Raw genomic sequence first — 57,671 nt, forward strand, 5'->3', positions numbered from 1 at the left:
GTTTGTCGGTGTTGTGGTATTGCACCCAATAATCCATCTCTGCTCCTATCGTAGTTTAGGTGTCACATTCCCCATCAGATTGAACTGTGTTTAGCCACTCGATTGTTGACTTACGGAAATTTGAGACAACCAGCCAAGACACTCCCTAAATAGCAAGCCTGCTGAGGAAGAGACACAGAATCTGATGGAATCCTGTGTGGCGGCTTTGAGATAGCCAACTTTCTTCCACACTGAATCTAGTCCTCGGCTTTCGTGGGCATGATTTTGTGATCACTCTTGCAGTTTGGAATTTAGCAGGTTGTTGGCCCGTCATTAGTGAATAGAGCTTTAAGCGGTTTCTTCGATCACTTGGATGATGAGTTCGCGGACGGCTTTGGCGTCGGCGCCTTTGGCTTGTTTCATCACCTGGCCGATGATTGCTCCGATCGCTTGTTTTCGGCCGGCGCGGTAGTCTTCGACGGCGCTGGAGCAGTTGGCGATTGCGGAGCGGACTGCTTCTTCGAGAGCGCCGGTATCTGAGACGACTTCGAGGCCGCGTTCTGAGATCATTTCGTCGACGCGGCTGGTGCTGATTTCCTGGTCGTTGTCTGCTTCTTCGAGGAGAGCGGAGAAGACTTCGCGGCCGCTTTTGGTGGTGATTTTGTTGTCAACGACCCGCTTGACGATCGTCCCGAGGATTGATGCAGAGACGGGGAACTCGCCGATTTCTACTCCTCGCTCTTTCATCTCTCGCAGCACGTCCTGAGTGACGAAATTTGCGGACTGTTTTCCGTCTCCGCTGACTTCGACAACCTCTTCAAAGTAGCTGGCGAGTTCGCGTCCCTGATTGACGATGACGTCGGCATCATACGTTGAGAGACCGAGTTCTTTTTCGAAGCGTCGGCGTCGTGTGGCAGGTGCTTCCGGGAGAGCGGCGCGGACGTCTGCGATGCGTTCTTTCGTGACTGTGACAGGGACGAGATCGGGATCGGGGAAGTAACGATAGTCGGCGGCGTCTTCTTTGCCCCGCTGGGCGAAGCTGACGTTTCGATTGGCATCCCAACCGCGCGTTTCCTTCTCCACACCCGGATCGCAAAGTTTGCGGCCGGACTTCTCGTATTCTTTGAGTTGTCGCTGGACTTCGAAATCGATGGCTGCTTCGACAGCCCGGAAGCTGTTGAGGTTTTTAACTTCAACAATGGGCGTTGCGATTTTTTGTCCTGCGTCGTCTGTCAGATGCAGGTTGACGTTGGCATCGCAGCGGAGGCTGCCCTCTTGCATGTTGCAGTCGGAGACATCGAGGAAGGTGAGGAGCAGCCGCATCTCTTCGAGATATTGTTTGGCTTCGGCTCCGGATCGGAGATCGGGTTCGCTGACGATTTCCAGCAAGGGAGTTCCGGCGCGGTTCAGGTCGACCTGGCTGTCTTTCCCGCGTCCGGTTTCGTCGTGAATGTTTTTCCCGGCGTCTTCTTCGAGATGGGCTCGATTGATGCGAATTTTGCGTCGGTTCCCGTCGTCGCCGTCGATCTCAAGCCACCCTTCTTTGCTGAAAGGAAGATCGTACTGACTGATCTGATAGCCTTTGGGGAGATCGGGATAGAAGTATTGCTTGCGATCCCATTTCGTGAACTCGGCGATTTCGCAATTCAGAGCGGTGGCTGTGATCAGCGAGAGATCGAAAGCCTCTTTATTCATGACCGGCAAGGTGCCTGGATGTCCCAGACAGACCGGGCAGACCTGCGTATTGGGAGCGTCTGGATTGAAGCGATTTGCGCATCCACAGAAGATTTTTGTTTTCGTCTGAAGCTGGACATGAACTTCCAGGCCCACAATTGTCGTGACATTCATAGCATTCCTCGCGTTCACAATTGGCCGAAGTGTAGCCCAGCACGCTGCGACTGACGAGTCACTCTTTTGAGCCTCCATGTTGATTTTCGAGACGTCGGCCCGGGTTGAGGTGTTTCTGTGAATGAAGCTGCAATTCACAATCGAAAATTGGACGATCGGGTCCCAGTGTTTGTGAACTGCGCTTGAACTTTGCGCACCAAAGATGGACGATTCGACTTCACACCGAAATTTTCTCTTTGAGAGCTCTCCATGTCAGAGAATGCCCCCTTCGACGATTTTGATGCCGACGACACTGATGGTTTCTCGACACAGTCTCCATCTCCGGGGATGAGCACCGGAATGAAGGTGCTGATGGGGCTCCTCATCTTCTCCGCCGTGAGTCTGGTGATCTGTTGTGGCGGAATCTATTGGTTCGTCTCGAATTCAACGACGGCGACGGAAAATCCGGCAGAAATCGATGCGATGCGAGACGAAATCGCAACGATTGTGTTGCCGGCCGTCTACGAGCCGGGCGTTGGTGTGGGGTTCAACTTGTTCATCAAGATGGACATGGTCGCTTACGGGCGGAGCAAAGACCCGGAAAATGGTGGGATTGTTCTGATGCAGATGTCTGGCCCCTCCATGATGGAGGAAGAAGATCTTCGGCTCGAGTTTGAAAAGGAAGCCGAGAAGCAGGGCACGAACCAGGACATTGACGTCACGTCACAGGAAACTCGCACGTTTACGATTGACGGTGAAGAGGTCGACTTCGAGTTTGTGACGGGGACTCGTCCCGAATCGGACGACGTCGTTCATCAAGTGGTGGGAGTTTTCAAAGGACGCGAGGGAATGGCTTTCCTCATGATCTTCGAGACAGACAACAACTGGAACGAAGAAGAAGTCGTCCGGATGATCGAATCCATCTCGACGAAATAAAGACGGCTTCTCTTTCCGGTGCAGTCGCTTCTGCGGAAGAACGGATTTCCTTGTGATCGCCATAAGAACTGACGATGACCGCGGTGAGGTTGTGTGAACAGCGATAGAGTCCCCTGCTTGCTGGGGTCAGATGCGCACTTCTCACCGAACGCATCAACAACAGCTGGTGCGTTGTGAATCTGGGGCGTCGAAATCATTGAATCCGACCACCAATTCCCGGATTCTGATCAGTTGATCGGACCATCTCCGAAATCCTTGACGGCTGTGGTTCTCGAGGATACACTCCACCACTTATCGAACAATGGTTCTTTTATTTGAAATTGGTTATTGAATCCTGTGAGTCTTCGGAATACCGAAATCTTTTGTGAGATCGCAACGCAGCGCAGCTTTTCCCGGGCTGCGTCGGCGCGTCAGATTTCGCAACCCGCAGTGAGTCAGGCACTCCAACAGCTTGAGGACCAGCTGGGAGTGGCTTTGATTGATCGATCACAACGTCCCATCGGGCTCACCCCTGCGGGAAGTGTTTATTTTGAACGATGTCAGAAATGGCTGGACGATTATCGGGAAATTGAGGATGCGGTCACCCGATTCAGTGGTCGCTTAACGGGTCGAGTTCGAGTGGCCTCGATCTATTCTGTCGGTCTGCTGCAAATGTCTGACTATGTCAGAAAGTTTCGAAGCGAATATCCCGATGTCGAACTGAGTCTCGACTACGTTCAACCGGATGAAATTTACAATCGCGTGCTTCGGGATGAAGTGGAGCTTGGGATTGTTTCCTTCCCCAAAGATGGGGGAGACATTGGCTGCCTTCCGTGGATTGACCAGGAAATGGTTCTGGCAGTCGCGCCCGAACATCCGATTTCCGACCGGGAATCGATTCGATTGACGGATCTCCAAGGATTGGATTTAGTTGCGTTCACCCACGACCTGATGATTCGTCGTGCCACTGAGAAATTACTAAGAAAATCCAACGTGACAATGCACGTCGTTCATCAGTTCGATAACCTTGAAACTGTCAAGCGGGCAGTGGAAATCAACCTGGGTGTGGCTCTATTACCGTTGGCCACACTTCGACGTGAACTGGAATTTCAAACACTGCGTGCGATCCCTCTTTCCGACTGCACATTCGTGCGTCCATTGGGAATTGTTCATAAACGTCACAAACACTTGTCTCGTGCTGCCGAGAAATTCGTCGAGTTGCTTCACGAAGAATCTCCTGAACACGAGCCGGTGTCGCCATTCTCTACTGTCACGAGCAGTAGTTCCGCATAGCTGGGAGGTTCCCGGGGAACCAACCGAAACGGTCCGATCGCATTGAGGCAACAGGGCCGAGTTTCCGCTCATAGTGCGTCAATCAGGACGTCTGAGCAATGACGGAGTGAATCGGACAAGTCGCTGAGACGGTCTTCCTCAAGCGGGAACCCTTCAGCACTGTGACCAGTGTGACTTGTCCATCGCAATCAGAGTCCGGGTCGATTTTGACATTCCACCCGAAACCTTTCACGACACACCACGGCTTGCTGACAGGCAAGTCAACCTGACCCCAACCGGTCTCATGTTCCGCATCATTCATTTTTGATGTATGCGGAGATCGAAACCAAACACTTGAAGACTTGGGCTTCCCTGAGTTTTGAACCGAGAGTCTCACAACGCGTGACAGACTTCCCGGTTCCGGATTTGAGACAACAAAGGAATTGTGCATCATGGAAAATCTCACCACCAATCAACTCGCTGGTTTTCCCGAACCGCAAGGACTGTATCATCCTGACAACGAACATGATTCGTGCGGCGTTGGGTTCGTTGCTCATATCAAGGGACAGGCATCGCATCAGATCGTGCTGGACGCCGACCACATTCTGCGTCATATGACACACCGCGGAGCATGCGGATGTGAAGAAAACACCGGAGATGGTGCCGGGATGCTGGTGGGCCTGCCGGACAAGTTTCTTCGCAAAGTCGTCAAGCAAGAACTCGGAATCGACCTGCCGGAAGCTGGGCAATATGGGGCGGGAATTATCTTCCTTCCCAAGAACGAACAAGCCCGAAATGATTTCAAATCAATCGTCGGAGACCTCATCAAAGAACAAGGTCAGACGTTGATCGGGTGGCGGAAAGTCCCACAGCGACCGGATGTGGCCAACATTGGACCATCTGCTCGCGCTGCTGAGCCGCACATGGAAATGCTGCTGATCGGAGCCGCTCCGGGACTCAATTCCGAAGAGCTGGAACGACAGCTGTTCATCATCCGCAAAATGGCGAGCCATCGAATTCGCGAGTCGGAACTCCCTCACGCGACGGAGTTTTATTCCTGTTCGCTTTCGACAAAAGTCATCGTTTACAAGGGAATGCTGACTCCCGATCAGATGCTTCCCTACTTCGAAGACCTGAACGATGCCGATTTTGAATCGCATCTCGCGATGGTTCACAGTCGCTTCAGCACCAATACGTTCCCATCCTGGGACCGCGCACAACCGTTGCGTTTCATGGCCCACAACGGCGAAATCAATACCGTCAAAGGGAACAGCAACTGGATGTATGCTCGCCAGGGAGGCATGTCATCCAAGCTGTTCGGCGACGATCTGAAGAAGTTGTTCCCCATCATCGAAAAGCATTGCAGCGACTCGGGGAACTTCGACAACGCGATGGAACTTCTCTATCACTCGGGACGCACACTTCAAGAAGTGGCGATGATGATGATTCCCGAAGCATGGCAGAATCATCACGAAATGTCCGAAGACAAGCGTTCCTTCTACGAGTACTTCTCGACGATGCAGGAACCCTGGGACGGACCAGCGAGTGTGTCATTCACAGACGGCCGTTTCATCGGAGCCAGCCTCGACCGAAACGGGCTTCGTCCGAGTCGTTATTACGTGACACACGATGATCGGGTCATCATGGCCAGTGAAGTCGGTGTTCTTCCCATCGATCCGAAGAATGTGAAGAGCAAGGGCCGACTGCAACCGGGAAAAATGTTCCTGGTCAACTTCGAAGAAGGACGACTCGTTCCAGACGAAGAGCTGAAGCACGATGTTGCTGGACGTCGCCCCTACGGAGAATGGCTGAAGCGACAGCGTGTCGACCTGAACGAACTTGTCGACAACTGGGAATCGAAAAAGGGATCGACAGAACAGATTCCTTCAGAGGATTTGCTGAGCCAAATGCAGGCCTTCGGTTACACCACCGAAACTCTGCAGTTCATGCTCATTCCTCTGCTGAATCAGCGAAAAGACCCGATCTACTCGATGGGGGATGATTCATCGCTGGCGTGTCTCTCGGACAAACCGCGACTCCTCTACGACTACTTTAAGCAGCTGTTCGCTCAGGTGACGAACCCCGCGATCGATTCGATCCGTGAGGAAGTCATTATGTCGCTGGAGTGTTACATCGGTCCGGAAGGGAATCTTCTCGACACGACCGAAGAACAGGCTCATCGCCTCCGCGTTCCTCATCCGATTCTGACGGACGAAGAAACGGCAGCAATCAAATCCCTCGACGGATACCGTGGATGGAAAACCAAGACCATCGACACGACTTGGGATCGTTCAGAGGGAACGTCCGGCCTCCAGCCAGCCCTCAAACGGATCTGTCAGGAAGTCGAACAGGCAATCGCTGACGGGTACAGCCTCGTCGTTCTTTCCGACCGAGCTTGCAGTGCCGAACGTGTTCCAATCAGTTCTCTGCTTGTGACCGGAGCCGTCCATCACTATCTGGTGAGCAAGGAGCTTCGGACACGGATCGGTTTAGTCATCGAGTCGGGAGAAGCTCGGGAAGTTCATCACTTCTGCCTGCTGACCGGATACGGTGCGGACGCCATCAACCCATATATTGCTTTCGAAGCGATTCGAGACGCCAAAGATCATGGGCATCTGAAGGAGTCCTACGACGAAGAAAAGATCGTGAAGACCTATCGCAAGGGCGTCTTTAAAGGGATGCTCAAGGTGATGGGCAAAATGGGAATTTCGACGCTCGCTTCCTACAAGGGAGCTCAGATCTTCGAAGCACTCGGCCTCGCCGATGAGGTGATCGACACCTGTTTCCGAGGAACAGCCAGTCGAATTCAGGGAGTCAATTTCCGAATTCTGGCTGAGGAACATCTCCGACGTCACGAAATGGGATTCCCCGCTCGCCACGAAAGCAAGCGACTTCCGGTTCTTCCCAACATGGGACTGGTTCACTGGCGTCACGGAGGAGAAAAGCATGCCTGGAACCCGATGACGATTGCCGAAATTCAGCAGGCAGCGCGTGCTGGCGATCAGAACGCTTACGAACGATTCGCCGAACTGGTCAACACCAGCAATCAACGTCAGGGGACTCTGCGTGGACTGCTTCGCTTCCGCTCTGGTCAATCGATTCCACTCGACGAAGTCGAACCTGCAAAAGAAATCGTCAAGCGATTCTGTTCGGGAGCGATGAGTTATGGATCGATCTCAGCGGAGTCGCATGAAACTCTCGCCGTCGCGATGAATCGCCTCGGCGGAAAGAGCAACACCGGCGAAGGCGGAGAAGATGCCAAGCGTTTCACTCCAATGTCCAACGGCGACAGTAAACGATCCGCTATTAAACAAGTGGCATCCGGTCGCTTTGGTGTCACGTCATGGTACCTGACCAACGCTGATGAAATTCAGATCAAGGTTTCTCAGGGCGCCAAGCCCGGCGAAGGTGGAGAACTTCCCGGTCACAAGGTGGACAAGATCATTGCAGCCACGCGTCACTCGACTCCTGGTGTCGGATTGATCAGTCCTCCACCGCACCACGACATCTATTCGATCGAAGATCTCGCCCAACTGATTTTCGACTTGAAGAATGCGAATCCGTCCGCTCGGATCAGTGTCAAACTGGTTTCCGAAGTCGGTGTCGGAACCATCGCAGCCGGTGTCGCGAAGGGACACTCGGACAAGATTCTGATCTCCGGAGATGGAGGCGGAACGGGAGCATCCCCACTGACGTCCATCAAGCATGCGGGACTTCCGTGGGAACTCGGAATCGCTGAGACTCACCAGACTCTGGTCATGAACGACTTGCGAAGCCGTGTGGTTCTCGAAACCGATGGTCAGATTAAAACTGGTCGTGACGTCGTCATCGCAACGATGTTGGGTGCCGAAGAATTCGGATTCGCAACGGCTCCGCTGATCACGATGGGTTGCATCATGATGCGGAAGTGTCACCTCAACACCTGCCCCGTCGGAATTGCGACGCAAGATCCGGAACTCCGCAAATTGTTTGCAGGCAAACCGGAACATGTGGTCAATTACTTGTTCATGGTCGCTGAGGATACTCGCAAGATCATGGCGGAACTCGGATTCCGGACCATCAACGAGATGGTGGGACGTTCCGACATGCTCGAACTGAACTCCGAAATCGATCACTGGAAGGCCAAACATCTCGACCTGTCCAAAATTCTGACTCCTGTGAAAAGTCCTTACCCGAATGCAGGGACTTACTGCCAGAAATCGCAGAATCATGGACTCGAGGAAACACTCGACCAGTCGACTCTCATCCCGCAATGTCGCGAAGCGATTGAAAAGGGAGAGAAGATCCGCATCGAACTCGACATCCAGAACATCGACCGCGCCTTCGGAACCTCAATGAGTCACGAAGTCTCGAAGATCTGGAAACTGAAAGGACTTCCCGACGATACCATTCATCTCGTTTGTCATGGTTCAGCCGGGCAATCGATCGGTGCCTGGGCAACAAATGGAGTGACGATCGAAGTGATCGGGGATGCCAACGACTATTGTGGCAAGGGTCTCTCCGGCGGACGCCTGATTGTTTACCCATCTCCTGACAGCAGTTTCGCTGCGGAAGACAACATCATCATCGGAAACGTGGCCCTCTACGGAGCGACTTCAGGGGAAGCCTACTTCCGTGGCATCGCTGCCGAACGCTTCTGTGTACGAAACTCAGGAGCAACCGCAGTCGTCGAAGGTGTTGGCGATCACGGTTGTGAATACATGACCGGCGGCCGTGTCGTTATTCTCGGTGAAACGGGACGCAACTTCGCAGCTGGAATGTCCGGCGGAATTGCGTATGTCTGGGATCCGAAACAGCGTTTCCTTGAGAACTGCAACCTCGAACTCGTTGACCTCGAAAAAGTCGAAAGCGCTGAAGAAGCTGCCGAACTGAAAGATGTCATCGAACGCCATCAAAACTACACAGGTTCGACTCGAGCTGCTGAAATTCTCGACACGTGGGACACGTCACTGGAGCAATTCGTCAAAGTGATGCCACGCGATTTCAAACGAGCGATGGAACAAATGGCTCTTCAACAGGCAGATGTCGATTCCGCTTCGACGGAAGTTCCAACGACTTGATGTGTCATTTTCAACTAGTTCCGGGGAGTCGACCTGTCCCGCGATTCGTCGACTCCCAACTGATTTGAGTTTTCACATCCTCAAGAAGCAAGCACGACGAGTGACGACCGGGTCGAAATGACTCTTCCCGGAATGATTCGCATCAAAACACAACCGTACCAATGGTTCTGAAATAACGGAAAAGATAGATCATGGGAAAGCCAACCGGATTTAAGGAGTACCAGCGGCAGACCGCGAGTGAACGTCTGCCGAAAGAACGACTCAAGGATTGGGACGAATTCGCCAATCCCATCGAATTGAAAGTCCTGAAGCAACAGGGCGCTCGCTGCATGGACTGCGGAATTCCGTTCTGTCATACCGGGGACATCATGGCCGGAATGGCAACCGGGTGCCCGCTTCACAACCTGATCCCTGAATGGAACGACCTCGTTTATCACAACGACTGGCGGGAAGCACTCGACCGATTGCACAAGACGAATAACTTCCCGGAGTTCACAGGTCGTGTCTGCCCTGCCCCATGTGAGGGCTCATGCACCCTCGGGATCAATGAGCCTCCCGTGGCGATCAAGACAATTGAACGCAACATTGTCGATCGAGGTTTCGCCGAAGACTGGATTCAGCCGAACCCGCCCACCGAACGAACCGGCAAGAAGGTCGCGATCGTCGGTTCCGGTCCTGCTGGACTGGCCGCAGCGGCGCAACTGAACAGTGCCGGTCACCTGTGTACCGTCTACGAAAGATCCGACCGAATCGGCGGGCTTCTCATGTACGGCATTCCAAACATGAAACTCGAGAAGTGGATCGTCCAACGCCGCATCGACCTGCTTCGAGAAGAAGGAGTCGAATTTGTCACCGAGACCGAGATTGGCAAGGACATTCCTGCTCCGGAATTGATGGACAAATTCGACGCTGTCGTGCTCTCCACCGGAGCAACGGTCCCCAACGACTTCTTCGTCCGAACTCCCGGTCGTGAACTGAACGGAATTCACTTCGCGATGGAATTCTTGCACGCCAACACAAAGAGCCTGCTCGATTCCGAACTGAAAGATGGCAATTTCATTTCGGCGAAAGACAAACACGTCATCGTCATTGGAGGTGGTGACACCGGGAACGATTGCCTCGGTACAAGTTTGCGACACGGCTGCAAAAGCCTCGTCAACTTCGAGATCGTCCCCCAGTCTCCCGAATCACGTGCACCGAACAACCCGTGGCCACAATGGCCAAAGGTGCATCGAGTCGATTACGGACACGCCGAAGCCGCCGCAGTCTTTGACTACAAGTCGAATGGTCAGAAGACTCTCGCGAATGATCCTCGCGAATACGCAATCCAAACCACCGAGTTCATCGGCGACGGAAACGGAAATCTGAAGGCGATCAAGACTCAACAGGTCGACTGGTCGAATCCAACAGAAAACGCACCGTTCTCCCCGGTTCCCGGATCAGAAAAGGAATGGCCTGCCGATCTCTGCTTCATGGCACTCGGATTCCGAGGCCCGGAACAGACAATTGCCGAACAGCTCGGAATCGAAGTTGACGCACGAAGCAACTTCAAAGCCACCTATGGCAAGTACGCAACGAACCTTGAAGGTGTCTTCGCTGCGGGCGATTGCCGACGCGGTCAAAGCTTGATTGTCTGGGCCATCAACGAAGGTCGGGAAGCAGCACGCGAATGTGACCGCTACCTGATGGGTGTCACCGAATTGCCATAACAATTCTTAGTGCGACATCTTGATGTCAACAACAATCGAGATCATTTCCCACAACCGGCCCTGAAAAAAAGGCATCTCTTGAACCATTGGTCGATTCAAGGGATGCGGGAACGGTTCTCGAACAAATCGATTCTCTAATCAGCTCGAAACGTCGTTTGACGTTCGAGCTGATTGCGTTTCCCGAACAGCGTCGGCGAGTCGACGCATCGCTTCGTCGATTAAATCCACCGGCAACACTCCATAGCTCAATCGCATCTGTGAACGTGGCCGATCTTCGACCGGACCGGCGTAGCACAACTCGCCCGGAACGTACATCACGCCATGTTTGACTGCCTGAGAAAAGAGAGGACGATCAAATCCGGATTCGAGCGACTCCGGAAGTGTCATCCAGACGTACAGCCCGCCTTTGGGATGCACCCAACTCACTCCGGGCAAATCCGAAAAGTATTTCTGCGCGGCAGCTAACATTGCATCCCGTTTCAAACGATATCCGTCGCGCACTTTCGCCAAGTGACCCTGGTACTCTCCGCTTCGCAAGACGGTCGCAATGAGCTTCTGATTAAAGTGAGCAGATCCGAAATCTTCGTTCCCCTTCCGCTCACAGATCGCAGTCACCAGGTCCTTGGGAACGATTCCGAACCCGACCCGGATTCCTGGAGAAAACGTTTTTGAGAACGTCTGCGTGTAGATGACGTTTGCCCGTTCCTGATCAAAGCTCCACACGCTCGGGTGTTCTTCGCCGTCATATCGAAGTTCGCGGTAGGCAGCGTCTTCGAGAACAAGAATCCGATGCTCACGAGACCATTTCTTAGCGATCTCCACGATCTGCTCGCGACGCGACGTTGACAGACAAACACCGCTCGGGTTGTCGTAGTAACTGACGGCATAAATCAACTTGACTCGATGGAGTTCCTTCATCGATGCGATTTGCTCAAGAGCATGATCAAGAGCTGCAGGATCCATCCCCTGATCATCCGAAGGAATTGTAACTGTCCTCGCTCCGACCCCGGCCAGATTTCCCGCGAATACAAAATACGTCGGGCCAGCAACAAGACAGATATCGCCAGGATCCAGAAGAGTTTCGCACACCAGCGACAACAACTGCTGAGACCCGGTTGTCAGAATCATCTGGCTGGCATCAATCCCAAGGGACTCAGTCGAACACTTCTCCAAATCTGCAAAATACGTCAGCAACTCCGACCGAAGTTGGGCGCTCCCGGGAGTCGTCCCATACTGAAGCGCCCGAATTCCGGACTCTCTGGTCGCGAGGACTTGTTGAGCCGCCCGAAGAGTTTCCTCAACCGGCAGCGTCTCTGGATCAACCAGCCCGGCAGCCAATGACAGGCAGTCGGGATTCTCAACCCCCTGCTGCATGAGGAAGCTAATCGCCAAGTCTTTCGTCAGTGTGCTCCTCTGACTCATCAAGATGGGCAGTTCCGCAGGTGTCTTCATAACTTTGTCTCGTGTCCAAATATTCCGTCTGAATTTATTCTACGAACTTGTCCTGAACCTTTCAGCGACAGCCATGTCGATTCAACAGTCACTGATGGGACACTCGGCAAGAAGTCGCCTCTCAAACAAACACAACACTCGTCCGAGCTGAAAGAATTTCGCACTTGTCGGCGTTCCCCCCCCCAGCGATTTGGCATCGTTTACATCCAAATCGCTGGTGCGAATTCACAACGCCGAACTCGCAAACAACTTTGGTCCTCAAACCCCAAGACTCACCGAACCTCCACTTGCTCACTCAGGTCTTCATTAGTAAAATGCCCCCGGTCGCATAGCTCAGTTGGTTAGAGCGTCTGTCTTACAAACAGAAGGCCGCCAGTTCGAGTCTGGCTGTGACCACTTCTTCAACAGACAGTTTTGAGTTGACACAAGTTCACTCAAAACTGTTCTGGAGCCGGGAAAAGTTGCTCGAGAATTCTTGCGCAGTTTTCTTCGCCCCGCTTCTTTCTACTTCTCATCCGCCATTGGTTCTTTGCGAAGAGTTTTCTGCCGTCGCTCGCATAAGCTGACCGACTCGCGATTCTCTTCAGACTTCGATAGTGAATTCACAAACCTGCTGATTCGATCAACGTTCACACTTCTGGATCCCTGCCCTCGCAAACCTGTGCAGTAGGGAGGCTCGTTGTGAACCATTGGTCCAGAGACTCGAAATTGTCTGCGTGGCTATTGCCCACAACTTGAGCAACCGGAACCGCAGCAACTGTCGAGCAGAGCGAGAGCGGAGGGAGTGACAGCGAGTCCCCCTTTTGACGTACATCTCAATTCAGACGGCATGGCCAATCCGACTGCATAAACGGCGTCGATTGTTTCATCGAGGGGAATGGGATTCGGATATCCTCCGAGGACCAAATCCGCATTCACAAACGCGCTCGCTGCAGCTGTTCCGTTGCGTGTGTGACAGGGAATCTCCACCATTCCGTGCAGCAAGTCACAAACGGTTCCCATGGTATTCTGAAATGAAATCGCGGCCGCATCGCAAGCCTGGCGAGCTGACCCGCCGACAGCATCAACGATTGCAGCGGCCGCCATCGCTCCGGATGCTCCAATTTCAACCTGACATCCCGCGACTTCAGCTGCGAAAGTTGCCCGAATCGCGAGAATCGAGCCGATCGCACCGGCTGTTAGAAATGCCTTCGCAATTTGCTCATCACTGAGGTTTCGTTCTTCGGCGAGTGTCAGCAGAGCGCCGGGGATCACGCCCGCTGAACCTCCTGTCGGAGCGGCGCAGACGACTCCCATTGCTCCATCGACATGCATCACAGCCATTGCTCGAGCAGCTGCGCGGGTATGCAAACTTCGAACAGAAAGATTCCCTTCGGATTCTGCAGCGAAGATTGCACCAGCACATGCGGGGAGTAGTTGCAGACCGGTGAAATCGAGCGCAAGCCCTCTCTCGACCGATTGCACCATAATCGAATAGCGCCTCAATGATTCGGAAATCACCTCATCCGGTGTCAATCCGAGAAGCTGCGATTCATATTCGAGAGCCAACTGCCCCAGACTGACGTGACGCTCTTCACACAACTGAACCATCTCAGCAGCACTCGTATAAATCGGGGCTCCCTGTTGAGGAAAGTAGACAGGGGCTGACTCCCAGATTCGAATTTCAGGAGCCAGCTTCTCGAGTGCCTCTCTCATTTCCGGACCGAGAGATTCGTGGCTGCGCATTTGAAATCGAACGGCCCCGTTGCCTGGATCGTGGTCCAGTTCCTCAACGTCTCCGGTCTTTTCCTTGAGCAACTCAAGAACTTCGGTCTTCTTTTCGCTCGAAGTCTCCACAAGAGTTTCCCACGCCGCTCCATTAAACAGGACGGGGATTTGATCTATATGGGTGATTTCAACTTCCCCGCCGCCGACCGATCTCGCGACGATCTGAACTCGACGACCATCGGCGCCGGTGAGTTGCATTTCTACGGTGTTTGGATGATCGGCAAGTTCAAGTGGGCGGACTTCGAATCGAAGGTCCATTCCGACGGCAACAGCTTCTGCAAGCGATGCATGAAAGAGTTCGTCGGTCAGATCTTTGCCCATCAATCCCATAGCGAAACCGCGATCAGCCCCTTGCGGAACGTAAGTCACGCAATAAGACCCGCTGGGATCAAACGCCAGAACTGCACTGGCGGGAACGGCCCCGAGAATCGATCTGGCCATACATCCGACGTGATAAGCCCCGGCAGTATGTGAGCTCGATGGCCCGCGCATCACTGGTCCCAGAACATGATTCAGAATGCTGATCGTCTTCATAATGCAGGTCATTTCCGATACGGGAAGCGTTGAGCCGGATTCTCTTGTTGCTTGATCGACTCGTTCGCTGATTTCAGTTGCGCCAGCGCATGTGATCGACGTCGACACGAGGTGTCAGCATTTTACCTGTTTTGAAGCGATTCAGCGATTGCCCCGGCAACCACATTCGATTCTGACCGTTTTCAGGAAGTCAGAGGAATTTGAAACACGAGCGGCATTCAACGATCACAGAGTGCTTTGACGCCTGTCGTCAATTGATCGTTGTTCAAGAGTTCTTGTCGAGCGCACTTGCACAAAGACCGTACTTAATCGCCGGAAAGATGACTTCGACCTCGAAGCCCCGGAATCTTACACCCAAAGAGATCGACGAAACCGGAAGAGACTCTCAGTTTTCCGCAATGTCCGTTTTTCCCATCGCGGTCATGAGCGCTTGAACTGTTTCCGGTGAGGGCTTGAACGATCCCGGACGGTGGCCTTCACCAATCATGACAGGAGTCCATCCCGATCGATTCTTGTGATTCCAAATCGCAGGATCCGCACCTTGAGCAGCGAGGAACTCAATCACCTTGGGAAAACACCGATAGGCAGCCCCATGCATTGCCGTTTCACGGTTCTTGTCGACGGTATTAACATCAAGCCCATGAGCGATGAGATATTTCAAAGTTTCGATCACTTCGGGCTCCGTTCCCGCTTCTTCACCGACTGCCCTCACTCCAACACCTGCTGCTGCCATTAACGCCGTACACCCATCGACATTCGGAATCGTCGGGTCAGCCCCGAGTTCCACGAGAAGCTTCAGGTAGTCAATGTCGGCGGTTTTGGATGCCAGAAGAAAAGGAGTCGCGCCTTTGTGACTCAGGACAGCCCGTCCTTTCTTTCCGTCGTTCAATCTCAAATTAACATCCGCCCCGGCAGCGACAATCGCACGCACGAACTGTAAAGAAGTGAGTTGTCCAGAACCTCGAGGAGGAGGATCGCCATCGGCTCCCTCACCGCGTGCAGGTTTTCGAATCCAGGAGATTGCATGCAGGGGTGCGAATCCGCTTCTCTGATCGTTCGGATCGGCCCCTGCCTCGATCAGCATCATTGCGAGTTCGAAGTGCCCACTCTCCACAGCCAGTGTCAGTGCTGAAGTCCCTTTACGAGGAGAGCGAGCCCCTGACCTGGTTTGTTCCATCACTGCGTTCACGTCCACTCCTGCAGCGAGAAGTCGATGAACGACATCCGCGTGCCCATTCCGAGCGGCAAACATCATCGCTGTAAAACCGGTCTTCAAACTGCGATTCAGATCGGCTCCGCCTTCAACCAGGGCATCGACAGCTTGAACATTCCCTTTCGCTGCTGCCCACATCAACGCGGTTTGCCCTTTGCGTTCGGAGGCATCCGGATTTGCTCCATGTTTCAGAAGATGCCGGACTCCTTCCGCAGTTCCAGTTCGGGCAGCGAGCATGAGCGGAGTTTCCCGACCGGGAAGCTCGTATGATGCATCGGCTCCCGCTTCGAGGAGCGTTGCAATTGCTTTCGCCGAACCGTTTTCGCAGGCGATGACGAGAGGAGTGATCGCGTACCGGGTCTGGGCATTTGGATCACTGCCTTTCGACAAGAGCAATTTGACGATATCAACCCGATCCCGGAAGGTCGCCCAATGAAGAGCGGTCATCCCGTCGGGTTGACTTGCTGTCACCGGGGAGTTGGACTCGATCAGCCGGGCAACTTCGTCCCAATCCTGAGCTTCCGCCGCATCGGCGACTGCTGTCGAGTTTGAGCCAGCATCAATCGCGTACGCATGAGTCGCGAAGAAACAAGCCAACATTGCCAACACTGTCAAAGAACACGCGCGATTCATCCACTCGTCCCGTCTGTTGTGCATCGACGAACTCGCATGAAAAACTATTAAAGACTCAATGGCTCGAACAATTCATCAGCCGGACCGGTACTGTCGGAGAAGGAATCCATTTCGATTCCGACTTTATTTAACAACGACAAATGCAGATTGGCCATCGGCGTATGTTTCTCATAGACGACGTGCCGCCCTCCCTGCATGTTGCCAGCCGCTCCGCCAGCAACGATGATTGGCAAGTCGGTGTGATCGTGGGCATCCGGGTCACCCATTCCACTGCCGTAGAGATACAGCGAATGATCCAATAACGAGCCATTCCCCTCGGGGCAGGCTGCCATTTTCTCGAGAAATTCAGCAAACAGCGAGACATGAAACTGGTTGATCTTCGATAGCTTTTCCAGTTTCTCCGGGTTCTTGCCATGATGTGAAACAGGATGGTGAGGATCCGAAACACCGATCTCGGGATAAGTTCGAGTGCTGGCCTCTCGAGCCAACTGGAACGAGACGACACGTGTAATGTCCCCTTGCAATGCGAGGAGCTGCAAATCGAACATCAGCCGTGCATGTTCTGCGTACTCTGCGGGGACTCCGACCGGTCGATCGAGATCCGGGAGCGGGTTCTCATTGACGTTACTTTCAGCGCGTTGAATTCGTTTTTCTACTTCGCGGATGCTTTCGAAGTAGTCATCGAATCGATTCCGGTCATTCGCTCCCAGTTGCAGTTTAAATCGACGCATCTCCGACGTGACTGCATCGAGAAGGCTGGCACGACGTTGCAGCGCTTCTCTTCGATCGGCGGTCGATCCGCCTTCTCCAAACAGGCTTTCGAAAACGAGTCGCGGATGTGCCTCGGCTGGCAGTGGAGACGTCGGCGACGACCAAGAAAGATAGTTCTGGTAGACACACGCATATCCGTTGTCACACTGACCGGCGTTGTCCAGAAGATCCATGGCGAGTTCAAGCGACGGCAATTGCGTGTGCTGCCCCAAATGTTTTGCCGCAATCTGATCGACAGTCGTCCCGAGGTAGTAGTCCGAACTTTCAGTTCGCCGCGCGGTCGCTGCACTCAGAAACGCGGAGTTTGAAGTTGCGTGTGATCCGGGGTAAGCGTTTCGCAACTCGAGTCCGCTCACCACTGCTGTCTGATCGCGGATGCTCTCAAGAGGTTGCAACGTGAACGGGAGTTCGTTGAGTGTTTCCCCGTGAGGCGTCCAATCGGCAGGATTAAATCCCATCGGAATATAAACGTATCCCAATCGCCGCAGCTGGGTTGGAGCGGCGGCGGTTTCAGCGAGGCTTGTGCTCGCTGGAATCATCGCGTCCAAGAGCGGAAGCGCAAACGCCGCACCGGCTCCGCGCAACAGGGTTCGTCGCGAAATGGCTTTCCGAGTGTTGATCATTCTGCTGTCCTCATCTGAAATGGCTTGCTCAACACGATTCCTTTGATGATCGACGAAAACTGATATTCGTGATCAGCCGCGCTGCGGACAATTTTTCGAATCTCGGGCGCATCACGAAATTCGATTCCCCGTCCAAGCGCAAATGTCATCAATTTTTCAGTCAGCGTTCCGACGAAGATTTCCGGGTTCGACACAAGGTGCCTCTCGAGATCGTCGATACCGGAAATCGGCTGCCCGTCGGCAAAAAGACCAGACGTGTCAATCTCTTCTCCCTGATCGAATTCCCTCCAACGACCCACAGCGTCGAAATGTTCCAGGGCGAAGCCAATTGGATCGATCAAATCATGGCAACTGGCGCACGCGGGATTCGCTCGGTGTTCGGCGAGTCGTTCGCGGACGGTAACGGCGGCATCCTTGGTTTCCTCCTTCAACGAAGGAATATTCGGAGGTGGAGGTGGTGGGGGCGTCCCAATCAGGTTTTCAAGAATCCAACTTCCACGAATCGTCGGAGAAGTTCGCGTTGCGTAGGAAGTCACAGCGAGCACACTTCCCTGCCGCAAGAGCCCCCCGCGTTGGGTATCCGCATCGACTTTCACCGGTCGGAAATGGCTTCCAAAGACATGGGGAATCTCATAGTGCTGCGCGAGGCGTTCATTCAAAAATGTTGTGTCCGTTTGAATGAGATCGAGCACATTCCGGTCTTCACGAAGGACTCGCTCGAAATGTAACTCGGTTTCGCGACGGAGGGCCTTTCTCAAGTTGTCATCGAAGTTCGGGAACAAACGACGATCCGGACGAAAGGAATCGAGATTCCGAAGATACAGCCACTGGGCTGCAAAGTTTTGAACGAGGGAACTGGATCGACTGTCTTCCAACATCCGTTCCACCTGAGCATTCAGCACGGCTGGATCAGAGAGCTGCCCGTCGGAAGCCAGAGTAAGAAGTTCATCGTCGGGAAGGCTGCTCCAGAGAAAGAACGAAAGCTGCGATGCCAGCTCAAGATCGGAGATCGGATAGATCTCACCGCTTGCAACATCTTGAGGAACGACAATCGAGCGAAAGAGAAAGTGTGGGTTGACCAGAATCGTCGCAATTGCGGACTCGATTCCTGCTTCGAAACCATCAGCTGCGTTGCGTTCTTCGAAGAATCGCATGGGGATGGCCAGATCGCTTTCGGTGACTGGACGTCGATAAGCCAGCCGCATCAATCGCGACAGAATCTTTTTCGCACAAGCTTCTTCGTCTTCAGGACCAGTCGGATGTGCGGTGAAAATTTGTCGTCGACTTGCGGTATCTCCCGGCCCCTCAGGAGCGAATGGCCCCACGATTGAGACTTCGTAAATCGCCGGGGTCTGACGCGGATGGCGGTGACGGTTGAAGCTGGCTTCAAAAGGTTGCCGGTTGATTTCCGAAAGAGAAGAGAACTTGCGAGGAAATGTGACACCAATCGCATGAGGGCCAGCGGTGACGTGAAAGCGTTTCTTCAAATGCGCGTCCACAAGAGCATCGGTCCGAGGCCCATCGCCTGAAGACCGTGGTGGCAGAATTGTGAATTGATGAACGAGTTCCCGATCCAGCAACACGTCGAGTTGATGTTCCTCACGAATTCCTTCGACACGCTCGTCACGATCCCGCATGAGTTTCAGTTGGATTTCATACTCTCCAGACTGTGGAAAGTGATGATTGAGCAATGTTCCCCCACGCGTCCCGAGTGGGAGACCTTCGACATGCGCTTCCTGAGTACGATCAGCTGGAAGCCGAACGGTCAATCCATCCGGGCCTCGCATGGGACCGCCCACCGCAAGTCGACTGATGCGCTCCGCAGCTGTGATGTATCGGCTGAGCAGCACAGGAGAGAGTTCGCTCACGGTGACATTGTCGAATCCGTGTCCGGACTGGTCCGCTGGCAAGAGTTCTCTGGCATCAATTTCGATCTTCAACAGATCCCGAATGGCGTTCTGATACTCCGTTCGGTTGAGTCGCCGGACCGGATCCGTTCGCCCGAGAAACGGAAATACTTCCGCCGTTTCATCCAGAATGGATTCAAGGGCAGCCAGCGATGACTCGATCTCAACTTCATCTGGTCGCACAACTCCCGGCGGGGGCATTTGCCGAGTCGCGAGCTTCTTGACCATTTTCTCCCACGGTGTGGAATCCCACTCAGCCGATTGTCGATATTCGCTGGTGATTTCTTCCAGATTCAGACCGGCAGTCATGTCGATCGAATTGTGGCAATCGATGCAGTGCGAATTGAGAAAACCTTGAATCTGCTCCAGCCGCTCGTCTGCCCGAAGAGTGAGCGCCGACGACAGGAACGTCCCGAAGGTGAGCCAGAAAGCGACAAACAACGACCATGGTCGAAGAGGCGGTTGAAGAAGATTGTTGCGAAACGCGCCCATTCTGATACTCAAGAACCTGAATTTCTGAAAACCTGAGATTCGTCCTTCGCTTAGCTTCCACCATCATATTCTTCAACTCCTCGAAGCGGAAGAGATTCATCACCATCTTTTGATATGTTGGCTGTTTTGTTGACGCAGCGACGAATCACCCCACCATTCGGACTTCTACGGAAATTTCTAAAGCCCATAGCTTCCGGTTGTCTCCGCAGAACAACGCAAAATTCCGCATGAATTATCATGATTCGACGCTATTGCCCCTTCGGCATCGAAGCTTCCGGGATTCCGCTGCCCTTTTCGGTTCAAGCCATTTGATGGAGCAATGAACCCGCAATCCAATTTGAGGCTGCCTAACAATTTGAAAAAATCGTTAGCCTCGATCAATACCATCCGCTTGCGCGCAGGATATAATTGCGTTCAGCCGATTTCATTCCACTAGTCATCCCAGCTTCTTCAGCCAAGCTGGGCCTGACAGACAATGAATCGCTCTTGCTCATGTTAACGCATGTTCACTGAGCCAGGGATACTCCCGTTCGTCCGCGTTTCCCGTTTTGCTCATCGTCTTTTCAGGCGTTACGAAGTGCATGAGTTTGCGTTTCCCATCTCCGCGCAGCCCACCGATTCCACATGCGGGCCCACGTGCCTGCACTCCGTCTACGAGTATTTCGACGACCAGATATCGCTCGAAACGGTGATTTCCGAAACCGGACGGTTCGAAGACGGCGGGACACTGGCAGTTTTCTTAGCTTGCCATGCATTGAAACGGGGATACAAGGCCAAGATTTACACTTACAACCTCCAGGTGTTCGACCCGACATGGTTCCTCAATCACCAAATTGACCTCTCCGAAAAGCTCGAGTCACAGCTGGAAGCAAAGACGTCCCCCAAGCTGCACGCTGCATCGCATGCCTATATCGAATTTCTGCGGCTGGGAGGCATCCTCCGGATGGAAGTGCTCAACATCAATCTGATTCGCCGGTATCTCAAACGTCGAATCCCGATTCTCACCGGGTTGAGTGCCACATTCCTGTTCGGAGAATCCCGCGAACGGTGCCTCGAAGTTCCCGACGGGAACGTATCTGTCGTCGCGGACGACATTGGCGGATATCCAGCCGGACACTTTGTCGTCTTATGCGGTTACGACAAGAGTCGGCAAACAGTCCTCGTCGCCGATCCACTCGACCCGAACCCGTTCGCGAAAGATCATCAGTACGCCGTTGACATCGATCGAGTTTTCTCAGCCATTATGTTAGGTGTCGTCACGTACGACTCCAATTTACTTGTCATTCAACCTTCAGACACGAAATGCGAGACCATGGATGCCCACGCTGATCGTCAGTGATTCTTCTAAACAGATCGAACTCGATCTCCCCAATGTCGAAAGTGTGGACGCGTGGGCTTACCTCACCAATCCTGAGTTTGCCGAACGACGAAACGTTAAGCTGTTTAATCTCTGCGAGTCTCTCAAATATCAAAGCACCGGATATTATGTCTCTCTTCTTGCAGAAGCCCGAGGACATAAACCTGTGCCGGGAGTTATCGCACTCCAGGATCTGAAATCCCCATCAATGATCCGCTACGTCGGAGACGAACTGAACGACCTCATTCAAAAGTCACTCGCTCCCCTGCAATCAGACCAGTTTGAACTGAGCGTGTACTTTGGAGCAAATCTCGCCAAGCGTTACGATCGACTCGCCCGGCACATGTTTAACATGTTTCAGGTTCCGCTGCTGCGGTTTCGCTTTGTTAAAAACAAAACATGGCAAATCCGACGGGTTAAAGCTCTCGGCACTGGAGACATTCCCGAATCACATCGAGAATTCGTCGCTGCTGCCGCTGCGAAGCACTTCTCACGATCGTCTGCAATCCAGAATAAACGAAAGCGACTCCGCTACGACATCGCAATCCTTCACGATCCCGAAGAAGGGGAAAACTCTCCATCCGACGACGCTGCACTGAAGAAATTCGTCAAAGCTGCCGAATCAGTCGGGCTGGCTGCGGAACTTATTACGCGCGATCAGTCTGCATCACTTCTGGAGTATGACGGCTTATTCATTCGCCAAACCACCGCTGTAAACCACTTCACTTATCGACTGGCGAGAAAAGCGGCCAGCGAAGGCCTTGTGGTCATCGATGACCCGGTCTCGATCGCCCGATTTACAAATAAAGTGTTTCTCGCTGAGTTACTCACCCGACACAAAATTCCGACGCCGGAAACTCTCGTCGTCCATCGTGACAACGTTCACGAAATTGCCGCCCGGCTCGACTTCCCCTGCGTCCTGAAAAAGCCCGACAGTTCCTTCTCACAAGGTGTTGTCAAAGTCACGAACCAACAAGAACTCGATCAGCGACTTGAAGAGTTTCTGGCCGAATCCGAAATGATCGTCGCTCAAAAGTTCATGCCGACCACTTTCGACTGGCGTGTTGGAATCCTCGATCAACGTCCCATTTTTGCATGTCAGTACTTCATGGCGCCCGGTCACTGGCAAATCATTCGTCAGGAATCGAACGGGCGCGGACGCTACGGAAAGTCGAAGACTGTTCCCGTCGAACTTGCCCCTCGGAAAGCGATTCAAATGGCTCTCAAAGCTGCCAACCTGATTGGAGACGGTCTGTACGGAGTCGACGTCAAAGAGTCGGATGGTCAGTTCATCCTCATCGAACTGAACGACAACCCCAACATTAATTCCGGATACGAAGACGAAGTTCTTCGCGATGATCTTTACCGCCGCATTATGGAATCATTCCTGCGCCGAATTGAACAAGCAAAGGCTAAAACAAATTGACATCGAATCGCGTTAAAGAACAGCAACGAATCCACACAGTTCCTAACCTTCCAATTTAACTCCACCAATCACTCCATGACGATCTCTCCGCCTCTTCATCTGTTCGAAGCTTTTGGAGTCGAACTCGAATACATGATCGTCGATGCCGAGACGCTCGACGTTCTCCCGATCTCGGACCGACTCCTCCACAGCGAGGATGACCTGCCCGTCTCAGAAGTCGAACATGGCGACATGGCATGGTCGAATGAACTGACTCATCATGTCATTGAAATCAAAACAAACGGACCGCATCCAACACTCGCACCACTGGCAACGCGATTTCGGAATCAAATTCGACAGATCAACTCACAACTTCTTTCACACAATGCTTTACTTCTTCCGACGGCCATGCACCCGTGGATGAATCCGGAACGCGAGTTGCATTTATGGCCCTACGATTACAGCCCGGTTTACACTGCATTCCACCGCGTCTTTAACTGCAACGGGCACGGGTGGGCAAATTTACAGAGCATGCACTTAAACTTTCCGTTTGCAGACGACGAAGAGTTCGGAAAACTGCACGCAGCGATTCGACTGATTCTTCCGCTGTTGCCCGCTATCGCAGCCAGCTCTCCGTGGTGTGACGGACAAAAGACCGGATACCTGGATTCCCGGCTTAATTCTTACGTCCCAAACTCGCGAAAGGTTCCTTCGGTAACCGGAGATGTCATTCCCGAACAAGCTTACACTCAAGAAGAATATCATCGGAAGATTCTTGAGCCGATGTATCGTGAGATCGAACCATTCGATCCCGACGGACTTCTTCAACATGAATTCCTGAATGCTCGTGGAGTCATTGCGAGATTCGACAGAAATGCGATCGAAATCCGCCTGATCGATGTTCAAGAATCCCCTCTCTCCGACATCGCCATCGCGTCGCTTGTAACTGCAACTCTACAACGACTCGTGAACGAATCCTGCACAAGTATTAGTCAGCAAAAAGAAATGGAAGTCGCTTCGTTAAGAACCATTTTGGATCAGACCATTCAGGATGGCGAGCGCTCGGTCATTACAGACCGGAACTACCTCCGACAGTTCGGGATCAGCGAACCACAGGTCACCGCGCAAGAAGTGTGGTGCAAGCTCTTCGAAGACAGCCGGAAGCAGATTTCTGCATCACATCCGGACGCAATCCCCTCAATTGAACTCATCCTCAAAGAAGGCCCCCTCGCGCGTCGTATGCTCAATGCTCTGAGTGAAGCGCCGTCGATCGAAGAACTGCGAACCCTGTTCCGCTCGCTCGCGGAATGTCTCGCAGAGGGACGCGCCTTTCATGGACTCTAATTTACCACCAGCATCTGCGACTTTCACACCTGCACTGATCATTTCCTGTGAACACGGAGGAAACGAAATCCCGGAAGAGTTTCGTTCGCACTTCTCCGGGGCAGAAGAGATTCTCGAAACTCACAGAGGGCTTGACCTTGGAGCGCTCGACATCGCGAAAAAGATCGCACGCGCACTGCAAGCTCCCATTCACTTTTCAACGACTTCGCGTTTACTCATCGATCTAAATCGGAGCCCAGATCATCCAGACCTGTTCTCACAATGGTCCCGACGACTTACAGAGCCTCAGAAGGCCAAGTTGATCACACAAAATTACGCGAACTATCGACAGAAGATCGAGACCTCCATTCGGGAACGAACGATACTAAAACGAGTCATCCATTTGTCGATCCATTCCTTCACTCCCGTCTGGAACTCCGTTCAACGGTCGACAGACATTGGGTTGCTTTTCGACCCCGATCGGCAGTTCGAAGTTGATGCCTGCGCACTGTGGAAGAAACTTATCATCGCCGAATTTCCAGAACTGACAGTCGATGACAACCGACCGTACCTCGGAACCGATGACGGATTGACGACGTACTTACGAACCCAGTTTAGCAACTCGATTTATGCAGGAATTGAACTCGAAATCAACCAAAAACTTCTCTGTGTTCCGGCCGACTCACAAGAGTTTCGCCGCCGGTTCATCCGTGCCACGCTCGCCTTTCAAAGACAGCTGTAACGATCTTCCCATCCTTTAACAGCTGTCATAAGAATTTCCCAATTCAATTCCGAAATGAGATCGAGGTCTACTGACCTGTCATCTCTTCGAACGTCTGATTTCCGATACGGTACTTCTTCCAATCGCGATAGTCGAAGTGCCACCACTCAAACTCATAAACGGTGAACCCTTCTCGCTCCATTGCTCTCCGCAAGTGATCGCGAAACCACCTCTGGCGGGATGTTCCTCCGGGATATTCGGGATAGGAACGGGAAGAGAATTCGTCGTAGCCTGCCACCATCGGAACTTCAACGCCTGAGGCAATGTCAACGAGTGTCAGATCGACAGCACACCCCCGATTGTGTCTTGAGCCGTACTGCGGATTCGCTACGAAGTCCTTAAGCTTGCCAGGGGTCGCTTCCCAGAACATTTTCGTCACATACCATGGTCGGTAAGCATCGAAAATCTGCAATCCCAGCCCTTCTTCTTTTAGCCGCTTTTGAACACGCACAAGGGCTTCGGCCGCCGGTCGCTGCATATAAGCTCGCGGCTGTTTGTAAAAGACAGCTCCCATGAAGTTATTGTCCGTCGCATAGCGAATATCGAGTTGAACGCTGTCATCAAGCTCAACGACTTCGACGAGATCCGTCTCACGGAAATTTCCGGATTCTTCGGGCGGGCTGGCCTGTAGGGCTTCAACTCGCAACTCTTCAACCGGCCGGATGGGAGTAATCTTGAAGGTCTCTCCCTTTTCGGTGCCGACCTCACGTCGGGGAAAGACCACTCCGCTGGAAACGACGGCAGTCACTTTCCCGTCGGAATCTCGAACGAACTCGACCCCTTCCCCTCCCGACATAGCATGCTCGTTGTATGTAAATCGGTCAGTTCCCAACTCTGACAACGGATAGTCAAACAAGTATTCCACCAGTGCGTGGAGTTGCCCGTTCACCTCACGAATATAAACAGGGCTGTGTTCTTCTCCGTATTCTCCGATCAGGTCCTTCCACTTCTCAGGAGCATCTTCTGGACATGTATCCGGAACGCGCCGAAACTTTTCATCACCGATTGTCAGATCATCATGACTCTGAAAGTTGACCGGCAAACCAAAGCCAAACACATCATCGACGACCAAATTCCCGTCATCAGCCGATGCACGTACGATGAAATGAACAGGTCCGTAACTCACAGTGACTTTTCCGTCAATCTCATTGATCCTCGACCAGCCATCGCCGTCGACCTCTTGATAGAGACCAATGATGTCCGGAACGCGTTCGGTTGGAACGGGGACAGTTGTTTGATACTCGGGAAGTGTCGATCCATTTTGCGCAGCGATCACAAGGCGGAGGGCATAGTCTGCGAGACGATCAACAACGCCGTTTGTGTTGTCGAGAGAACACGAAGCAACGACTCCGAGTCCCCGTTCCGGAAGTGCTGAGAGTTGGGTTGAGAATCCATAAACAGCCCCTGCATGCCCGACCTTTTTGTTGTCATCCAGTCGACTGATATCGAATCCGATCCCGAACTGTTGCGGTTCCCCGGACTCATCGACTTGTTCTGCCATCATCTCCTCAAGCAGTTTCGCGCTGATGATGCGTTTCCCGTGATAAACACCGTCATTGAGAATACATTGAACAAACTTGGCCAGATCGACCATGCTTGCCCTGAGTCCTCCGGCAGGGTCAATCCCAAGGCTGAAAGTCGGTGCGGGGAATTGAATTCGCTCAAAAGTTTGCAGCCGACCTTGAGCAACATCCGGTTTCATGGAGTCTGTAACTTCGAAACCGCTCTGATTCATTTCGAGCGGATTCAGCAACTCATCACGAAGACATTCGGGATATGGCTTTCCGAGCACTTCCTGGAGTGCGAGACCCACAACGGTGATTCCCGCGTTGGAGTATTTCGTTTTCGTCTCCGGCGGATAAACCAGTTTGGTTTCGTTCAGGCTCGCGACGGTTTCTTCAAGGGCTGGCTCGGACGCATCGTAATAGCTTCCAACTGGCGGCTCTCTGACAATTCCTGATCGATGCGACATAAGCATCCGCAGAGTGATCGGTTTGTCTGTTGGATTCTCGGGCTGAAAAGACGGAAGGATATCTGTCACGGGAGCATCAATATCAAGCTTACCTTCGTCGGCAAGTTTCATCACAGCCAAGTCCGTAAAGAGCTTTGAGACGGAACCAAGACGATAGATCGTCTCTGAATCACAGGGAGTTTCACCTTTCAGATCTTTGCTTCCAAACCCGGAACTCCAGAGAACGCCGTTACGATTGACCAGAGCGATGGACAGACCAGGAAGGTTCTTCTGTTCCATTTCATAGGAAATGGCAGCTTCCAGCTTTTGAACGGCATTCTCATGAAGAGTTTCCGAACCAGTCGCGTCGCCTTCCGCGATCGCTTTGTCTTGAGCGAACAGAAAGGCTTTATCACCCAGAAAGTGAGCTCCTCCGGCCAGCAGCGCCGATGCCAGCAAGGCCACTCCGACACTCCAACATGTTCTCGTGTAATTCACTTTAGTGCTCCAATTCTTGACACACTCTGACACTTCTAATTTTTCTTAAGCATCTCGTCTTCATTAAGAACGAGCTGTCGGTAGCTAAGAATCCGACTTCAGCCGAGCTCCGTTTCCGTTTCCGTTTCGTTCGGAAAGTTTCACTTGCCCCTGAAGAACGAGAACACCTTCCGCCGGGTCTTCTTCAAGAAGGCTGGAGCCGTCCAGGTCTGCATAGTCTAGCAGGGGAAGCAATTGGGCTGCTCCGCTGATTCCGACCGAGCTTTCGATCATACACCCAACCATTGTCTTCAAGCCCAGCTCTCGCGCGTTCTTCAACATCTTGAGCGCAGGGGTCAGCCCTCCGCACTTGCAAATCTTCACGTTAATGCCGTGAAACTTTCCAATATACCGACGTACATCTTCTTCCACCTGACAACTCTCGTCGGCAATAATTGGCAACACGGAGTTTCGAAAGACAAATTCCTGGTCCGCCTCCGACGCATCAGCTGGCAAGGGCTGTTCGATGTACTCGACTCTCAGGTCCTTGAGAACGATTGAGTTGTCGACAGTTTCCTGCGGCCCCCAGCCACAATTTGCGTCGACACGGAAGATCGCGTCGGTCTCCTGTCGTAGAGCGCGGACGATCTCAAGATCGCGGTCTGTTCCAAGTTTAATTTTGTAAATGTCCCAGCCCTGTTGTCGATGTAGCTTTTCAACCATCGTCGGAACAGTGTCGATCCCAATCGTGTAACTTGAGACCGGTACGTTCTCCCAAGAGAGCCCCCAACGCTTCCACGTCGGGAATTGTTGAGCGCGAGCAAAGTAGTCATGAGCAGCCATGTCGAGGGCAGACAGTGCGAAAAGATCTCCTTCGAGTTTCTCTCGAAAAACATCCCAAACGTCTTCCGGTCGTTGGCTGATGTACTCTTGAAGAATCGATTCAATTTTCTCCAGCGACGCTTCCATTGAAGCGATTGTGTGACCGTAGTAAAGATTCTCGGTCACTTCGCCAAAGCCTGAGATGCCGTCGTGCTCCAGTTGGACAACGAGACTCTTCTGGTGAGTCATCGAGCCGCGAGCGATCGTAAAAGGTTCTCGAAGTTTGAGAGTTAAATGATGCTTCGTCAGTTTCATGAGCCGACAACTCCCTTACGCAAGTTGAGACACGCTTCGACCAGTTTCTCCGGTCCGTCTCTATAAACATCACAAGCTGGGAGCCCCGTTTCATCAGTGATCCGAATGATTTCTTCCTGTGCTTCCTCTTCGGTCAGCGTCCGTGTATTCACTGCGGCTCCGATCACTTTGCACGGATGTCGTAGGTTGGCAATCGCTTCCGCCACGAGCATTTGCTGGAGAATGGGGACGAGAGGAACCTCATCGAGACCTTTGACCTCCTTGCGGCCAGCTTCGTAGCAGAAGATGAGTCCATCGGGAGCACATCCATGGAGCAAGCCGACCGTCACACCAGAGAAAGCGGGATGAGCGACACTCCCCTGCCCCTCGACCAGCAGAATATCATGTTCCTGATTTTCCAGGACAAGGTTCTCTGCAGCACCGTTGATAAAGTCTGCAATAACACAGTCAATCGGCACACCGGCTCCGGAAACCATAATTCCGGTTTGTCCAGTGGCCAGGAACTTCGCATCGTGTCCTTGTTCCTTGAGGGCACGTTCCAACTCAACCATCGTCACCATTTTACCGACACTGCAATCGTGACCAACAGCATGAATCCGCAGACTCCCAGGACGAAACTTCGCCCCTGTCGCTGTGTTGCGAAAGCTGTTTTTCCGAACGTCGATAAGCCGCCCACCATGATGCGCCAACAACTCGACGAATTCATCGTTGTCGGTCAGAAAATCGTGCAACCCGGAAACAACATCGAGCTTCCGCCGAATCGCACTTCGAACAATTGGTTGCCACTCCTCTGGCAGCTTTCCGCCAGGCGGGGCAATCCCGATATACAAGGCGTCGGCATCGGGAACTTCTGAGAGTTCACTGACGACAGGAATCTCACCACCGACGCCAAATAGTTCGTCTGCAGTTTGAGCCGTTGCCGTTCGATCGATGACTGCCGCGATATCGTCTGTCCGATAGCGCAACATGCTGATAGCTGTTTTCGCAAGAAACGGAGTCGAGTATCCATCTGTGAGGAGTGCAATGCGATGATGGGAAAGAAACTCGCTCGCAGGCTGAGTCGGTTGAGTCATCGTCGTCCCAGTTAGTCTGATCAATAATACCGAGTATTTAATTTATGAAGTTAAGAAAGTTAAACTTAATCGAGGACGAACTGCTTGTGTCCATGAAAGACTGCAGGCGTCTTTGGACACTTAAATCGTCTCAACTCTTCTGATGAAGATTCGATGTATTGTGAAAAGCTTACAGCTGTCCAAGTGGACGACGGCCCGGTCCCACGTCTTCTCCGTCGCCGAGATCCTTTCGCATCTCTTCTGCATATCCCTGAAGTTCTTCGACGACTTCAGGATGCTGATCGGCGAGATTGGTTGTCTCTCCAATATCTGACTCAAGATCAAAGAGAGAGAGCTCAAGCTGATGCGGAATCGACTTACCTCCGGGAATTCCCCCTTTTCCGGGAACGGGTGATCCGTATTTCTGCGAAAACATCAGCTTCCACTTCCCTTTTCTCAAAGCGACGAGGCGATTCTTCCCGTCATAGTGATAGAAGACCTCATGCGGGCTCGTGGCATTGTCGCTTCCTCGCATCAACTCAGAGATGTCTTGTCCATCAATTTTCCGCTCAGGCAACGGAGCTTCGGCGAGGTTGGCAATCGTCGGAAGCAAATCGATTGTCCCGGCCACTTCACGACATACCGCTCCAGCCGGAATTTCGCCCGGCCATCTCATGAGACACGAAACGCGAAAGCCTCCTTCAAAGTTACTTCCTTTTCCTTCCCGTAGCGGTTTCGCAGATCCTGCATGATCTCCGTACGAAAGCCACGGTCCGTTGTCCGAATTGAAGACGACCAGTGTGTTGTCGTCGATATCAGTAGCTTTGAGTGTTTCGAAAATTCTGCCGACTTGCCAGTCGATCTCACTAATGACATCACCGTAGAGCCCTCGTGCAGTTTCTCCTTCAAATTTCTCTGACACAAACAACGGAACATGCGGTTGCGGATTGGGCAAGTAGAGAAAAAACGGCTTTTCACGATTCCGTTCAATGAAGTCAACAGCCCGCTCAGTCAACTGTGTTGTGAGTTGAACCTGATCCTCGGGCTGAACCGCTTCGTTTACAACTTCAAGCCCCTCATAAAGCGGAAGATTTGGCCACCTTTTGAGACGCTCTTCCAATGGGAGATGACGAACGCCCGGATGAAATGGCCACATGTCATTGGAGTACGGGAGACCGAAGTATTCATCAAACCCCTGATTGGGAGGAAGAAACGCGGGCTGATGTCCTAAATGCCACTTTCCGAAACAAGCTGTTGCGTATCCCTTCGACTTGAGAATGTCCGCGATGGTTTCTTCTTCCGGGTTCAATCCGTTCTTCGAGCGAGGTCCGAAGTTTCCTCCAACTCCAACTCGCGTCGGGATGCATCCTGTCATCAACGCTGCCCTTGACGGGCTGCAGAATGAGCGTCCAACGTAGAAGTCGGTGAACAGCATTCCCTCCGCAGCCATCTGATCAAGATGCGGAGTCTGATAGCCTTCTGCCCCGAAAGGTCCAATGTCGGCGTACCCCATATCGTCACAGAAGATGACAATGAAGTTCGGAGACGTTTCTTTCTTTGCGGAAGAATCCTCGGAAACTGCGACTGAACACAAAACGAGCCCAAGGGTCACAGCAGCAGTCAGACAGCTTCGGAATAACAAGAACATCATTTCACCCAGTTGAAACTCAAAGATGGCGACAACGACACATCAATCAAACGTTAATGGCAACCGGTATTGTGTCGCAATCCACTCCAGTCTGGATCAAAGCAGAACGCCGGTTCCCCTCCGAAACGATCGAGACAACCAGACTGACCGCAACTCCCACAAAAGAAACCTTTCTGTATATGTTTCCCTTCGAGTTGCAACTCCGCGCCAACAAAGTACGGGACACACGAAAAGACACAAGATGCGGTTTGCAGCAAGCGATCGCCTCACGTGCGAATCGAGAAGTGACTGAAAGCTCCTTCGACCATAAGCGGTGCTGTGGGAACGGACAGCACTCTTCGAACACATCCTCGAGGAATGCACGCGTGCAAACAAAGCACTCATTCACCACAATGGGTCCTGACTAATGCAGCCCGAGCATTGAAGACCGTTCAACGGAGCACGACAATCTCACATGGATGTCGTCATTTGTCTTCGATGCTGAATTTCCAACGTGGATCAGGTGAATAGTGAGAGTTCTTCGAAACGCTGTAACCGTTGTCGGATTGGCCGTATTCCTGAGTTTTCTTGCTCAAGAAACGATTGCTTCGACTCCGAACTTCCTTGTCATTATCGTCGATGATCTCGGATTCTCAGACGTCGGGAGCTACGGCGGGGAAATCGCGACTCCGAATCTCGATCGCCTCGCAGAGAACGGTTTGCGGTACACACAGTTTTACAACACAGCCCGCTGCTGGCCTTCGCGGGCTGCCCTTCTCACAGGATACTACGCTCAACAGGTTCGCCGAGATGCGTTCCCTGGAATCCCCGGCGGCGGACGGGGGAACCGGCCCAGTTGGGCACGTCTCCTTCCGGAAGTTCTCTCTCAAGCAGGCTACCGATCCTATCACTCAGGGAAATGGCATCTCGATGGAATGCCCATCGAAACGGGGTTTCATCGCTCGTATCTCTTGAAAGATCAAGGACGCTTCTTCAATCCGAATATCCACTGGAAAGACGACAAACGACTTCCCGCCGTAGAAAAGAACAGCGGTTTTTACGGAACCATTGCCATCGCTGACCACGCGATCTCATGTCTACAAGAACACAATCGTGACTATTCTGATCAGCCCTTCTTCCATTACCTCGCGTTCACCGCTCCGCACTTCCCGCTACATGCCTTGCCGGAAGACATTGAACGCTACGCCGGTCGCTACAACCAGGGTTGGGAAATCGTTCGCTCCGAACGCTGGGACCGGATGCAACAGCTTGGCCTTCTGACCGGTCAACTCTCTCCGGTCGAATCAGAAATTGGCCCTCCTTATGACTTCCCGGAGCACCTCAAGATTCTGGGCCCCGGAGAAGTCAACCGCCCTCTGAAATGGGATTCCATGTCCGCACTTCAGCAAGACTTCCAGGCACGAAAAATGGAAGTCCATGCCGCGATGGTTGATCGAGTCGACCAGGAGATCGGACGAGTCTTACGTCAACTTGAAGAGACGAACCAAATCGACAACACAGTCATCATGTTCCTTTCGGACAACGGAGCCAGTGCCGAAATCATGGTCCGTGCCGATGGGCACGACCCCGAAGCGAGTTTTGGTTCAGCGGAAAGCTATCTCTGCCTCGGTCCCGGATGGTCGACCAGTTCCAACACACCCTTTCGACGACACAAGACATGGACTCACGAAGGGGGAATTTCAAGTCCCCTGATCGTTCACTGGCCAAACGGAATTTCCACTCCGGGAACTCTCCGAAACTCCCCCGCTCACATCATCGACATCGCTCCCACACTGATCGAACTGGCCGGAACCTCACGTTTCACTGAATGGGAAGGTGTCTCCGTCCCCGCTCCGCCGGGCAGAAGCCTCGTCGATTCCTTCTCGTCCGATGATCCCGAAGCTGAGAGAACTCTTTGGTGGTCACATGAAAACAACCACGCCATCCGAGTCGGGAACTGGAAGGCGGTCGTCTCCGGAATCGACGAAGACTGGGAACTCTACAACCTCGAACAAGACCGCACCGAAACCCAAAATCTCGCGGACGAAGAACGAGACCGACTCGAATCGCTGGTATCGCGCTGGACTCAGCTCCGAAATCAGTTTTACGAACAAGCGACTGGGCAACCCGTCCCCTCCGATGCTGAATGATGCCACTGCCGACCCACTGAAGAACGCAATTGCAGGACCGGCAGCTCCGGAAAATCTCCTCGTAAGTGCTGAAATCTGCACGAAAATCGGAACCAGCAGGACCCCGTTGCCTGACACAACCAAACACGCACAGAAATCGCAGCCTGAACTCGACGATTCACTCAATCTTCTTGCTTGACGGAGCCAAACCCTGTAGATACAGTTCGCACTCAGGCACCCGTAGCTCAGTTGGTTAGAGTGCATGCTTGACATGCATGAGGTCGCTGGTTCGAGTCCAGCCGGGTGCACTTCTTTTAACTTCTTGTAGACACATTCTTTGTGTCATGAGGCCGATCCTTCCCTGGCTCAAGATCATTCTGGTCAGGGACCTGAGGATGGCCTCAAGTTGAAGCCTTGAAGATCTCGCTGACAGAATCACTTTTGGCGTACTGTTTTCGACGATGGCGATGAAGCCATTGCCAAGAGAACTCAGCGCGATCATCCATTGTGTGAAGGATGTTCCGCGAGGGTTCAATCTCCAATCGAAAACGACATCCTTGGATTCTTCTGGGCGGCGAACTTACTCAATTTCTTCGCTGAGTTCTTTCTTCAGCCATGCTTTGGCAAAACCGAGTTCTGCCTGAACTGTTGAGCGGGAAACGTTGAGTTCGCTCGAGATTTCTTCGCCTGTCAATCCGCCAAAGAATTTCAACTCGACGATCTTTGCCGGGCGAGAGTGTGATTCTTCCATCACTTCCAGTGCATCGTGAAGTTCGACGACGTCAACGCGAGACGTCCCGGTTGTTATCGACGGAAAGAGTGCTTGGCCCCGCCCTTGTTGGCCGCCTCGTTTGAGTGTTTTTCGCTTTCTTGCATGATCAACAAGCAACCGACGAAGGATGTTCGCTCCGACAGCCATCGCGTGCGTTCGATCGTTGAGATCGACATTCCGCTGCTCGAGAAGCTTCATGAAGGCATCGTTCACCAGAACCGTTGGTTGCAAAGAGTGGCCCGGTGCCTCCTTCTTCAATTCCCGACCGGCAAGCTGATGAAGTTGGTCATACATCGACTGATGCCACTTCGGCCGGGAAATTTCCTGACTGCCTGTCATCGATTCCAGAGTTCCTGTCAAACCAGCGAGTCGGGGATCTGAAGCTTCGAAAAATCTCGAAAACAGCACTACACACTTTGAACTCAATTCTCGCCAATCTCCATAGAGAGAACAACTTGCCCCTCAAAGAATTTCATTGTGTCCATCAAGGAATTTGCTGAAGCAGGATGAGACCTCGCCAGAATCTCGTTCCCGGTGTGCAGTGCCTCGGACAATCAAACGCTGCGTTCCGAAATAGAAGACCACAACAAACGAGCGGATTCCGCTCACTGGCTTTCGCTCAAGATTTACCAGTGCTTGACTAAGAAAAATCGTGAAAGCCGTTCACCACCTGCCTGAGAGAAGAAGGCCATCTCATGATCATTTCGCAATCCCAACTAGGCGTTCGTGTTCTTTGGTCCTCGGATTCAGTAAAAGGGAAGGTGTTGTCGACGCACGATTCAGCCAGGAGATCGACCGTGAACAACCATGACCGGAGTCATCATCCGGAGCGGGCACAAAGGGTCCAAGAACTGTTTATTGAACTTGTCGAACTGCCTGAGGACGAGAGAAAGCTTCGTCTCAAGGAAGTCGCCCTTGCAGACGCAACGCTCGCGCAAGAGGTCGATTCTCTTCTCGCCCATCACCGAGAGGATTCTTCATTCCTTGAAGATGGCGATGCGCTCAAGGTCAATCTCGGGGAAACCCAAATCTGGAGAACTCCGCCGGTCATTCCCGGTTTTCAGTCCATTCGGCAAGTCGCTGAGGGAGGTCAGGCTGTCGTTTTTCAGGGGCGACAGGAATCGACGAATCAACTCGTCGCGATCAAAGTTTTGAAAGACAACCTTCAGGGAGACAAGTCCGCTCAAAGTCGGCACCTTGAAGAGATTCGAACGTTGACCCGCATCCAACATCCGAACATTGTCTCCATTGTCGATTGCGGTGTGACAGCTGACGGGCGTGAGTATTACATCACCCGTTATATCTCCGGATACAATCTTGATGAATACATCAAAGAGAAATCTCCCAAGCTCGAACAACGGGTCGCTCTGTGTGCGAAAATCGCCCGAGCTGTGGATGCAGCCCACAAATCGGGAATCATTCATCGAGATCTGAAACCTTCCAACATTCGAATCGACCGTCATGGCGAACCTTATGTGTTGGACTTTGGACTTGCGAAAGGGACAGACGGGCAATCGTCCATCGACTCCAACCTCAAGACAGTTCCGGGCAGCTTTGTTGGAAGCGTCCCGTGGGCAAGTCCGGAACAGGTGAATCGCAAATTCGGAAAGATCAGCGCCAAGACGGACATCTACCAATTGGGAGTCGTCTTCTATCAAGTCTTTGCATCAGGTGAATTCCCCTACCCTGCGACCGGAGAACTCCTCGAAGCTTTTCACAGCATTCTCGACGTGTCCCCCAAGCCGTTGCCTGATGCTGGCAACAATAAAAAGCTGGCGAGAATTGAAACCGTCCTCCTCAAGGCTCTCAATAAAAAACCCAACGATCGCTTCTCCTCAGCGAGAGCTTTCGCACGAATGCTCGAGCAGTCAATCTCGATCCCTGCACGCTCTCAAGAACCGGTCTCAAATGGAGCCAGCAGACTCTCGATTCTTTCGTGGATGTTCCTGCTGATTCTGTTCCTCGGAGGAATTTCAGGAGCGGGATATATGCTCGACAAGTATGTCATCCCGGGAGAGATTACGAACTTACTGGTGGAATTGAAGGAGAAGACACAGCAAGCATTCCAGAACCAAACTCCCGTTATTCCTGGTCAATCCGGAGATGACAATCCGGATGACGACGACCCGGATGACAAACCAGGAGACGACAAACCGGACGATCAAAACGCCCCTGGAAACGACGATGAAGTCCCGCCGATTGATCCAGTCGAACCGGACAAACCAATCGTCACGCCACCGCCTTCGGTTCCTGAGATTTCCATTGCCATCGACGATGCCGAAATCAATGAAGGTGATTCCGGACCCCAAGCTCTTGTGTTTCCTGTAACGCTTTCCAAAGCAAGCACTGAAACGATCCGTGTTCGCTATACCATGAGTTCACAAAACTCAAGAACACCCGCTGATCAACAAGACTATCAACCCATCGAGAAGGGGACGCTGACCTTTGAACCTGGCGAGACGGACCAATCCATCGAGGTCAACATCGTCGGCGACGAGGACTATGAACCGCACGAAACCTTCAGTGTGCAGCTGACGGAACCTGAGAACGCGGTCATTTCCCGAGACATCGGAATCGGGACAATTCTGAACGACGATCCATTTCAATCACAGCCAGGCAAGCTCGACTTTCAGCAGGTCGAAAGCGGACAGTTGCCGGACGACTGGGAAATCATCGGGAACACGGGAGTCGATCTCTCAAGTGGATTTCCAGCTCTCAAGATCGTTGGGTCAGGGAAAGATGAAAACGCTGTCATCAATCGCTCAATTCGAGTTGCGGATAAATTCTTCATCGAAATGCAACTCGTTGATGAAGGCAACGACCATCTGGAGTTCAATCTCAAGTCCTCGGAAACCGGTGAGACTTCCACCTTTGAAATTGGGACCAAAAGCGTGGTTGGCTGGACACTCGTTTCTGGATCAACATTGTTGGACAAACTGGCCCCAAGTTCCTCCGGAAGTCGCGATGTAGTCTGGTTTCGCATCGAGAATCGACCTGACGAAGGACTGTTCGTGATTGTGAATGGCGATCTCATGAATGCGAAGAAGTTCGGGGCCCCCCTCACTGGACCATTCGATTCCCTTGAGGTGCGATTTGACGATCCCTATCGGAAGATGTCCATTCACAACCTTCGATGGGGCCCGATCTCTCCGACACGCGGATTGCAGACTGTGGAATTCGGGAACTCTCAAATGAAGATCGTCCCATCTCAGTTACCTGAGGGATGGACGCGCATTGGCCCGGCAAATCCTGATCGACGGACACGATGGATTTCCGATCCCCTTCAGATTGGCGACGAATTCCTGGCGTCCTTTCGCATCAATGTGCTGAGACGCGGGGAATTTCAACTCAATTTCATTGGCGAAGGCGGAAGCATGACCCTTCCAGTCAGTTTCGATTTCGGACGCAGTGTTGCGGTCATGTCTGCGTGCGGTGCGCAGCGAAATTTTGAATACCGACTGACGAACTACGAAGTGAGAATCCGCAAACAACAAGACAAACTGCTGGTGACCGTTGGCGACTCCACAAACACACTTGTCGTTGACGCCCGAGGTTTCGGCAACTTCGAACAAATAGAACTCGATGTGAGCCCCCCGAGTACCTTCGAAATCTCGAAAATCTGGATCAAGTAGCTGCCAGCGAGAGTGTCTTTTCCGAAGATTGCTGTACCAAACGACGCATCAATGAATTCTCCCAAGAGTCGAAAGTGACTCCCGGGCGGAAATCCGTTCTCCAGTTTTTGTGAACAACGGTTTCAAGGTTTCGGTCAAATTCCGGATTTTGTTCAATTTTTCGAGAAACTACCTTCAACCCTTGGGGTTGAAACCGCAAAATCGCTCGAACGAAGATCGACACGACCAAGAGGGAACGACTGCATTACGATTCTCCTCGAATTTCCGAGAGAATCGCAGCCAACTTCGGTATTGCTCCCCAGAGTTTTCGGCCATTTCTTCTGAGAAATCAGTGCCTGTGAAAACCGTGGCGATGTTGAGAACTCTGAATGAGAATCGCCACAAATGATCCCAAACTCAGGACACATCCTCAACGGCGTGTTAGCCGTTCTCGGCGTGATTGTCTTTCTCTTTGCCTATCAATTTCAGAACGACGACCAGCGGCTCGAAAAACTCTTCAAGGAGTCCGGGGTCACATTCAAGTACGACGTCGATGGAAACACACCTCTCGCTGCCGAACTCAGTGGAACCCATCTCACAGTGGAACTGGCTGAAGAGCTCGCTGAGAAGAAAGAACTCCTCCGCTTGAGTCTCTCGGATTGCCAAGTTGACAGCGCGGCACTGGAGGTGCTTGCTCGGTTGCCAAACCTCAAGAACCTGTTTCTCTACAACTCATTGACGGATCCATCCTCAAACTGGTCGCCGCTACTCGACCAGTTGACTCTCGAGAATCTGGTCCTCGACAACGTCAATATTACCGATGATGAACTGATTCGAATCAACCGCGACATGTTGACTTCGCTCGATATCAAAGACTGTGAACAACTGTCCCAAAAGTCGATCAAGTCCTTCGCGGAATCCGAGTACCTCCAGAAACTGCGAACACAAGGAATCCCAATTCCAGTCGCCCTTTGCAGGCATATCGCACTCAACTCACCGGAGTTGACCTTTCGTTTTCAGCCAGAAGATTTGATTGAATTCAAACCACTCACTGAGCGATACGGGGTGACTCATCTTGATGACGATTTTCGAGTCATCGGTCTCGAAATCAATCAAGACACCGCGGGCATTCTCGAAACCGATCAAGACCTCTTCGAGAAACTCAATTCGCTGAGATTGTCCAAGAGCAGCATTGACCAAAGCATTTGGGACTGGATCAAAAAACAGGAGAAGCTGGAGTCGCTGACGATCGTCAATTCAACGATGGACCTCGACTATTCGATCGAACCTCATCAACTGTCACAGCTGCATCACCTCTACCTCGAAGGTGTGATCACCTCAGAAAGTGAAGACGAACGCCTCATTCTTCCTGAGCTTCGAAACCTTCGCACCCTTACCCTCAAGTCACCGCTTTCTCCAGGAGTTTCACTCGAGAATTTCTCGTCAGACAAGCTCAGTTTCCTGAGCATCGAACAGAACCTGACAGAAGATGACTGGCTCCGCCTGAAAGGGCATCCGCAACTCACAACGCTGATGATCCACGATGAAAACATCGACGAAATGCGTGCAGAAGTCATTTTCAGCCTGCCACGCCTCGACCAGTTGTTCCTCATTCGATGCGAAATGACAGAACAAATTGGCTCACAGTTCTCGGAAGCTGACTTCTCAATGCGAGAATATCGTTCGGGCTTCTTCCACGATCGAGACTGACTTTCGCTCGTTACGAAATTCATTGAACGCGTTCGCATCTTCCGATGTTGTGACGAGTCCCTCCAGTTGCGACCGGTCTCTTCTTCGTAGCTGCGCACTGCTGAATCTCATTCGGTCTTTGATTATGATCAACGCGTTCCGGAATTCGCTGAGTCACGATCTCAGGATTTCTGTTGGCGATGTAACCCGGACCAACGGAATCCCTCGCAGTCGCTGACAGTGTAGTCCTGCCCTGTCATGTGGAACCGGGATGACCTGATTGAAAGATGCACTTAAAGGAAATGCTCGATGAAACTTCTCGGAATCTCGTTCGCCATTTCATTTCTCGCAGTGTTCGCTTCTGCAACCTTTGCGGAAACGCCGAATATCGTTGTCATCATGGCTGACGATTTGGGATACGGAGACGTTTCCTGCTACGGAGCAACATCTCTCAAGACACCAAACATCGATCGTCTTGCTGCCGAAGGTATTCGATTCACCAGCGGGTACTGCTCCGCGTCGACGTGTACCCCCACTCGCTATTCATTCCTGACAGGCACTTACGCTTTTCGCGGAAAACGGACTGGAATCGCCCCTCCGAACGCCCCCGCAATCATTCAACCCGGCACGGAAACGATTGCGTCGATCTTACAGAACGCAGGATACGCCACGGCGGTCATTGGAAAGTGGCACTTGGGACTCGGAGGCCCCGAAGGACCGGACTGGAACGGGAATTTGAAACCCGGTCCACTCGAGATTGGGTTTGATTCCTGTTTTCTTCTCCCCACGACGAACGACCGTGTCCCGCAGGTGTATGTCGAAAACCATCGTGTTCTGAACCTCGATCCGAATGATCCTCTCTGGGTCGGAAACAAGAAGCCTTCACCCGATCATCCCACCGGAATCACGCATCGTGACACCCTCAAAATGAATTGGTCACACGGCCACAATTCGACCATCCACAACGGAATCAGCCGCATTGGATTTTACACCGGGGGACATGCAGCCCGGTTTCGAGATGAAGACCTCGCTGACAAATGGGTCGAGCAGTCAAAACAATTCATCGCGGATAACAAGGATCAACCGTTCTTTCTCTTCTTCTCCTCTCACGACATTCATGTTCCCCGAATTCCTCATGAACGGTTTCAGGGCGCGACTTCGCTCGGCTACCGCGGCGATGCCATCATCCAGCTGGACTGGTGTGTTGGAGAGCTTCTGGACGCTCTTGAGAAGAACAGCCTCTCAGAGAAGACACTGGTTGTTTTCTGTTCCGATAACGGACCAGTTCTGGACGACGGATACGAAGACGGAGCGATCGAGAAACTTGGATCTCATCGACCGGCGGGTCAGTTCACTGGAGGAAAATACAGCGTTTACGAAGGGGGGACACGAACTCCATTCATCACTCGGTGGACTGGTCGAATCTCGCCGGCAGTCAGCGATGAGATTGTCTGCACGATCGATCTTGCAGCGAGTGCGGCTGCGTTGACAGAACAAGAACTTCCCGAAGATGCCTGCCTCGATAGCTTCAATGTTCTCGGTGCACTCCTCGGAACCGAAGGAGCGAAAGGACGCACTTCACTTGTTCAACAAGACAACGGAGCGAGCGGCACCTTTGGCTATCGATCAGGAAACTGGAAGCTGCATCGCCATGACAAACGGCAAGCTCGGAATGTCGTTGTTGAAACCAAACTGGCCAATCGTCCCGTCGAACGATTTCAGTTGTTCAACCTCAAGGATGATCCCGCAGAACGGAACAACCTCATCGACCAAAACCCGGAAGTCGCTTCGCGTTTGAAATCAGAGCTTTCGGAAATCATTGAAAGCGGACGAAGCCGACCGACCGAGTGAATGAATCAATTCCACCGGACGAAGAATCTGCTCGAAGAGTGACTTCTGCCCAAGCGATGCAAGTCAATCGCACGAGACAGTTTTGGCTTCGCCGTCAACTGATTGAAAATAGCAATTGGCGTCTGACTCGATCACCAACAACGTTCCATCAACTGGTGGAGAGTCAATTTCAGTGACAAGTCCACTCGGCCAGTGAATCACGATCGATTCGATTTCAGAATAGTTCCCGAGCCCGAAGTTAACGGACTTCTCATTGGACGCCATATAGCCATCCCCGGCAGTAACACTTCCGGACAGCTTGACGTCATTCACTTTCACAATCACCCTCGCCCCCACAGCATCCCGGGAACTCTGAACTCCCACCAGTTTCACATTGAGATGATGATTGTGATTCTCCGTCGTGTTCAAAAGGATGCTCGCATTGGAATGAATCAGTGACACCGCGGCGTCACGCAATCCGTCCTGATTGAAATCGCCAACCGCCAGTCCTCGTCCAAGCTGTTTGCGTTTGAAGAACTCTCCCGTCATTTCCGCGGGGATTTCCTCAAAGCGCCCGTCTCCGACATTCCGAAAGAACTGAGGATTCATCGCGAATTCCCCACCGGTGTCTCGATAGTCATCGACGTGACCGTTCGCCACGATCAGATCCAGCCATCCATCGTGGTCCGCATCCAGAAATTGAGTCCCCCAACCGACTTTCGGGAAGCTTGGCGACATCAGTCCCGAATACCGAGTGGAGTCGACAAACATTCGCTCTCCATGTCTCAGATACAACGTGTTGAACTCGTCTTCGAAGTTCGTCACAAGGAGATCTTCCGTACCATCTCGATTGACGTCCCCTAACGCGACTCCCATACAAGCCATTGCGAGCCCGTCATGATTAAAAGCGACTCCGGAGACCAACGCACGGTTTTCCAGTCTCACATCTTTTGCGTCAGAACCGACCTTCACCTCCAGAAGTTGATTCGCAACCTGATCACAAGCAATGAATAACGAAGGCAGCTCAGGCGGTGTCTCGGGAATCACGACGATCCCCAGACCTTTACTCTGTTCGGACACTTCACTCTTCAAACACGTCTCGAACTCACCACTTCCGTTGCTGATCAAGAGATCATCGGCGGCACCTTCGAATACACTCGGCGAACAAGCTTTCCCCTGACAGATCAGTTCGTAAACGCGCGGCCCTTCAAGATAGTTAACATCGAAGAGATCCGGATTGGAATCGCCGTTGAGGTCCGCGATGGCCACACTTGCAGTCCACTTTGACTCCCGCTCGGCAAGCTGCTCGGACACATCGAGAAACGTTCCATCTCCAGCATTCCAGTACAAAGCATTCTTCCCGACGTTCGCAACATAGATGTCCGCGAATCCGTCCTGATCGAAGTCACCGATCGCGACGCCCTGACCGAAGTCTCGCTCGGCAGAAAATCCAGCTGCGTCAGCGACATTGCGAAACTCATCGCTTCCCAAATTACGAAAGATTGCATCCGTCAATCGCCCAGTGTTTTGAGGAACCGAATGTCCTGTCGGCCAATCCCCTCCCTGCGGAAAAAAGAGATCCATCCGCCCATCACAATCAAAGTCGAGAACACCCACTCCCCCGCCAGTTTGTTCAAACATTCGAGCGCCTGAAGTGGCATCGTCCGCCCCATTTTCATAGATGAAATCCAACGGCAACTCTTCGAATTGAATTGCCGATGCAGCTACGGATGGCAACGAGGAAGACGACTCGACTCCCCGTCGACTCTCGACAAAGCTCGCGAAACGCTTCGCTGGATCATCGGAGGGGGCAGCGACCACGCGAGATTCTTCTGAGACAACGTCCAGGTCATCATCTAGAAGTGGGCCATATTCAGCCAGGAATTCATCAGGCCAAATCGCAGCCGGGAATTGTTTCTTTGCGTAGACCGACCAGGCACATGTCTCCCAAATCCGTCCCGTTGATTCCAACAGTTCCACAACAGAGCGGACGCTTTCTTCCGATTTCCCATCGGACCGCAAGACGTGATCAACCTGTTGGGAAAGCAGCAGCAATGCCTCTGAACGCTGCACGAGTTCCGGATCCGGTGGTTCCCCCGATGCTGTGATCGTTTGAATGAGAAGGTACATCGCCTGCCGGTGCTGCGGTGCCAGTTCCAAAGCTTTCAGAAGGCAATCTTCCGCTAAGGAAAACTCTTTCGAATGACTTGCCCAACGTCCACGAACATACCAGACGTCAGGGTGAGACTCTGCGTGTTCGGGAAGCGACTCATTCCATGCGACGAGTTCTCCGTCCGAGGACTCGGAGATCAATACTCCAAGTGCTGAGAGCGTTGAGACATCATCCGGGAACTGGACAAGTTCTTCTCTGAGAATTTCGACAGCGGCAGACCGGTCACCGGAAGCGATTGCGGACTGTGCAGTCGCAAGCCGGACATATCGATCATCGGGAGCGACGGCGATGCATTTATCGAGATACTCTCCCGGTTCAATCGGGCGATCGAGATCAGCAAACAGCGCCAATTCCTGAAGAGTTGCCGATCCGCTTTGAACCAGCGCGAAGTAGTGATTTTCCGACTCCCAGCGTCGACCAGCCATCGATTCCAGGAAGGCGAGTCGTTCATGGCAGGCAATGTTCAGCGGTTCATCTTTGAGAACTCTCTGATACTGGGCGACTGCTTCGGAAAGGAGTTTGAGCTCTCTCAGCACTTCCGCCAAATAGAATCGTGCATCGAGCGTTTGCGAACTTGGCGAATCCGCAACCGTTTGAAAGTAGCCTCGTGCACCTTCAAAGTTCCGTCCTCGCATGGCTGCTTCACCGGCGATCATCAACGCGTCAAACCGCAATGGGCTTGCCTGCGATACGCTCGCTGCCAGGTCTTCAGCACTCTTGTAGTCCCGGATCGACAAAGCATCCCGAGCCTGATTCAGAAGCTGTTCATCATCAGGCGAAGAACAACCACAGATAACAATCAGTGAAATACAAAGAAAGCAGACCTCGCCGAGCCTTCGACGTGGCCTGCCCTGTGAATTCAATGAATGCTTCGCTGAATTTCTCTCTTGAAACATTAGTTGATCGTAAACTCGAAAACATTCTGAGATTCATCAGTTGTCACTGTGGCTGACAACGGCGTTTTACTCGAATCGTTGTAGTCGGGCGGAACGAGACTCTTCGAACTTTCTCCGTCCTCATGCTCACCCGAAGCTCCCGGATCGAAATTGACATCCGCGGAATGCTCATCGTCTCCACCGGTATCACCTGCCCCGGCAACCGCTCCGGCTTTATCAATCAATACCGCGTAGTTCCCTTCAGCTGCCCCGTCTCCATACTCGTAAGTCGTGAGTTCGAATTCTCCGTTGATATCAGTCCGTCCCGTCGCCACAGGTTGTTTGTCCTTCGGCGAGAATGAAACAGAAGCATCAGACAGAGGTGTCCCGAACATGATCACCTTTCCAGTCACTTTATAAACTGGAACTTGATTGGCGTCACCGCCACCACAGCCTGCCATCAGCAAAGTGGACAAAATCAGCAATCGAACTGGCATCAGTCGTCTTTCTCTTTGTTTGAAGCTAGAAGCGAAGAACCCCAGAACAGGTTGTGCTCTGAGGTTCTGGATTTCGAATTCAAAAAGTCGTTACAGATCCGAAGAGATCGTCACCAAACCGTTTTCAAAGCGAACAGTGTTTCAAGATTGACTCGCTTTTCTGTTTTTGGCTCACTCTTAGAACGCTCCGACGATATCTCCACCGTTGATGGAACCGAGAGCTCCCCAGACCCCATAAGGGCTGGGACCATTGACGGGTGATTCCTGTGTGGTATCTCCAGTATCAATGCTGTCGCTGATGAATCGCACAGCACCGTCACCCATCAACACCTGAGCTCCACCTAGATGAAGGCTTGATGGCTCAAAGATTCCATCACGTTGATCGCCAGGTCCCTGTGAGCAGGAAGGAGAGTTCGGACCGAGCACAGTAGTCATAGCACTGAACGCATTGGTTCCATCCATCCATCGCGTTCCAGCCCAGCGACGAACTCCGCCGTTGTAGACTCCACCGGGCCCCACTGCAGTTTCACAGACAGCAGGATTCACACGGTACTGACTCTGTTGAATGTCGATGTGCGTCGCTCCACTTTGAACGGTGGTTCCACCATTCTTAGCTTTGATTCGCTCACCCATTGCGATGGTGTTGCTGAGACCATCGACACATTCTTTGAAGTTCCGATTGTAGACGTCTCGTCCACCCACAAACATTCCTCTCAGTCCTCGACCGCCGTTTCCATTCCAACTTGGATTCGTATCCCAGACCTGATCTCCACGGGAAAACATGTAGTTGTTTTTACCGCGTGGGGATTGCTCAGTCGTGTCTCCATCCGACGGGCAGAGAAGCATTGGAATGTTGGCTCGAACAGCCTGGTGGTTGTTATCCCATGGTGTGAAGACGAAGCCGTTGTAGTTCGTCGTTCCGTTCACGGAAGCCGCTGTTCCACCGGCAGAAATGAGATTGAAGAGTGGGGCTTGATCAATGTAAGGGAGAAGGCCAACCATTCCGTTGTGTCGACGTCCGCCCCCCCGAGCGTTTCCATTTCCACCAGCACGGCCGTGGATGTTTTCAGGTCCTGATCCCCACGGAAGCATGTTGTAGGTGTCGTGATAATTGTGGAGCGCAATACCGAGTTGTTTCAGCTTGTTTTTGCATTCCGTTCGACGTGCCGCTTCCCTCGCCTGCTGCACCGCAGGCAGAAGAAGCGCGATTAAAATCGCAATGATTGCAATCACCACCAGCAATTCGATGAGGGTGAATGCTTTTCGCTTGTTTAGTAATCTCATAACCACTCCACAATTTAAACGCAATAAAACAGAAACGCCGCAATTATTTTAAGGCATCAACTCAATCTTGATTTCCGTTGTCCCACCGTCGGGGATGCTGGCTGTCAGCCCTGATGTCTCAGGACTCTTATACCGGTCTGGAAGTGCATTCTTCCAACCAACAGATGCCGTCGCAGCATCATGATGTTCTGAATCCTCTCCCGGATCAAAAGCCTTTCCACTGTCATCAAATTGGACAGTCTGCATGACTCCAACTTTGTAGTTGCCGGGAACCGCACCCGATTTGGAGGGGAAGGCTTTCAATTCAAAGTAGCCACTGCTATTTGTCACTCCAGTCGCTGCGTATTTGCCATCGACGGGCGCGAACACGACCGACGCCCCTTCAACTGGCACTGAGTTCAACGTGACATATCCGCCAGCTTCGATTGTGTCGGGGAGACTCTTCGTCCAAGAATCCACCGACCCGCAACCGGCAATTAAGGCCATTAACCCCAAGGAGAGGGAAGTTCGCCACAAACCCTTCAAAGCATTCTCCTATACAAATTCACCCAAGTCGGATCGATCCCGCAGGGGTGGTCCTGGTCTCAGAAACGGACCCCCTCCAATGATCCATGAAGGAGGTCCATAGGTCTTACTTTAGAATCACATGGGATCTGCCCATGCAGCATTTCAATCAAACGAGCTTTAAGTCTTCTTCAAGTTAAGAGAACTTAGAACTCACTGATAATTTCTCCACCGGATTTTGTACCGAGTGCTCCCCAGACACCGTATGGGGAAGGACCAGCTGTGTTTGGCTGAGGTGCGATCGCAGATTTGTTGCCGGAGTCAATGTTTTCACTGATGAAACGAACTCCACCATCTGCAAGCAAGGCATTCACACCACCAATATGTTCACTGGTTGGAGTCCAAACTCCTGGACCGTAGTGACCTCCACCGTCCTGCCAGCGTGGAGAACCGATGAGGCAAACTGGTGCATTCGGCGGAAGAATTGTCGTCACACCGACAAAAAAGGCTGCTCCATCGCTCCAGCGATAACCTGGCAAGGTGTCTTCTGTGAAATACGGAGCATCGGGACGTAAGCCTGAACCCTGACGCCATGCTTCGCAGGAAATTGGTGCGTAAGTGTCAACACTTGCACCAGCTTCTTTCACTGGCATTCCGCGAGCAAGTTGCGTTTCTGGACGAGATCGCTCGGACATTGCGATGGTGTTACTTGTTCCGTCCGTGATGTCACGAATCTTGGTCACGGCACCCCGCCCGAAGATTCCACGGTTGTACATCGGGCGAGTCTGTTCCGCCAAAGCACTGTCGTTTCGTTCGTTCGATGCAACCACAGATCCGAGGTAGTTATCCCCTCCACAGAAACCGTAACTTTCCGTTCCGCGTTGTCGGCCAGCGTTGTTCGGTTCGATCGAACCGGCGTCACTCGGGCAATTCAGAGCTTCCAGAGACAACTTGTTCCATTCTGTGTTCGCCCAAGAGTGCTGCTGGTTATCAACAATGACATTGTAGACAGGAGCTTGATCGAGATACGGAAGCAGTGCGACATACGCCGACATCCGAAGACGCATCGCTCGACGTTGAATCGTCCCTGTTCCACCCTGTCGAGCAGGGAACGAACGGTAAACATCGTGGTAGTTGTGGAGGGCAAGCCCCAACTGCTTCAAGTTGTTTCGACATTGAGTACGGCGAGCCGCCTCACGCGCTTGCTGCACAGCAGGCAGCAAAAGTGCGATCAGGATCGCGATAATCGCGATCACCACGAGGAGTTCGATGAGCGTGAACCCCTTTTTCCGTTGGAGAGTTGGCCTCAGCATGCCACATCCTTTCGAGAATTTCATAAAAGACGAAGAGGGAAAAGTTATTGGTAATAACAGTCAAATCGATACAGCCCCACGCATAGCGGGGAGAGCGTTACGAGATGAAAATTGAATGGAATTGTCGATCAGACGATCGGACCAGAATGGCCCGGATTCATTCAGGATAATTGATGGGTACCGGGATGCAAGGCCAAGAGTTGCAAAAATACACAAAACACTTGTGATCCTCACTCAGATTGCAACATTCCCATAACGGAGAAAACGTCACAACAACTGAATAAAAAACGACTTAAGGAAGTCAATCTGAGCGATTTGTCGCATCCCCAATGATTGATGCTTTCTCGACAAGATTTCCGATATTCTTAGTCATTGAGCAGCCACGGCGCTCAGATCGTTGAGCAAAGTGTCAGTTGCCATCTATTGACTTTGATTCGTTCGCTCCGTATCCCATCAATTGCGGCCAGGAGTTCATCGCTGTCAAGCAGCACGTCCCGGCATCTCAGCAGCTTCCACCAACACGTCGACTTCATCAAGATTTAACGTGTGATCGCGCCCCTCTGAATGAGTGGGGGATCATTCACTTCCCGCTCAAACCAGTCTGCAAAAACATCTGCGGTGACTGTGAGTATCGAAGACAGCAATCAACCTCTGAGACCCAATTCTCGTTCTGTTCTCGGGATGCGCATCCTCCTCGGCGGAATCGTGGTTGCGATTGTCGGTTTGATTCTTCTCGGAACGTTCAACAAGCGTCCGACTCGCGAAGCTCAGATTGAGAAAACAGAGAAGCTTCTGAAGTCCGGAGATCCGCTTCAGGCTGAAACCATCGCTCGAGACCTCTTCGAGGCCTCTCCTGACGATTCGCAGGCAGTGGAACTTCTTGCGAGAACACTGATCGCGCAACGCAAGTATCAGGAAGCGGTTTCACTCCTGGACCAGTTTCCCGAGAACCCTGAACTGCAGAAGCGTTCAGCGGTCATCCATCGCGATCACTTATTGCAACTGAATGAAGCAGCACAATGTTTCCAACTCGCCCTCAAGAGTGATCCAAATGACGTTCAGACACTGACTGACTTGACCAACCTGTTAACGCTCTGTGGACAGAAGTCGGACACTGTCGAACTGATTCTGCGAGTGGTTCAGTCCGGCGCGGAGACGGATCTTGTGATGCTGCTCGCGCGCGAAGAAAGCGGGATCGATGATCTTCCCACGCTTCTTGCGGCAAGGAAGGCCAGCTCTGACGACTCCTTTCCTGTTCTCGGACTGGCGCAGCGTGCCATCCTAAACGACGATCCCGAAGAGGCAGTCAAGTTGTTACGCAGCTCGCTCAAACTCAGCAACGCTCCTCCACTTACCCGCCCTTTGCTGATGCTTGAACTCTCGAAGCTTGAGAGAGATCGAGAGCTTTCGACTGAGATCGAGTTGGCGAGCGAAGCTGCGATGTTCTATCCCCAATACTGGCAAGCACGAGGAAAACTCGCTGCGCGGCAAGGTGATCGTGCTTCTGCCATGCACTGCTATTTGAAAGCTTCACAACTGGCTCCTGAGTCACGATCGGTAACCAGTCAACTCGTACAGTTGGCCGCAGACTTCGACCGAGAAGACGCGGTCGTTGTTCTCAAGAATCGACTCCAGCAGTTGGACCAGTTTGAACAGGTGGTTTCAAGAATTCTCTTCGGAGGACGCCAGGGGGGGATCGACGACCTCATCTCTCTGACGAACGCCTACTTTCAAGTCGGTCGTGCCTGGGAATCTCTTCACTTCTGTCGAATTGCAATCGACCTCGCTCCAAACTCTCCCGTTGTTCGCGAGCTCTTTGAACAGCTTCAACGAGTCTGTCGCGAGGCTCCACTCCAACTGACACTTCCATCACTCATTGATCCGGTTCCGCTGACACCGGACGAGTCCCCACTCTCGCCGCCGCTTCGAGATGATGAATCCCCTCAGTTGAATTCACCGAGTCACTCCGCACCTGAAATCGCCTTTGCTGATGATTCTCAAGAGACGGGATTTCATTTTCGGTTCGAAGACCGTTCGGGTGCCGACGGGAAACCGTTCATCTGGACTTTTTCCGGAGGAGGAATCGGCGTCATCGACTTTGATCTCGATGGTTGGCCGGACGTGATCTGCACGCAAGCTGATTGTCGTCCATTGGAGTCTGCAGGAATGCGTCCCGATCAACTCTTTCGAAATCTCTCCGGAGATCGGTTTGTTTCCGTCGAGGGAAAAGCTCTCCTGAAAGAAACCGGATTCGGACAAGGAGTTTCCATCGGCGACATCAACTCCGATGGTTTTCCTGACGTATACATCGCGAATTTTGGGAAGAATTGTCTTCACATTAATAACGGAGACGGAACCTTCTCGCAGCTGGACGAGTTCGATTCCGAGAGCGAGTGGACGACCAGTTGTCTCATTGCAGACCTCAATTCCGACGGACTGGCTGATCTCTACGACGTCAACTACCTCAGTGGAACTGACGTTCTCACGAAGACATGCCTCCATCCGGACGGCGAACTCGCGATGTGTCAGCCTTACGATTTTGAAGGCGCTCCGGATTCCATTCGTGTGAATAAGCAATCGGGGATGTTTCAAGAGATTGCGTCGGACATGCACCCGCCGCTTGACGGCAAAGGACTTGGAGTCGTGATCTGGAGAGAAGAGCACACTGCTGGTCCGCTGTTGTTCGTGGCTAATGACACGACCGCAAACTACCTGTTTCAATTCGATCGCACAGAGAATGGGCTTCGACTTGACGATATTGCCTTAACTTCAGGAGTGGCTTTTAACCGCGATGGAAAAGCTGAAGGATGCATGGGAATCGTTGTCAGCGACTTCGATCAAAACGGTCTTTTCGATCTCCACACGACGAATTTTCTGGCGGAATCCAATACGTTCTATCAACAGTCGACTCCGGGATTCTTTGAAGACCGGACGGTTGCCAGTCAACTTGAGACGACAACGTGGAACAGTCTCGGTTTCGGAACACAGTCTCTGGACGCCGATCTCGACGGGACTCCAGAACTGTTCGTGACGAACGGACATCTTCAAGACCTCACGCGTTTTGGTCGGCCGTTTCGAATGGCTCCTCAACTCTTCTATCAGGCAGGAAGCTTATTCCATCAGCTTTCCGGTTCGAGTGTCGGAGAATACTTTGAACAGCTTCATCTGGGCCGCGCAGCTGTCACACTTGACTGGAATCGAGACGGGCTGAATGACTTGATCGTCGGGCATCTTGAGGAAGACTATGCCCTGTTGACGAATCTCACTGCCCCGGTCGGGCGAAGTCTCAAGCTGACTTTGAAAGGCGTCCAGTCTGAACGAGATGCCATTGGAACGCGAGTGCGCATCCGTGGGGCTGAGACGTCACGACTCGTTCAACTGACAGCAGGCGATGGGTATCTCGCTTCAAACGAACGGGTTCTGAATGTTGGATGGAATGATTCCGACCAAGCTGTTCAGATCGAAATCGACTGGCCCAGCGGAACGCGACAGGTTTTTAATGAAGTCGCTGTCCCGGGGCATTTTCTGATTGTCGAAGGGCTCGAAGAGTTGTACCCCATCGGAAAGATGAACGTCGCACATTCATCAAAATGACCCCGGTGACCGAACGGAAGAACCGTCAGAAGCGGATCCGCGAACGACTGTTTTAATTGAAACAACTTCGTCGAATAGACAGTTGGCGAATGACCAACTAGACTCCCATTCTCAATCGTTGATGTATTCTTTGTCAGGTGTTTGAGAATGAGCAAAGCTAAAATTTGGTTACCCGCCTTTATTGTTGTGGCTGGATTGATTTACTGGTTCACCCAGTCGAATGGCCCAGCGAACTCTCTTCGGAATCGAGGGATGAGTCTTCGCCAGTTGGACTCTGGCGAAATCGTCTCCGTCGAAATGAAGACCGATCAGTTTAACGACTCCGACTTGGAGACGGTCTCAACGATTGAGACCATTGAGTCTCTGAACGCCTCGAATTCGTCAATCACCAATGAGGGGCTTCAACATCTTCAGAAGCTTCCAAAGTTGGAGTACCTCTCGCTTGCGAATACTTCTGTCGACGATTCAGCAATTCCAACTCTCGCGGAAATGAAGTCGCTGGAGACACTCGTCCTCGATGGATGTGCCGTCACTCCCGACGCACTGAAAGCCTTGAGCGGCCTTCCAAACCTCATCGAACTTTCCGTCTACGACGTTTCCATTCCATACAGCGAGTTGCTCAAACTTGACGATGCTCTCGGCGACAGCACGGACATTCTCATCAACGCTGACAGCGTGTTTGGAAGCCCCGATGACTCGAAAGCTGTCTACGAATGGGACGATCAGAGAATGATCACCATTCAACTGACCGAAGATTCCCCGGCAGACATTCTTTCGCAGGTTGAACAACCTCAACTCATCGCGAACTTGCTGGTCCCGGTTGAAGTTGAAGCAGATATCGATTTCCAGCCGGCCACAACGTTTGAGAATCTGAAAGAAGTCAAAGTCGGACAGGAGATCGACAATGATGACTTTATCCTTCTCGTTGGGTTGGACCACCTGCAATATCTGACGCTGGAGAATGCCAGCATTACTGCTGAGGGACTTGACCGTCTCCCGGAAGATTGTGTTCTCGAAAGCCTCGAGATCATCTCCGAATCTCCTCTTGCAAGTGGACTGAAAAATTTTGGCCGACTTGGCACCGTCAAACTTCTGCGTCTTTCGTTCCCGAATGCGGAACAGTCAGCATTTGATGAGCTTTTGCAATTGCATCCAGATCTGGAATCGCTAAGCCTGGTTGACTCGCCGATCACCTGTGAGCAGGTCGAATTCCTCGAAAAGCTTCGAAAGATGTCGTTTGTGAATCTCGCTGGGACGAACGTGACCGATGAGTGCGTCGACTACCTGAGAAAACTCCGACACATTACGCACATCGAACTGCGGGGATCGAAAGTCTCACCAGACATTGCAGCCACTTTTGCTATCGGTGGCTAAAACTCATACAAAGACCTTCGAGAAACCGTTGTTGCAGTCGTCTCGCTTCATTCAGCAATCAGATGGAATTGAAGCTTGAAGTTGCAATCGCGGTAGCCAAGAGATGATCATCGTTCCAGCAAACCGTTCGAGGACCTTCTATTCCGTGTTTGCTCCAATCCAAAGACTGGCCTTTTCGTTCGCTTTGTTGATCCCGCTGATACCGGGACTCGTCGACGGGGCCGATGAACCGCCGAATGTGCTGTTCATCGCTGTCGACGATCTGGCATGCACCTTGGGATGCTATGGCGATTTGATCGCGAAGACGCCACATATAGATCAACTCGCGGCGGAAGGTGTCTGTTTTCAGCGCGCTTACAACCAGTTGCCGCTTTGCAATCCGACACGAGCATCAGTCATGACGGGGCTGCGTCCTGATCAGATCAAGGTGTATGATCTCGACCGCCATTTTCGTGATGAAGTTCCCGATGCCGTCACACTTCCGCAAGCCTTCCAGAAGGCGGGTTACTTTGCAGCACGAGTCGGGAAGATTTACCACTACAACGTTCCAGCCTCGATCGGGACGGATGGATTCGACGATCCTCCATCCTGGAATCGAACGGTCAATCCGTCGGGGCGTGATAAAGTCGAAGAAGAGCTAATCTTCAATGCGGAACCTCATCGAAAGATCAGCGCTGCTTTGAGTTGGCTGGCTGCTAACGGAGATGACACAGAACAAACTGATGGGATGATCGCCACGGAAGCGATTCGTATTCTCGAAGAGAAACGCAACGAGCCATTCTTTCTGGGAGTCGGATTTTTCCGACCGCACACTCCGTACGTTGCGCCAAAGAAGTACTTCGCACAATACCCCATCCGTGAACTTCGTCTCCCATTCAGTCCCACGGATGATCGTGCCGACATTCCTGTCGCAGCGTTTGCACACAATTGCCCCATTCCCAACTACGGACTTGATGAAGAGACACTCCTGAGGGCAACTCAGGCTTACTACGCATCCGTTTCGTTTATCGATGCTCAAGTGGGACGTCTCATGGAGGCACTTGACCGCCTCGAACTGGCCGACAGAACGATCGTCGTCTTGTGGAGCGACCACGGATATCACCTTGGCGAACACGACGGGATGTGGCAGAAACGATCGCTATTCGAACAATCAGCCCGCGCTCCGCTGATGATTCGATCTCCAGAACATTCGCAAAACCGAGGGAATTGCGACCGCATCGTCGAGTTTGTAGACATCTATCCGACGATCACCGATCTCGCGGGAATCAAAGCCCCTGAAGGACTCGCAGGGCGCAGCCTCCGTCCACTCCTGAATGACGTGAATTCTGATTGGAATGGATTGGCCGTCACACAAGTCTTGCGTCCCGCTGACGATCGACTCGAAACACCCGTGATGGGTTGCAGCATTCGAACGGCTCGTTATCGATACACCGAATGGGGAGATGGCAAGTATGGAACCGAACTCTACGACCATCACTCGGATCCCGGTGAATTTCACAATCTCGCTGTATCGCCAGACGAGAGAGCAACTCGTGTAATCCGGCGATTGCGTCCGCTCCTCAAAAACTTCGCTTCCGGAGAGATCCCGGAAACTCCGTTCAACCCTGAGCGTTTGTAGTCAGGATCTCTTCGACTCATCAACGGCCAGGATCGGAAAACGCGAACCACTTCTCTTCGTTCGAGTCAATTTGCAAGAACCAATCGGCAGATATGCATGCGATGCAATTGTGTCCGCTTGCCGGTCTGGACCGGGTGACAAGTCTTCAAACAACGATTCGGACCGGTTAGGATCGCAGGTCGACTTTCGACTTCCAGTTCCGTTCCATGTCGAGGCACTGATGCCTGCTCCCAAAGAGTTTCCAAGTTGGTTCCTGTGGTTGCTCGATCGCGGTCCGCTGGCACTGATCGCGATATTCGTCACTCCTGTTCTCATACTGCTTCTGCTCGGTTTGCTTCTCGATGCCAGATTCGCAAACCTCGATCACCAGCAGGAGTTTCGACTTCCCAGGAGCTACAACCCGCCAGACGCTGATCATTATCCGGTGACCGACGATTTCGACGGAATGGACTCGCAGTGGGTCTACGTCCCGTCCTACTCGCATGTGTATTACGAAGGCGGATCACCATTTCTACTCGAAACGACTCTCAGCATTCGCAACATTGATCCGAATCGCCCCATCGCCATTGAGACCGTCGACTACTTCGATACGAATGGCAAGCACATCAAAGCGTTTCTGAAGAAAACCATTGAGCTGAAACCACTGCAAACCGTCGAATTTCTTGTTGAACGACGCCACAGCTCAGGAGGCTCTGGAGCCAACTTTCTTGTCGAATGGGTTGGGAGTGCGTCCGTTGACCCGCCACTGATCGAAGCCATTATGGTTGGGACAGCTGGGGCGAATGCCATTTCTCTCTCGCGTTCCGGAGTCAGCATCTCGACACCTACTTCGAGCCCGAACAATTCAGACGGAAGTTGATGTTCTCTCGTCGATTGACCGAATCTTCTATTCGGGTCCAAGCGATGTACCGGAGAAAACGCAGCATTCATCGAAAGAAACGGATTCCGTCGAGTGCAGTGGTTTCGTGAAACTGGTCTAATCTTCCCGGAACTCTCGACCAACTGATCAAGAATCGCAGCTGCAATGCAAACTCCAGACGAAATTTTGGCCACCATCATTCTTCTGTGGGCAGTCATTGACCCCATTGGAACGGTCCCCGTCTTCGTCAGTGCGACTCGAACGCGAACCGAGGACGAGAAGAAGGAAATTGCCAAGTATGCTGCCGCGATTGCGGGCATGATCCTGTTGTTTTTTGCGGCCGTCGGAGAGGTCATGCTCGACGGCATGGACGTTCCGCTGCCTGCATTTCAAATCGCGGGAGGACTGGTCCTTTTCCTGTTCGCGATGACGATGATTTTCGGAGAAGGAAAACCGGAAAGCGAATTGAAATCGATGAAATCGGCCCACGAAACTGCAGTGTTCCCATTGGCAACTCCGTCGATCGCCTCTCCGGGAGCGATGATGGCAGTGGTCCTTCTAACAGAGAACGGGCGTCACTCGGTGTTGCATCAGATTGTGACTTCCGGATTGATGCTCGGCGTCGTCTTCGTTACCTACCTCCTCATGCGTGCATCGACAGCGATCTCTAACCTCATTGGGTTGAGCGGCGCGAGTGTGATCAGCCGCGTAATGGGACTGGTCCTATCGTCGATCGCAGTTGCAAACATCCTCGAAGGAATCAGCGAATACTTTATGTTACCGACGACGAAACTCACGTGACGCGCGAACTACAATACACGCGAATTACAATGTCTTTGGGTCCTGCAACGGAACGACGTTTGTCGGTGAGACAGGAAACGCAGATCGGTTTTCTTGCCACCACTCATTCCAGCGAATGAACGCAGGCTCCCACACGTCACGCTCACGCATCCAGTCTTCCAAGGGAATCCCCATCGTCTCCTCGGTCAGTCGAAGCAGCCCACGTGCGGATTCCATTCGAACGACACCATCGTCGTCGTTCAGAGATTGAATCAGGTCTGGCACCATCCAGATGGGAGCGGTGTCGGCAATGATTCTGATCGCCAACTGTCGCTGCTTCGATTCATTCGCGGACTCTTCAGCACTGACAAACCGCATCAGCGGCAGCGCCGCAAACTCACCAAGGTTTCTCAGATCCCGTTCGAACATCGATGAAAGTTTCGTCCGCCCGATCTGGGCCAATAAGGCATCGACCCGTTTCGTCAATTCAGGATTTCCATGGCCCGCCAGAGTGAGCAGTGGCTGCATCCATCGTTCGGCGTTGAGAATATCCTGGCTCGATTCCCGGACATTCACCTCACCGTCTGCGAGCGTAAAAAACGTTCCCGGCGGAAGCGTCCTGTCGACACCATTCAAGCTGACATCGACGGATCCCAGAGCAGCGGCGACTTGAAGAGGCTGATCTGGAGCACACGAAGCGAGGCTCTCCGTATTCGAATGACACATGAGTCTCCAATCGGAATCGGCTTTCTCTTGCGTCTTCTCGCTTCCGGAAGTCTTCACTCTTAAGGGAGCATCTGTCGACGCACGAAACCACACCTGCCCGCGAACAAGTTCGACTTCATCTCCGGAATGAACCTTGATTTCGCTCGACTCATTCAGTCGCACACGGCTTCCGGTTGTTGTTTCGAGTTCACAGAGGACACCTTCTTCGGTCCGAACCGATCCGGATGACGGGCAGCCGAACGCCGGGAGTGACACCATCTCAACTTCACTCCAGGGTTCGTCCTCCTTCACGCGAATGGAAACCTTGCCTGTTGCATGAACAAGATGTGCGGCGGTGTCGCTGTCGCTGAATGACGTCTCTTCCATATCGCCCGAAGGAGAGTGCAACGGTGAGTTCTTCACAGGCACTTCCAGCGACTGCTCAACGATTATGGGCTCGGGTTCATTGAGAGGTCGCATCCACAGAATGGCGAGAACGAATCCGACGAATGCGGAAGCTGCGCAACTGAGAATAGCGTTCCACTTAAACGGAGCTGAATACCGATTTCGATTCGACCGATGAGCACCAGCCACAGCCCCCGATTGATCCATTTCCGATATATCGAGAAGGACGCGGTCAGCGATCGACAACGATCTGTCGAGGTTTTCGGAACCGATTTTGAGAAGGTCCAGATGAACTGACCGGACCTGTTGAGCGAAGGCGCGACAGACATGACATTCCGTGAGATGCTGGAGAATGATCTCTCCGTCCGGATCATCCGAGTAGTGATCGGGACTCT

35 protein-coding genes and 2 tRNA genes (2 of these 37 only partly in view) are annotated in these 57,671 nt (G+C 52.4%); 19 read left to right on the forward strand and 18 right to left on the reverse strand.

Features of this window, described 5'->3' with window-relative positions:
- Both KOR42_RS07705 and gatB read right to left on the reverse strand, forming a co-directional pair.
- A protein-coding gene (locus tag KOR42_RS07705; RefSeq protein ID WP_146508515.1) for a hypothetical protein crosses the window boundary here: on the reverse strand, positions 1 to 37 show its start. 341 nt of this gene lie to the left of the window's left edge; 37 of the gene's 378 nt are visible here — the first part of the coding sequence; the start codon lies at positions 35 to 37; the stop codon falls past the left edge of the window.
- Positions 38 to 327: 290 nt separating this feature from the next.
- Positions 328 to 1,827 (reverse strand): Asp-tRNA(Asn)/Glu-tRNA(Gln) amidotransferase subunit GatB, encoded by a 1,500-nt coding sequence (gene gatB, locus KOR42_RS07710; protein WP_146508517.1) that lies wholly within the window; start codon positions 1,825 to 1,827, stop codon positions 328 to 330.
- 249 nt (positions 1,828 to 2,076) lie between these two features.
- Here gatB and KOR42_RS07715 point away from each other — a divergent pair, with 249 nt between their 5' ends.
- The 4 genes from KOR42_RS07715 (at position 2,077) to KOR42_RS07730 (ending at position 10,762) form a co-directional block, all read left to right on the forward strand.
- The gene (locus tag KOR42_RS07715; protein ID WP_146508519.1) at positions 2,077 to 2,742 is read left to right on the forward strand and encodes a hypothetical protein; all 666 of its coding nucleotides are present in this window, start codon (positions 2,077 to 2,079) and stop codon (positions 2,740 to 2,742) included.
- A 336-nt stretch (positions 2,743 to 3,078) separates the two neighbouring features.
- A complete protein-coding gene (locus KOR42_RS07720) occupies positions 3,079 to 4,014 on the forward strand; it encodes a LysR family transcriptional regulator (protein ID WP_197440961.1) in 936 nt (311 codons plus the stop codon).
- A gap of 431 nt (positions 4,015 to 4,445) precedes the next feature.
- Positions 4,446 to 9,053, forward strand: coding sequence for a glutamate synthase large subunit (gene gltB / locus KOR42_RS07725; RefSeq protein ID WP_146508523.1), 4,608 nt, complete (start codon positions 4,446 to 4,448; stop codon positions 9,051 to 9,053).
- A 191-nt stretch (positions 9,054 to 9,244) separates the two neighbouring features.
- Complete coding sequence (locus KOR42_RS07730) at positions 9,245 to 10,762, forward strand: glutamate synthase subunit beta (RefSeq protein ID WP_146508525.1); 1,518 nt, start codon at positions 9,245 to 9,247, stop codon at positions 10,760 to 10,762.
- A gap of 138 nt (positions 10,763 to 10,900) precedes the next feature.
- Here KOR42_RS07730 and KOR42_RS07735 read toward each other — a convergent pair whose 3' ends face one another.
- The gene (locus tag KOR42_RS07735; RefSeq protein WP_231740763.1) at positions 10,901 to 12,184 is read right to left on the reverse strand and encodes an aminotransferase-like domain-containing protein; all 1,284 of its coding nucleotides are present in this window, start codon (positions 12,182 to 12,184) and stop codon (positions 10,901 to 10,903) included.
- A gap of 352 nt (positions 12,185 to 12,536) precedes the next feature.
- Between KOR42_RS07735 and KOR42_RS07740 the strand changes: the two genes are divergently transcribed.
- Positions 12,537 to 12,610 (forward strand) — tRNA-Val (locus KOR42_RS07740).
- Between the two features lie 324 nt (positions 12,611 to 12,934).
- Here the strand turns inward: KOR42_RS07740 and KOR42_RS07745 are convergent.
- The 4 genes from KOR42_RS07745 to KOR42_RS07760 form a co-directional block, all read right to left on the reverse strand.
- Positions 12,935 to 14,515, reverse strand: a complete 1,581-nt coding sequence (locus tag KOR42_RS07745) for an L-serine ammonia-lyase, iron-sulfur-dependent, subunit alpha (RefSeq protein ID WP_146508528.1) — start codon at positions 14,513 to 14,515, stop codon at positions 12,935 to 12,937.
- A gap of 385 nt (positions 14,516 to 14,900) precedes the next feature.
- A complete protein-coding gene (locus tag KOR42_RS07750; RefSeq protein WP_197440962.1) occupies positions 14,901 to 16,328 on the reverse strand; it encodes an ankyrin repeat domain-containing protein in 1,428 nt (475 codons plus the stop codon).
- An 80-nt stretch (positions 16,329 to 16,408) separates the two neighbouring features.
- Positions 16,409 to 17,755, reverse strand: a complete 1,347-nt coding sequence (locus KOR42_RS07755; protein ID WP_146508532.1) for a DUF1552 domain-containing protein — start codon at positions 17,753 to 17,755, stop codon at positions 16,409 to 16,411.
- Positions 17,752 to 20,154: a DUF1592 domain-containing protein gene (locus KOR42_RS07760; protein WP_146508534.1), complete on the reverse strand. Its 2,403-nt coding sequence runs from the start codon at positions 20,152 to 20,154 to the stop codon at positions 17,752 to 17,754. The genes KOR42_RS07755 and KOR42_RS07760 overlap by 4 nt, the downstream gene beginning before the upstream one ends.
- A 502-nt stretch (positions 20,155 to 20,656) precedes the next feature.
- Here KOR42_RS07760 and KOR42_RS07765 point away from each other — a divergent pair.
- The 4 genes from KOR42_RS07765 (at position 20,657) to KOR42_RS07780 (ending at position 24,981) form a co-directional block, all read left to right on the forward strand.
- Positions 20,657 to 21,493: a C39 family peptidase gene (locus tag KOR42_RS07765; protein ID WP_231740764.1), complete on the forward strand. Its 837-nt coding sequence runs from the start codon at positions 20,657 to 20,659 to the stop codon at positions 21,491 to 21,493.
- Positions 21,471 to 22,937, forward strand: coding sequence for a RimK family protein (locus KOR42_RS07770; RefSeq protein ID WP_146508538.1), 1,467 nt, complete (start codon positions 21,471 to 21,473; stop codon positions 22,935 to 22,937). Before KOR42_RS07765 ends, KOR42_RS07770 begins: the two co-directional genes overlap by 23 nt.
- A gap of 75 nt (positions 22,938 to 23,012) precedes the next feature.
- Positions 23,013 to 24,260, forward strand: a complete 1,248-nt coding sequence (locus KOR42_RS07775; protein WP_197440963.1) for a carboxylate-amine ligase — start codon at positions 23,013 to 23,015, stop codon at positions 24,258 to 24,260.
- Positions 24,250 to 24,981 carry an N-formylglutamate amidohydrolase gene (locus KOR42_RS07780; protein ID WP_146508540.1) on the forward strand — a complete coding sequence of 244 codons (732 nt, stop codon included), beginning with the start codon at positions 24,250 to 24,252 and terminating at the stop codon, positions 24,979 to 24,981. The genes KOR42_RS07775 and KOR42_RS07780 overlap by 11 nt, the downstream gene beginning before the upstream one ends.
- 67 nt (positions 24,982 to 25,048) lie before the next feature.
- Here the strand turns inward: KOR42_RS07780 and KOR42_RS07785 are convergent, their stop codons facing one another.
- The 4 genes from KOR42_RS07785 to KOR42_RS07800 all read right to left on the reverse strand — a co-directional run bounded on the left by KOR42_RS07785 (position 25,049) and on the right by KOR42_RS07800 (position 31,288).
- Positions 25,049 to 27,469: a serine hydrolase gene (locus KOR42_RS07785; RefSeq protein WP_146508542.1), complete on the reverse strand. Its 2,421-nt coding sequence runs from the start codon at positions 27,467 to 27,469 to the stop codon at positions 25,049 to 25,051.
- Positions 27,470 to 27,553: 84 nt separating this feature from the next.
- Positions 27,554 to 28,585 (reverse strand): dipeptide epimerase, encoded by a 1,032-nt coding sequence (locus tag KOR42_RS07790; RefSeq protein WP_146508544.1) that lies wholly within the window; start codon positions 28,583 to 28,585, stop codon positions 27,554 to 27,556.
- Positions 28,582 to 29,658: a DUF1611 domain-containing protein gene (locus KOR42_RS07795; protein ID WP_146508546.1), complete on the reverse strand. Its 1,077-nt coding sequence runs from the start codon at positions 29,656 to 29,658 to the stop codon at positions 28,582 to 28,584. The genes KOR42_RS07790 and KOR42_RS07795 overlap by 4 nt, the downstream gene beginning before the upstream one ends.
- A gap of 169 nt (positions 29,659 to 29,827) precedes the next feature.
- Positions 29,828 to 31,288 (reverse strand): sulfatase family protein, encoded by a 1,461-nt coding sequence (locus KOR42_RS07800; RefSeq protein ID WP_231740765.1) that lies wholly within the window; start codon positions 31,286 to 31,288, stop codon positions 29,828 to 29,830.
- Positions 31,289 to 31,794: 506 nt separating this feature from the next.
- Here KOR42_RS07800 and KOR42_RS07805 point away from each other — a divergent pair.
- Positions 31,795 to 33,414, forward strand: coding sequence for an arylsulfatase (locus KOR42_RS07805; protein WP_197440964.1), 1,620 nt, complete (start codon positions 31,795 to 31,797; stop codon positions 33,412 to 33,414).
- Between the two features lie 213 nt (positions 33,415 to 33,627).
- Positions 33,628 to 33,701: transfer RNA gene (locus tag KOR42_RS07810), tRNA-Val, on the forward strand.
- Positions 33,702 to 33,973: 272 nt separating this feature from the next.
- Here KOR42_RS07810 and KOR42_RS07815 read toward each other — a convergent pair.
- Entirely contained in the window at positions 33,974 to 34,504 is a 531-nt protein-coding gene (locus KOR42_RS07815; protein WP_146508552.1) for an ECF-type sigma factor, read from the reverse strand.
- 458 nt (positions 34,505 to 34,962) lie between these two features.
- Between KOR42_RS07815 and KOR42_RS07820 the strand changes: the two genes are divergently transcribed.
- From KOR42_RS07820 to KOR42_RS07830, 3 genes are all read left to right on the forward strand, one after another.
- Positions 34,963 to 37,797, forward strand: a complete 2,835-nt coding sequence (locus tag KOR42_RS07820) for a protein kinase domain-containing protein (RefSeq protein ID WP_197440965.1) — start codon at positions 34,963 to 34,965, stop codon at positions 37,795 to 37,797.
- Between the two features lie 384 nt (positions 37,798 to 38,181).
- Positions 38,182 to 39,486 carry a leucine-rich repeat domain-containing protein gene (locus KOR42_RS07825; protein ID WP_146508556.1) on the forward strand — a complete coding sequence of 435 codons (1,305 nt, stop codon included), beginning with the start codon at positions 38,182 to 38,184 and terminating at the stop codon, positions 39,484 to 39,486.
- Between the two features lie 288 nt (positions 39,487 to 39,774).
- Complete coding sequence (locus KOR42_RS07830) at positions 39,775 to 41,316, forward strand: sulfatase family protein (protein WP_146508558.1); 1,542 nt, start codon at positions 39,775 to 39,777, stop codon at positions 41,314 to 41,316.
- 63 nt (positions 41,317 to 41,379) lie between these two features.
- Here KOR42_RS07830 and KOR42_RS07835 read toward each other — a convergent pair whose 3' ends face one another.
- From KOR42_RS07835 to KOR42_RS07855, 5 genes are all read right to left on the reverse strand, one after another.
- Positions 41,380 to 44,331 (reverse strand): FG-GAP-like repeat-containing protein, encoded by a 2,952-nt coding sequence (locus tag KOR42_RS07835; protein WP_197440966.1) that lies wholly within the window; start codon positions 44,329 to 44,331, stop codon positions 41,380 to 41,382.
- A 32-nt stretch (positions 44,332 to 44,363) separates the two neighbouring features.
- Entirely contained in the window at positions 44,364 to 44,840 is a 477-nt protein-coding gene (locus tag KOR42_RS07840) for a hypothetical protein (protein WP_146508562.1), read from the reverse strand.
- A gap of 177 nt (positions 44,841 to 45,017) precedes the next feature.
- Complete coding sequence (locus KOR42_RS07845) at positions 45,018 to 46,124, reverse strand: DUF1559 domain-containing protein (protein ID WP_146508564.1); 1,107 nt, start codon at positions 46,122 to 46,124, stop codon at positions 45,018 to 45,020.
- A gap of 48 nt (positions 46,125 to 46,172) precedes the next feature.
- Positions 46,173 to 46,583, reverse strand: coding sequence for a carboxypeptidase-like regulatory domain-containing protein (locus tag KOR42_RS07850; RefSeq protein ID WP_146508566.1), 411 nt, complete (start codon positions 46,581 to 46,583; stop codon positions 46,173 to 46,175).
- Between the two features lie 251 nt (positions 46,584 to 46,834).
- Entirely contained in the window at positions 46,835 to 47,941 is a 1,107-nt protein-coding gene (locus KOR42_RS07855; RefSeq protein WP_146508568.1) for a DUF1559 domain-containing protein, read from the reverse strand.
- 681 nt (positions 47,942 to 48,622) lie between these two features.
- On the opposite strand from KOR42_RS07855, the gene KOR42_RS07860 reads away from it, so the two are divergent.
- The 5 genes from KOR42_RS07860 (at position 48,623) to KOR42_RS07880 (ending at position 56,187) form a co-directional block, all read left to right on the forward strand.
- Positions 48,623 to 51,535 (forward strand): FG-GAP-like repeat-containing protein, encoded by a 2,913-nt coding sequence (locus tag KOR42_RS07860; RefSeq protein WP_231740766.1) that lies wholly within the window; start codon positions 48,623 to 48,625, stop codon positions 51,533 to 51,535.
- 147 nt (positions 51,536 to 51,682) lie between these two features.
- On the forward strand, positions 51,683 to 52,909 hold the full coding sequence (locus KOR42_RS07865; protein WP_146508572.1) for a leucine-rich repeat domain-containing protein: 1,227 nt from the start codon (positions 51,683 to 51,685) through the stop codon (positions 52,907 to 52,909).
- Between the two features lie 103 nt (positions 52,910 to 53,012).
- The gene (locus tag KOR42_RS07870) at positions 53,013 to 54,527 is read left to right on the forward strand and encodes a sulfatase (protein ID WP_146508574.1); all 1,515 of its coding nucleotides are present in this window, start codon (positions 53,013 to 53,015) and stop codon (positions 54,525 to 54,527) included.
- Positions 54,528 to 54,747: 220 nt separating this feature from the next.
- Positions 54,748 to 55,386 (forward strand): DUF3124 domain-containing protein, encoded by a 639-nt coding sequence (locus tag KOR42_RS07875; protein ID WP_146508576.1) that lies wholly within the window; start codon positions 54,748 to 54,750, stop codon positions 55,384 to 55,386.
- 165 nt (positions 55,387 to 55,551) lie between these two features.
- Positions 55,552 to 56,187 carry a MarC family protein gene (locus KOR42_RS07880; RefSeq protein WP_146508578.1) on the forward strand — a complete coding sequence of 212 codons (636 nt, stop codon included), beginning with the start codon at positions 55,552 to 55,554 and terminating at the stop codon, positions 56,185 to 56,187.
- Positions 56,188 to 56,211: 24 nt separating this feature from the next.
- On the opposite strand, the gene KOR42_RS07885 is transcribed toward KOR42_RS07880, so the two are convergent.
- Positions 56,212 to 57,671: the 3' portion of a FecR domain-containing protein gene (locus tag KOR42_RS07885; RefSeq protein WP_146508580.1), read on the reverse strand. 34 nt of this gene lie beyond the right edge of the window; 1,460 of the gene's 1,494 nt are visible here — the last part of the coding sequence; its start codon lies off the right edge, out of view — the gene reads right to left on this strand; it ends in the stop codon at positions 56,212 to 56,214.

Source organism: Thalassoglobus neptunius (genome assembly GCF_007859735.1).
In the GTDB taxonomy this organism is placed as follows: Bacteria; Planctomycetota; Planctomycetia; order Planctomycetales; family Planctomycetaceae; genus Thalassoglobus; species Thalassoglobus neptunius.

What these genes read in the sequence shown, in the direction of transcription:
- gatB (WP_146508517.1), bottom strand. Translation starts at nt 1,827, where the DNA reads ATGAATGTCACGACAATTGTGGGCCTGGAAGTTCATGTCCAGCTTCAG.
- KOR42_RS07715 (WP_146508519.1), top strand. Translation starts at nt 2,077, where the DNA reads ATGTCAGAGAATGCCCCCTTCGACGATTTTGATGCCGACGACACTGAT.
- gltB (WP_146508523.1), top strand. Translation starts at nt 4,446, where the DNA reads ATGGAAAATCTCACCACCAATCAACTCGCTGGTTTTCCCGAACCGCAA.
- KOR42_RS07730 (WP_146508525.1), top strand. Translation starts at nt 9,245, where the DNA reads ATGGGAAAGCCAACCGGATTTAAGGAGTACCAGCGGCAGACCGCGAGT.
- KOR42_RS07735 (WP_231740763.1), bottom strand. Translation starts at nt 12,184, where the DNA reads ATGAGTCAGAGGAGCACACTGACGAAAGACTTGGCGATTAGCTTCCTC.
- KOR42_RS07745 (WP_146508528.1), bottom strand. Translation starts at nt 14,515, where the DNA reads ATGAAGACGATCAGCATTCTGAATCATGTTCTGGGACCAGTGATGCGC.
- KOR42_RS07750 (WP_197440962.1), bottom strand. Translation starts at nt 16,328, where the DNA reads ATGTTGGCTTGTTTCTTCGCGACTCATGCGTACGCGATTGATGCTGGC.
- KOR42_RS07755 (WP_146508532.1), bottom strand. Translation starts at nt 17,755, where the DNA reads ATGATCAACACTCGGAAAGCCATTTCGCGACGAACCCTGTTGCGCGGA.
- KOR42_RS07760 (WP_146508534.1), bottom strand. Translation starts at nt 20,154, where the DNA reads ATGGGCGCGTTTCGCAACAATCTTCTTCAACCGCCTCTTCGACCATGG.
- KOR42_RS07765 (WP_231740764.1), top strand. Translation starts at nt 20,657, where the DNA reads ATGTTCACTGAGCCAGGGATACTCCCGTTCGTCCGCGTTTCCCGTTTT.
- KOR42_RS07770 (WP_146508538.1), top strand. Translation starts at nt 21,471, where the DNA reads ATGCCCACGCTGATCGTCAGTGATTCTTCTAAACAGATCGAACTCGAT.
- KOR42_RS07775 (WP_197440963.1), top strand. Translation starts at nt 23,013, where the DNA reads ATGACGATCTCTCCGCCTCTTCATCTGTTCGAAGCTTTTGGAGTCGAA.
- KOR42_RS07780 (WP_146508540.1), top strand. Translation starts at nt 24,250, where the DNA reads ATGGACTCTAATTTACCACCAGCATCTGCGACTTTCACACCTGCACTG.
- KOR42_RS07790 (WP_146508544.1), bottom strand. Translation starts at nt 28,585, where the DNA reads ATGAAACTGACGAAGCATCATTTAACTCTCAAACTTCGAGAACCTTTT.
- KOR42_RS07795 (WP_146508546.1), bottom strand. Translation starts at nt 29,658, where the DNA reads ATGACTCAACCGACTCAGCCTGCGAGCGAGTTTCTTTCCCATCATCGC.
- KOR42_RS07800 (WP_231740765.1), bottom strand. Translation starts at nt 31,288, where the DNA reads ATGATGTTCTTGTTATTCCGAAGCTGTCTGACTGCTGCTGTGACCCTT.
- KOR42_RS07815 (WP_146508552.1), bottom strand. Translation starts at nt 34,504, where the DNA reads ATGACAGGCAGTCAGGAAATTTCCCGGCCGAAGTGGCATCAGTCGATG.
- KOR42_RS07825 (WP_146508556.1), top strand. Translation starts at nt 38,182, where the DNA reads ATGATCCCAAACTCAGGACACATCCTCAACGGCGTGTTAGCCGTTCTC.
- KOR42_RS07830 (WP_146508558.1), top strand. Translation starts at nt 39,775, where the DNA reads ATGAAACTTCTCGGAATCTCGTTCGCCATTTCATTTCTCGCAGTGTTC.
- KOR42_RS07840 (WP_146508562.1), bottom strand. Translation starts at nt 44,840, where the DNA reads ATGCCAGTTCGATTGCTGATTTTGTCCACTTTGCTGATGGCAGGCTGT.
- KOR42_RS07845 (WP_146508564.1), bottom strand. Translation starts at nt 46,124, where the DNA reads ATGAGATTACTAAACAAGCGAAAAGCATTCACCCTCATCGAATTGCTG.
- KOR42_RS07855 (WP_146508568.1), bottom strand. Translation starts at nt 47,941, where the DNA reads ATGCTGAGGCCAACTCTCCAACGGAAAAAGGGGTTCACGCTCATCGAA.
- KOR42_RS07860 (WP_231740766.1), top strand. Translation starts at nt 48,623, where the DNA reads ATGCGCATCCTCCTCGGCGGAATCGTGGTTGCGATTGTCGGTTTGATT.
- KOR42_RS07865 (WP_146508572.1), top strand. Translation starts at nt 51,683, where the DNA reads ATGAGCAAAGCTAAAATTTGGTTACCCGCCTTTATTGTTGTGGCTGGA.
- KOR42_RS07870 (WP_146508574.1), top strand. Translation starts at nt 53,013, where the DNA reads ATGATCATCGTTCCAGCAAACCGTTCGAGGACCTTCTATTCCGTGTTT.
- KOR42_RS07875 (WP_146508576.1), top strand. Translation starts at nt 54,748, where the DNA reads ATGCCTGCTCCCAAAGAGTTTCCAAGTTGGTTCCTGTGGTTGCTCGAT.
- KOR42_RS07880 (WP_146508578.1), top strand. Translation starts at nt 55,552, where the DNA reads ATGCAAACTCCAGACGAAATTTTGGCCACCATCATTCTTCTGTGGGCA.